The sequence below is a fragment of the Cupriavidus sp. YAF13 genome, assembly GCF_052113425.1.
Classification (GTDB): domain Bacteria; phylum Pseudomonadota; class Gammaproteobacteria; order Burkholderiales; family Burkholderiaceae; genus Cupriavidus.
Window position 1 is genome coordinate 1 of record NZ_JBFRDD010000047.1, and the last position, 56,597, is coordinate 56,597.

At 63.7% G+C, this 56,597-nt stretch carries 53 protein-coding genes and 2 pseudogenes (1 of these 55 running past the window's edge); 23 read left to right on the top strand and 32 right to left on the bottom strand.

What is annotated here, in order from left to right:
* From AB4061_RS30180 to AB4061_RS30195, 4 genes and pseudogenes are all read right to left on the bottom strand, one after another.
* Positions 1-225, bottom strand: a pseudogene (locus AB4061_RS30180) (cupin); the annotation flags it as partial.
* A gap of 213 nt (positions 226-438) precedes the next feature.
* Positions 439-2,244, bottom strand: coding sequence for a tetratricopeptide repeat protein (locus AB4061_RS30185; RefSeq protein ID WP_441639888.1), 1,806 nt, complete (start codon positions 2,242-2,244; stop codon positions 439-441).
* Between the two features lie 465 nt (positions 2,245-2,709).
* Positions 2,710-3,429: a GntR family transcriptional regulator gene (locus AB4061_RS30190; protein ID WP_183034614.1), complete on the bottom strand. Its 720-nt coding sequence runs from the start codon at positions 3,427-3,429 to the stop codon at positions 2,710-2,712.
* Positions 3,430-3,657: 228 nt separating this feature from the next.
* On the bottom strand, positions 3,658-4,632 hold the full coding sequence (locus AB4061_RS30195; RefSeq protein ID WP_441639889.1) for a 2-dehydropantoate 2-reductase: 975 nt from the start codon (positions 4,630-4,632) through the stop codon (positions 3,658-3,660).
* 307 nt (positions 4,633-4,939) lie between these two features.
* Here AB4061_RS30195 and AB4061_RS30200 point away from each other — a divergent pair, with 307 nt between their 5' ends.
* Complete coding sequence (locus tag AB4061_RS30200) at positions 4,940-5,632, top strand: GntR family transcriptional regulator (protein WP_441639890.1); 693 nt, start codon at positions 4,940-4,942, stop codon at positions 5,630-5,632.
* Here AB4061_RS30200 and AB4061_RS30205 read toward each other — a convergent pair.
* Together AB4061_RS30205 and AB4061_RS30210 are read right to left on the bottom strand one after the other, a co-directional pair.
* Positions 5,597-6,484: an EamA family transporter gene (locus AB4061_RS30205; protein WP_441639941.1), complete on the bottom strand. Its 888-nt coding sequence runs from the start codon at positions 6,482-6,484 to the stop codon at positions 5,597-5,599. The genes AB4061_RS30200 and AB4061_RS30205 overlap by 36 nt on opposite strands.
* A gap of 200 nt (positions 6,485-6,684) precedes the next feature.
* The gene (locus tag AB4061_RS30210; protein ID WP_441639891.1) at positions 6,685-7,611 is read right to left on the bottom strand and encodes a LysR family transcriptional regulator; all 927 of its coding nucleotides are present in this window, start codon (positions 7,609-7,611) and stop codon (positions 6,685-6,687) included.
* A gap of 101 nt (positions 7,612-7,712) precedes the next feature.
* On the opposite strand from AB4061_RS30210, the gene AB4061_RS30215 reads away from it, so the two are divergent.
* Positions 7,713-9,137, top strand: coding sequence for an aldehyde dehydrogenase family protein (locus AB4061_RS30215; RefSeq protein WP_441639892.1), 1,425 nt, complete (start codon positions 7,713-7,715; stop codon positions 9,135-9,137).
* A gap of 360 nt (positions 9,138-9,497) precedes the next feature.
* On the opposite strand, the gene AB4061_RS30220 is transcribed toward AB4061_RS30215, so the two are convergent.
* Both AB4061_RS30220 and AB4061_RS30225 read right to left on the bottom strand, forming a co-directional pair.
* Complete coding sequence (locus tag AB4061_RS30220; protein WP_150986638.1) at positions 9,498-9,683, bottom strand: hypothetical protein; 186 nt, start codon at positions 9,681-9,683, stop codon at positions 9,498-9,500.
* A 161-nt stretch (positions 9,684-9,844) separates the two neighbouring features.
* Positions 9,845-10,480, bottom strand: coding sequence for a LysE/ArgO family amino acid transporter (locus tag AB4061_RS30225; RefSeq protein WP_441639893.1), 636 nt, complete (start codon positions 10,478-10,480; stop codon positions 9,845-9,847).
* 73 nt (positions 10,481-10,553) lie between these two features.
* Between AB4061_RS30225 and AB4061_RS30230 the strand changes: the two genes are divergently transcribed.
* Entirely contained in the window at positions 10,554-11,450 is an 897-nt protein-coding gene (locus tag AB4061_RS30230) for a LysR family transcriptional regulator ArgP (protein WP_441639942.1), read from the top strand.
* A gap of 303 nt (positions 11,451-11,753) precedes the next feature.
* Here the strand turns inward: AB4061_RS30230 and AB4061_RS30235 are convergent, their stop codons facing one another.
* The 4 genes from AB4061_RS30235 to AB4061_RS30250 all read right to left on the bottom strand — a co-directional run bounded on the left by AB4061_RS30235 (position 11,754) and on the right by AB4061_RS30250 (position 16,271).
* Positions 11,754-12,959 carry a porin gene (locus AB4061_RS30235; protein ID WP_441639894.1) on the bottom strand — a complete coding sequence of 402 codons (1,206 nt, stop codon included), beginning with the start codon at positions 12,957-12,959 and terminating at the stop codon, positions 11,754-11,756.
* Between the two features lie 783 nt (positions 12,960-13,742).
* Positions 13,743-14,546 (bottom strand): GntR family transcriptional regulator, encoded by an 804-nt coding sequence (locus AB4061_RS30240; protein WP_441639895.1) that lies wholly within the window; start codon positions 14,544-14,546, stop codon positions 13,743-13,745.
* A gap of 192 nt (positions 14,547-14,738) precedes the next feature.
* Entirely contained in the window at positions 14,739-15,011 is a 273-nt protein-coding gene (locus AB4061_RS30245) for a hypothetical protein (protein ID WP_441639896.1), read from the bottom strand.
* A gap of 216 nt (positions 15,012-15,227) precedes the next feature.
* Positions 15,228-16,271, bottom strand: coding sequence for an AraC family transcriptional regulator (locus tag AB4061_RS30250; protein ID WP_441639897.1), 1,044 nt, complete (start codon positions 16,269-16,271; stop codon positions 15,228-15,230).
* 126 nt (positions 16,272-16,397) lie between these two features.
* On the opposite strand from AB4061_RS30250, the gene AB4061_RS30255 reads away from it, so the two are divergent.
* The gene (locus AB4061_RS30255; protein ID WP_441639898.1) at positions 16,398-17,309 is read left to right on the top strand and encodes a TauD/TfdA dioxygenase family protein; all 912 of its coding nucleotides are present in this window, start codon (positions 16,398-16,400) and stop codon (positions 17,307-17,309) included.
* Positions 17,310-17,318: 9 nt separating this feature from the next.
* Positions 17,319-17,879 carry an RBBP9/YdeN family alpha/beta hydrolase gene (locus tag AB4061_RS30260; RefSeq protein WP_441639899.1) on the top strand — a complete coding sequence of 187 codons (561 nt, stop codon included), beginning with the start codon at positions 17,319-17,321 and terminating at the stop codon, positions 17,877-17,879.
* Between the two features lie 286 nt (positions 17,880-18,165).
* On the opposite strand, the gene AB4061_RS30265 is transcribed toward AB4061_RS30260, so the two are convergent.
* A complete protein-coding gene (locus AB4061_RS30265; protein ID WP_441639900.1) occupies positions 18,166-19,161 on the bottom strand; it encodes a Bug family tripartite tricarboxylate transporter substrate binding protein in 996 nt (331 codons plus the stop codon).
* A gap of 314 nt (positions 19,162-19,475) precedes the next feature.
* On the opposite strand from AB4061_RS30265, the gene AB4061_RS30270 reads away from it, so the two are divergent.
* Positions 19,476-20,747: an MFS transporter gene (locus tag AB4061_RS30270; protein ID WP_441639943.1), complete on the top strand. Its 1,272-nt coding sequence runs from the start codon at positions 19,476-19,478 to the stop codon at positions 20,745-20,747.
* 14 nt (positions 20,748-20,761) lie between these two features.
* On the opposite strand, the gene AB4061_RS30275 is transcribed toward AB4061_RS30270, so the two are convergent.
* On the bottom strand, positions 20,762-21,718 hold the full coding sequence (locus AB4061_RS30275; protein ID WP_441639901.1) for a LysR substrate-binding domain-containing protein: 957 nt from the start codon (positions 21,716-21,718) through the stop codon (positions 20,762-20,764).
* Between the two features lie 50 nt (positions 21,719-21,768).
* On the opposite strand from AB4061_RS30275, the gene glaH reads away from it, so the two are divergent.
* Together glaH and AB4061_RS30285 are read left to right on the top strand one after the other, a co-directional pair.
* On the top strand, positions 21,769-22,698 hold the full coding sequence (gene glaH / locus AB4061_RS30280; RefSeq protein ID WP_441639902.1) for a glutarate dioxygenase GlaH: 930 nt from the start codon (positions 21,769-21,771) through the stop codon (positions 22,696-22,698).
* Between the two features lie 117 nt (positions 22,699-22,815).
* Positions 22,816-23,982: pseudogene (locus AB4061_RS30285) on the top strand (alpha-hydroxy acid oxidase); the annotation flags it as partial.
* Positions 23,983-24,198: 216 nt separating this feature from the next.
* Here the strand turns inward: AB4061_RS30285 and AB4061_RS30290 are convergent.
* From AB4061_RS30290 to AB4061_RS30330, 9 genes are all read right to left on the bottom strand, one after another.
* Positions 24,199-25,179 (bottom strand): quinone oxidoreductase family protein, encoded by a 981-nt coding sequence (locus AB4061_RS30290; protein WP_441639903.1) that lies wholly within the window; start codon positions 25,177-25,179, stop codon positions 24,199-24,201.
* Between the two features lie 100 nt (positions 25,180-25,279).
* On the bottom strand, positions 25,280-26,338 hold the full coding sequence (locus AB4061_RS30295; RefSeq protein ID WP_441639904.1) for a 3-keto-5-aminohexanoate cleavage protein: 1,059 nt from the start codon (positions 26,336-26,338) through the stop codon (positions 25,280-25,282).
* A 182-nt stretch (positions 26,339-26,520) separates the two neighbouring features.
* Positions 26,521-26,694, bottom strand: a complete 174-nt coding sequence (locus tag AB4061_RS30300) for a DsbA family protein (RefSeq protein WP_441639905.1) — start codon at positions 26,692-26,694, stop codon at positions 26,521-26,523.
* A 36-nt stretch (positions 26,695-26,730) separates the two neighbouring features.
* Complete coding sequence (locus tag AB4061_RS30305) at positions 26,731-27,723, bottom strand: Bug family tripartite tricarboxylate transporter substrate binding protein (protein WP_441639906.1); 993 nt, start codon at positions 27,721-27,723, stop codon at positions 26,731-26,733.
* 259 nt (positions 27,724-27,982) lie between these two features.
* The gene (locus AB4061_RS30310) at positions 27,983-29,689 is read right to left on the bottom strand and encodes a long-chain fatty acid--CoA ligase (RefSeq protein ID WP_441639907.1); all 1,707 of its coding nucleotides are present in this window, start codon (positions 29,687-29,689) and stop codon (positions 27,983-27,985) included.
* Between the two features lie 96 nt (positions 29,690-29,785).
* Positions 29,786-30,796, bottom strand: coding sequence for a Bug family tripartite tricarboxylate transporter substrate binding protein (locus AB4061_RS30315; protein WP_441639908.1), 1,011 nt, complete (start codon positions 30,794-30,796; stop codon positions 29,786-29,788).
* Positions 30,797-30,910: 114 nt separating this feature from the next.
* Positions 30,911-31,969, bottom strand: a complete 1,059-nt coding sequence (locus AB4061_RS30320) for a 3-keto-5-aminohexanoate cleavage protein (RefSeq protein WP_441639909.1) — start codon at positions 31,967-31,969, stop codon at positions 30,911-30,913.
* Between the two features lie 55 nt (positions 31,970-32,024).
* Positions 32,025-32,867, bottom strand: coding sequence for a TauD/TfdA dioxygenase family protein (locus AB4061_RS30325; RefSeq protein ID WP_441639910.1), 843 nt, complete (start codon positions 32,865-32,867; stop codon positions 32,025-32,027).
* 12 nt (positions 32,868-32,879) lie between these two features.
* Positions 32,880-33,155: a hypothetical protein gene (locus AB4061_RS30330; protein WP_441639945.1), complete on the bottom strand. Its 276-nt coding sequence runs from the start codon at positions 33,153-33,155 to the stop codon at positions 32,880-32,882.
* A 278-nt stretch (positions 33,156-33,433) separates the two neighbouring features.
* Here AB4061_RS30330 and AB4061_RS30335 point away from each other — a divergent pair, with 278 nt between their 5' ends.
* Positions 33,434-34,474, top strand: a complete 1,041-nt coding sequence (locus AB4061_RS30335; protein ID WP_441639911.1) for an AraC family transcriptional regulator — start codon at positions 33,434-33,436, stop codon at positions 34,472-34,474.
* A 147-nt stretch (positions 34,475-34,621) separates the two neighbouring features.
* Here the strand turns inward: AB4061_RS30335 and AB4061_RS30340 are convergent, their stop codons facing one another.
* Together AB4061_RS30340 and AB4061_RS30345 are read right to left on the bottom strand one after the other, a co-directional pair.
* On the bottom strand, positions 34,622-34,807 hold the full coding sequence (locus AB4061_RS30340) for a hypothetical protein (protein ID WP_441639912.1): 186 nt from the start codon (positions 34,805-34,807) through the stop codon (positions 34,622-34,624).
* Between the two features lie 221 nt (positions 34,808-35,028).
* A complete protein-coding gene (locus AB4061_RS30345; protein ID WP_441639913.1) occupies positions 35,029-35,670 on the bottom strand; it encodes a DsbA family oxidoreductase in 642 nt (213 codons plus the stop codon).
* Between the two features lie 277 nt (positions 35,671-35,947).
* On the opposite strand from AB4061_RS30345, the gene ppk1 reads away from it, so the two are divergent.
* A complete protein-coding gene (gene ppk1, locus AB4061_RS30350) occupies positions 35,948-38,110 on the top strand; it encodes a polyphosphate kinase 1 (protein WP_441639914.1) in 2,163 nt (720 codons plus the stop codon).
* 128 nt (positions 38,111-38,238) lie between these two features.
* On the opposite strand, the gene AB4061_RS30355 is transcribed toward ppk1, so the two are convergent.
* Both AB4061_RS30355 and AB4061_RS30360 read right to left on the bottom strand, forming a co-directional pair.
* Positions 38,239-38,616, bottom strand: coding sequence for a DUF4156 domain-containing protein (locus AB4061_RS30355; protein ID WP_441639915.1), 378 nt, complete (start codon positions 38,614-38,616; stop codon positions 38,239-38,241).
* A gap of 121 nt (positions 38,617-38,737) precedes the next feature.
* On the bottom strand, positions 38,738-39,343 hold the full coding sequence (locus AB4061_RS30360; protein ID WP_441639916.1) for a porin family protein: 606 nt from the start codon (positions 39,341-39,343) through the stop codon (positions 38,738-38,740).
* Positions 39,344-39,442: 99 nt separating this feature from the next.
* Between AB4061_RS30360 and AB4061_RS30365 the strand changes: the two genes are divergently transcribed.
* The 8 genes from AB4061_RS30365 (at position 39,443) to AB4061_RS30400 (ending at position 45,440) form a co-directional block, all read left to right on the top strand.
* Complete coding sequence (locus AB4061_RS30365) at positions 39,443-40,021, top strand: hypothetical protein (RefSeq protein WP_441639917.1); 579 nt, start codon at positions 39,443-39,445, stop codon at positions 40,019-40,021.
* 26 nt (positions 40,022-40,047) lie between these two features.
* Complete coding sequence (locus tag AB4061_RS30370; protein ID WP_150991403.1) at positions 40,048-40,275, top strand: helix-turn-helix domain-containing protein; 228 nt, start codon at positions 40,048-40,050, stop codon at positions 40,273-40,275.
* Between the two features lie 238 nt (positions 40,276-40,513).
* Positions 40,514-40,768, top strand: a complete 255-nt coding sequence (locus AB4061_RS30375) for a hypothetical protein (RefSeq protein ID WP_441639918.1) — start codon at positions 40,514-40,516, stop codon at positions 40,766-40,768.
* 112 nt (positions 40,769-40,880) lie between these two features.
* On the top strand, positions 40,881-41,189 hold the full coding sequence (locus AB4061_RS30380; protein WP_441639919.1) for a hypothetical protein: 309 nt from the start codon (positions 40,881-40,883) through the stop codon (positions 41,187-41,189).
* 231 nt (positions 41,190-41,420) lie between these two features.
* Positions 41,421-42,305, top strand: coding sequence for a LysR substrate-binding domain-containing protein (locus AB4061_RS30385; RefSeq protein WP_441639920.1), 885 nt, complete (start codon positions 41,421-41,423; stop codon positions 42,303-42,305).
* Positions 42,298-43,479, top strand: a complete 1,182-nt coding sequence (locus tag AB4061_RS30390; RefSeq protein WP_441639921.1) for a YbfB/YjiJ family MFS transporter — start codon at positions 42,298-42,300, stop codon at positions 43,477-43,479. Before AB4061_RS30385 ends, AB4061_RS30390 begins: the two co-directional genes overlap by 8 nt.
* A gap of 80 nt (positions 43,480-43,559) precedes the next feature.
* A complete protein-coding gene (locus tag AB4061_RS30395; protein WP_441639922.1) occupies positions 43,560-44,678 on the top strand; it encodes an NAD(P)H-dependent flavin oxidoreductase in 1,119 nt (372 codons plus the stop codon).
* Positions 44,679-44,798: 120 nt separating this feature from the next.
* Complete coding sequence (locus AB4061_RS30400; protein WP_441639923.1) at positions 44,799-45,440, top strand: LysE family translocator; 642 nt, start codon at positions 44,799-44,801, stop codon at positions 45,438-45,440.
* Positions 45,441-45,467: 27 nt separating this feature from the next.
* On the opposite strand, the gene AB4061_RS30405 is transcribed toward AB4061_RS30400, so the two are convergent.
* Both AB4061_RS30405 and AB4061_RS30410 read right to left on the bottom strand, forming a co-directional pair.
* Positions 45,468-46,883 carry a heavy metal sensor histidine kinase gene (locus AB4061_RS30405; RefSeq protein WP_441639924.1) on the bottom strand — a complete coding sequence of 472 codons (1,416 nt, stop codon included), beginning with the start codon at positions 46,881-46,883 and terminating at the stop codon, positions 45,468-45,470.
* Positions 46,883-47,557, bottom strand: coding sequence for a heavy metal response regulator transcription factor (locus tag AB4061_RS30410; RefSeq protein WP_150991420.1), 675 nt, complete (start codon positions 47,555-47,557; stop codon positions 46,883-46,885). The genes AB4061_RS30405 and AB4061_RS30410 overlap by 1 nt, the downstream gene beginning before the upstream one ends.
* 217 nt (positions 47,558-47,774) lie before the next feature.
* On the opposite strand from AB4061_RS30410, the gene AB4061_RS30415 reads away from it, so the two are divergent.
* The 5 genes from AB4061_RS30415 to AB4061_RS30435 all read left to right on the top strand — a co-directional run bounded on the left by AB4061_RS30415 (position 47,775) and on the right by AB4061_RS30435 (position 55,041).
* The gene (locus AB4061_RS30415) at positions 47,775-51,020 is read left to right on the top strand and encodes an efflux RND transporter permease subunit (RefSeq protein ID WP_441639925.1); all 3,246 of its coding nucleotides are present in this window, start codon (positions 47,775-47,777) and stop codon (positions 51,018-51,020) included.
* 17 nt (positions 51,021-51,037) lie between these two features.
* Complete coding sequence (locus AB4061_RS30420) at positions 51,038-52,270, top strand: efflux RND transporter periplasmic adaptor subunit (RefSeq protein ID WP_441639926.1); 1,233 nt, start codon at positions 51,038-51,040, stop codon at positions 52,268-52,270.
* A gap of 7 nt (positions 52,271-52,277) precedes the next feature.
* Entirely contained in the window at positions 52,278-53,756 is a 1,479-nt protein-coding gene (locus AB4061_RS30425) for an efflux transporter outer membrane subunit (protein ID WP_441639927.1), read from the top strand.
* Between the two features lie 185 nt (positions 53,757-53,941).
* A complete protein-coding gene (locus tag AB4061_RS30430) occupies positions 53,942-54,265 on the top strand; it encodes a DUF4148 domain-containing protein (RefSeq protein WP_441639928.1) in 324 nt (107 codons plus the stop codon).
* A gap of 206 nt (positions 54,266-54,471) precedes the next feature.
* Positions 54,472-55,041, top strand: coding sequence for a hypothetical protein (locus tag AB4061_RS30435; protein WP_441639944.1), 570 nt, complete (start codon positions 54,472-54,474; stop codon positions 55,039-55,041).
* 34 nt (positions 55,042-55,075) lie between these two features.
* Here the strand turns inward: AB4061_RS30435 and AB4061_RS30440 are convergent, their stop codons facing one another.
* The 3 genes from AB4061_RS30440 to AB4061_RS30450 form a co-directional block, all read right to left on the bottom strand.
* The gene (locus AB4061_RS30440) at positions 55,076-55,636 is read right to left on the bottom strand and encodes a TetR/AcrR family transcriptional regulator (protein ID WP_441639929.1); all 561 of its coding nucleotides are present in this window, start codon (positions 55,634-55,636) and stop codon (positions 55,076-55,078) included.
* 59 nt (positions 55,637-55,695) lie between these two features.
* Positions 55,696-56,175: a nuclear transport factor 2 family protein gene (locus AB4061_RS30445; protein ID WP_441639930.1), complete on the bottom strand. Its 480-nt coding sequence runs from the start codon at positions 56,173-56,175 to the stop codon at positions 55,696-55,698.
* A 188-nt stretch (positions 56,176-56,363) separates the two neighbouring features.
* A protein-coding gene (locus AB4061_RS30450) for a flavin reductase family protein (protein WP_441639931.1) crosses the window boundary here: on the bottom strand, positions 56,364-56,597 show its final stretch. The gene runs 387 nt beyond the window's last position; 234 of the gene's 621 nt are visible here — the last part of the coding sequence; its start codon lies off the right edge, out of view — the gene reads right to left on this strand; it ends in the stop codon at positions 56,364-56,366.

Below are 56,597 nucleotides of genomic sequence, written 5' to 3' on the forward strand. Positions count from 1 at the left end.
AACGGTCCCTTGTGGCGTCGCCACCAGCCCTTTCGTACGTAGCGTGCCCATATTGGGAACCTGCGGTCCGATGTCTTCATTGCTCATGGCGACCAAGTTGATGATCTGCGGCGCCAATGTGGCGGGCGGGATTTGCGCGTGGGCCGGCGACAGTCCCGTATGGGCAGTAAGGTAGCCACAGGCAAAAGCGATTGGGACAGCGGAAGGAGCGACAAAGCGATGCATATTCATCTCCCTTCGGTTGGTCTGCGAGCATTGGATCGCTACGATGCATAATTCGTGCGATACGGCTGGATTGTCTCACCGCGATCCGCGCCCAGAATTGAGGGGAAACCCGCAAGCACTGAATCAATCGCTCGCCGAAAGGGGGCCGCCCGAAGGAGATTCAGCGGCTCTGGCTGGCGGTTCCCGACCCCGCCCATCACAGAGCCTCGTCCTTCAGATCTGGTTGAACCCGACGCGGGATACCAGCGCAGAGAATCTGGGATCGAAGCGAGCGCTGTCGAAGGTAGGTTCTGTTCTGAGCTCAATGAAGTCAGGACTGTGCTCATCGTAGGCTTTTTCCAGCCAGCCGAGGGTCTGCTCTTTGTCCCCGAGCGAACCAAACACTTTCGCCATGTTGTAGGGGTGGACGTAGTGCTTTTCGGATTCCGTCTCCAGCGCATCCACGATTTGCTGCATGGCCGCTCTCATGTCGGCGGCAGCGTAGGTCTGGGCCAGCCCCGTCAGCGCCTCTGTGCTCCTCCCGGAAAGCGTTACAGCCTTCTGCATCTCCTCGATTGCGTCATGGAACAACTTCTGTTGCTGGTAGACCAATCCCAGCCTGAGGTGAAGCAGAAAATGGTTTGGATCGATTTCCAGGGCTTTACGAAGTTCTTCCCGTGCCTGATCGTATCGCCGAGCAAGGTACAAGATGATGGCAACAGATGAATTCAGCACTGAATTCAACGGATCCATCTGTTGGGACTGCCTGACCCTGGCAATGGCTTCTTCGGCTCTGCCTGCCATCATGAGATATTCCGCGTACCAATAATAGGCGATCGCGTGTCCTGGATTCAGTTCAATGGCGCGCAGAAAATCCTGTTCCAGATCGACCCAATCCCAATCGTGCAAACGCACATGGGCCAGTGACGCATAAGCCTCACCCAAATCGGGCTCAATCTGCAGCGCTTTCCTGGCCGCCATCTTTGCTTTATGAAACGTTTCGCGCGCAGGGCTCACGCCGCGACATGCAAGCATCGTGTAGGCATCGGCCACTCCATCATAGGCGGCCGCAAAGTTCGGCTGGTGTCCAATAGCGAGCTGAAAATACTCAATGCTCTTTCGCATTCCTTCTTCGGTGCGCTTGGACCAGAAGTGACGCCCCTTGAGATACGCCTCGTGCGCCTGCGCATCAATGGCAGGAGTACGGTCTAAACGCCCTTGCTCGTGCGGCGTGAGCTTGATCTCAATTTCGCGGGCAATTGCCTTGGCTACCTCGATCTGGAGTGCCAGGATGTCATGTCGGTTCCCCTCGTAGGTCTCGGCCCAAAGGTGCGTTTCGTCGCTTACCCGGATGAGCTGCGCCGCAACCCGTACCCGATCTCCGGCACGCCGGACGCTTCCCTCAAGCACGTGGGAAACCCCGAGGTCTTGGCCAATCTGATGAATGGTCTTGGTCGTGGATTTGTAGCGCATCGCCGAAGTCCGGGCGATGACACCCAGGCGCTCCGGGCTGAGCCGGGCAAGTTGGGTGATCATATCCTCGGTTAAGCCCTCACTGAAGTAATCATATTTGCCGCCGCCACCGAGACTTTCGAACGGAAGCACGACCAGTATCACTCGCCCCTCCGATAGCCATGAGTTATTTGGGAGTGGTAATGCTTCCGGTTCACTCGGTTCGCTTTCCACCAGCGCCCTGCCGTTAGGTTGCAAACGCCCCGCTCCATCCTCAGTGAGCGGCGGCCCTCCTGGGACAGCAGTGACCGGCCGGTGCCGGTTCCGATACAGCGCATCAGCCACAATGATCGCGATTCCAACAAAGACAATCGCCGGCCGGGCATCGAGCGCCAAGCGCGACAAATGCTCCACCCTCTCTGGCGCCGCAATATAGCGGATCAGTTGAGCGATGAATTCCTGCGGCGCGAAGCCGGTGATTGCCAGGAGGACGCCCCCAATGAACCATTCGCTAACCCGCGCTCGCAACATCGCCCACAGGTGCCTCGGTATTCGCTGTGGGGTTCGTCCGTCTTTTTCATCTTCCATGGCGTCCCCGCATAGAGTCGTGTCGACCAGGCGTTACGGTCCCTGACGCGGCACAGGAAGTCGGGAGATGGGCTAAGGCGTACACGCCGTCGCAATCTTCGCGCGGCGTTCTCTATGCCTACACAAACAACGCTCATTGTTTCTGTGGCGAGAGGTAGCGCAGCGCTGCGGTCCGCTAGTAACCTTCAAGTGACTCGAACGATTCGTGCGCGCGGGAGGATCAAGAGAATTGCAATTCGTAGCACACCAACATAGCTACATGAATAACTATCTACTTTCCTTAGACGAAAATCTACGCACCATCGCGCAGCCCCCCAGCCGCTCCAGTGGATTCGCCCCCTCGGAGGGGGCGTTGCGGAGAAAGGAATTTCTTTCGAATGTAAGAATCGGGGCAGATTTTGTTAACGGCCAGGACGATGTCCGCCGTTCTTTATTGCCAGAGGCAGGCACCTCAGGTTTCAGCCTTCAATCCAGGAAGTCGCAGTTCTTCTCGACATAGTCAGCCAGATCCAGCGAATGCTGGCGCACCAGCTTCTCGGCCAGTTCGGTGTCGCGTTTTTCCAGCGCCTCGATGATGCGCAGGTGATCGACGATGGAGCGCGAAGCACGATCGCTTTGCGAGATCGTCATCTTCCGGATGGCGCGCACATGGATAAAGATGTTCTTGATCGAATCCATGATGATCTGCGACTTCGACAACTGCACGATCGCCTGGTGGAAGGCGATGTTCGCGTCGGAGTATTCCTCGATATGCTCGGCCGGCGTGGCATCGCGGAAGCTGTCGAACATATGGCGCAGTTGCGCGATCTCCTGGTCGCTGGCGTTCAGCGTGGCCAGGCGCGCGGCCATGCTCTCGAGCGCGGCCCACACCTGGATCATCTCGACGATCTCACGCTTGGTCTTGCGCATGATGTAGATGCCGCGGCGCGGCACGGTGCGCAGGAAACCTTCCTGCTCCAGCAGCGTCATGGCTTCGCGGATCGGGGTGCGGCTCACGCCCAGCGCCTCGCTCAGGACTCGCTCGTCCAGCCGGATTTCCTCGGTCGACTGATAGATGTCGGCGTCGGCAATGGCCTGGCGCAGCATGGCGTATGCCTGGTCGCGCAGGCTGGCACCGGCGTTGATGGGTTGGAGGGACAGGGTCAGTGCAGCAGGCTGGACCGCGGATTGAGTTTGCGCAGACATGAATGGGCTCTTGTTGAAACCAGCGCCGCGGCGGACGGGACGGTCGCCTGCGGCTTCCCGCTTAGCTTACCAAAAGCAGCCATTGCATGAGCTGAATGCATAGGAAAATGCACAATTGATATAAATCGGCTGCCAGGGTGGCGGTTTTACGTATATGGTATATCAGATGGTGCGCCGCCGAAACCGGCCGGCGCCATCCTTTCTTCCCGACCGGCCCGGCATCCGCGCTCAAGCCGCCTGCGCCATCCGTTCACGCTGCTTGATCAGGCCCAGCACCGCGTCCACCATCGGCGTGGGCTGCTCCACCAACCGGCCCATTTCCTGCACCACCGTCAGCAGGGGGTCGATCTCCATGGCCCGCCCTGCCTCCAGGTCCTGCAGCATGGAAGTCTTGTGGGCCCCAACCGCGCCGGCACCGTCGATGCGGCGCTCCACATCAACCCGGAACCGCACGCCAAAGCGTTCCGCAATCGCTTGCGCTTCCAGCATCATTGCGCGCGATAGCCCACGGGTGGCCGGATCGGCAGTGATGATATCCAGCGTGGCATGCGTGAGCGCGCTGATCGGGTTGAAGCACAGGTTGCCCCACAACTTGAGCCAGATCTCGTCGCGGATATTGTCGCGGATGGGTGCCTCCAGGCCGCCGGCCACCATCATTTCGCTCAGGTGGCTCACACGCGCCGACTTGCTGCCGTCGGGCTCGCCCAGCGGGAATTTCTTGCCATAGACATGGCGGATCACGCCGGGCGCGGCGATCTCGGCGGCGGGATAGAGCACACAGCCGATCGCCCGCTCCGGCCCCAGGCCGCGCCACTGGCGCCCGCCCGGGTCGACGCTTTCCAGCCTGGTGCCCGCGAGCGGGCCGCCGTGCTGATGGAAGTACCAGTAAGGGATGCCGTTGACGCCCGTCACCACCGCCGTCCTGGGACCAAGCAACGGCTGCATCAGGTCCACCACGCCCGGCACGGAATGCGCTTTCAGGGTGATGAACACATAGTCCTGCGGCCCCAGCGTGGCCGGGTCGTCGGTGCAATTGACCTTGGCCACCCTCTCCTCGCCCTCGCTCAGCAGCCGCAGGCCGTTGGCGCGCATGGCGGCCAGGTGGGCGCCACGTGCGACCAGGCTGACCTCGGCGCCCGCCATTGCCAGCTGGACGCCGAGATAGCCGCCGATGGCGCCGGCGCCATAGATACACACTTTCATGATGTCGTCTCCCGGTTGTTTTATGGATGCATGTCTTGATATATCACATACTATATTCCACAAAGACCGAATACAACCTCAATCTGCCGCCGCCCTGGACCTGCCACATGCCCAATCCGGCACACGCCAACATGGAACCGGAGGCCCGGCAGGCAGCCGGCACCATCTCGATTGCGGCCCGCGCTACCGGTAACCGACATAGTGCAGGCGTGATGTTGCCGAGCCTGGAGCGGGTATCATGTGCGACGCAGATCAACGCACGACAATGCACAACAACGAACAATCACAACGGGATCCCACCCGCCCAATGATTTCCGCAGATCCAGCCGGCGCGGCCGGCACCGGCCCCGACGCCTCGCTGCCCCGCGCCGAGCGGGCCTATCAGCACCTGCGCAACGCGATCCAGGCCGGGCAACTGCCCTCCGGTACCCGCCTGCGCGAAGTGGAGCTAGCTGCCTCGCTGGGGCTGTCGCGCACGCCGGTGCGCGAAGCGCTGTCGCGGCTGGAATCCGAAGGCCTGGTCGTCAACGAGCCTAACCGGGGCATGATGGTGACCCAGCTCGACGCCAGCATGGTGAGCGAGCTCTATGTCATGCGCGAGGTGCTGGAAGGCACCGCCGCCGCGCTCGCAGCGCGCCGCGCTACCGATGTGGAAATCTCGCTGCTGCGCGACATCGTCCAGCGCGACCTGGCCATCGCCGACCAGCCCGACAAGCTCGCCGCCAACAACCGGCTCTTCCACGAAACGCTGCACCGCTGCGCGCACAACCGCTACCTGCTCAAGACCTTGCGCTCGCTGCACGAGTCGATGGCACTGCTGGGACGCACCACGCTGGCGCTGCCGGGACGCGCCCGGGTCTCCTACGAAGATCACATCGCGCTAGTGGAAGCCCTGGAGCAACGCGACCCCGCGCTGGCCGAGCAAATCACGCGCCGGCACATCCAGCAGGCGTACAAGGCGCGGCTATCGATGTGGATCGAGGAACAGTCCGAGCCCTGAATCCTGAGCCCTGAGTTCTGGCATGCGAGCGGCCCCCAGGATCAGCGCCACCGCACCAAACGTCTGCGGCGCGATCTGCTCGCTGCCCAGCCACGCGCCCACGGCCAGCGCCACCGGCGGGTTCACGTAGACATAGCTTGAGGAAACCGTCGGCGAGACGTTTGCCACCAGGTACATATAGGCGGAAAACGCCACCAGCGACCCAGCCACCACCAGGTAGACCCACGCCCACCACGCCTGGCTGCTGACCGTCCGCGGCCAGGACTCGCCGAACGCAACAGACAGGATCAGCAAGATTGCCCCGCCCAGCAGCATCTCGGCGGCAAACGCCACCGCGCCCTGCGGCAAATCCAGGCGCCTGGCGATCTGCGAACCGAACGACCAGCTGCCGGTGGCCACCAGCAAAGCCATGACGCCCGTGGCACTCGCGCGAAACTCCGCGCCGCCGGTCAGCACCAGGATGCCCGCGCTGCCCAGCGCAATGGCCAGCACTTCGTACCAGCGCGGCCGCGCGCCAAAGCAAATTCCCCAGAACAAGCCAAAGATCGGCATCGCGCCAATCATCACGGTGGTCGCCCCGGACGAGATGGTCTGCTCCGCGACCGCCGTCAGCCCCATCCCGCCGACCAGCAGGAAACCAGCCAGCACCCCGCAATTGCGCAGCTGGCGCAAGGTCGGCATGGCGGCGCCGCGATAGCGCAGCCACAGCGCCAGCAACAAGCCGGCGCAGAGAAAACGCGAGCCCATCATCAGGAACGGCGGAAAGCTCTCCAGGGTGAAACGGATGGCGAGATAAGTCGTGCCCCAGACCAGGTAGGTAATCAGCAGGCAGAGCAGCAAGCGGGGGGAGATGGTGGGCACGGGAAGACCGGGAGAAAGCACAGGGGGCTCTCACGATAGCGCGATCCGGTGCGCCCGCAAAAGGAAAATGACTCGCAAGGCTTGTGAGCCGATCTCACAAGGATGCGCAGGACGGCTGCGCCGGAGGCAGTGTGAAGTGCGGTGCGGATGCACACGCACTGCACGCGCGACGACACAGCGACACGCTCAAATCAGCCTGCTTGAACTCCTCGCGACGGCACCCCGGCCAAGCCCAGCTCATGAACCAAGCTGATGAGCGCACGCACCCGCGCAGGCACGAAACGGTGGCCTGAGTAGTACATCCTCAGCCCGCCGAACGACGGGCACCACGGCACCAGCACCGGCACCAGCGCGCCGGCCTTCAGCTCTTCTTCGATGAACCACTCGGAGATGAAGCCCGTACCCAGCCCGAGCAGCACCGCCTGCTTGATGGCCGGCAGCTCGTTCAGCGCTAGGCGCACGGGCAGATCCATTTGCAGCTTCTGGCCGCCTTTTGCCAGCTCCCAGTGATAGATGCCGCCGTGCGACATGCGCATGCCGATGCTCTGGTGCTGGAGCAGGTCGCGCGGGTGCCTGGGGGTGCCGTGGCGCGCCAGGTACTCTGGAGTTGCCACCACGAGCATGCGGATGTCGCGCGAGAGCGGCACGGCGATCATGTCCTGCGGCACGGATTCGGCGAGGCGGATGCCCGCATCGAAGCCTTCGGCCACGATGTCGATCATGCGCGACTCGCTCACGATGTCGATGCGTACCTCGGGATAGCGCTGCGCGTATTGCAGGAAGAGCGGCTCCAACAGCAGGGATGCCGCGCCCTGCGGCGCGTTGATGCGCAGCGTACCGCTCGGCGCGTCGGGGCCGGTGCCGGCTTCTTCGCCCGCGCTTTGGATTTCGGCCAGTGCCGGCGCAATCCGCTCCACATAGCGTCGCCCGGCATCGGTAAGCGCCACGCTGCGCGTCGAGCGGTTGAACAGCCGCACCTTCAGGCGTGCCTCCGGCCCGGCCACGGCGCTGCTCACGGCGGTGGTGGACATGCCCAGCTCCTGCGCCGCGCCGCGAAAGCTGTTGCGGCGCGCGACGGCCAGAACCACTTCCAGCTCGGTCATTCCTGTTCTGTGCATGTATTGTCCTGAATTTACGGATACCTCATCAGCCTCAAGACGGCTTATCAGAACAATAAACCATTCCTAAACTTCGTTGCATCGATCCCCAAGGAGCCACCATGCAACGCATTGAGCACATCTACATCAACGGCGAATTCGTCACGCCACACGGCCAGGAATGGTTCGACCTCCACAACCCGAGTACCGAGGAAGTCATCGGCCAGGTGCGGCTGGGCGATGCGCAGGACGCGCAGCGCGCCATCGCGGCAGCACAGGCTGCATTCCCGGCCTGGTCACGCACCACGCGCGCGGAGCGCATTGCGGCCCTGCAGCGCATGTACCGGGCCGTGGCCGCGCGCAAAGACGCGCTGATGGAGGCCATCCTGATGGAATACGGCGCACCCTCAGTACGCGGGCAGTGGATGGCAACGTATCCTGCCGACGTCATTGCCCAGGCGATCGACACACTGGAGTCCTTCGCGTTCGAGGAAAAGGTAGGCGCGGCCACGGTAATCCAGACGCCTGTGGGCGTCGCGGGCCTGATCACGCCATGGAACAGCAATGCGGGGTTCATCTGCAACAAGCTGGCCACCGCGCTGGCAGCCGGTTGCACCGCCGTCATCAAGCCCAGCGAGATGAGCGCGCTGCAGACGCAGATCGTGGCCGAAGCACTGCACGAAGCCGATCTGCCCCCAGGCGTGTTCAACATCGTCAACGGCCGCGGCGAAGTGGTCGGCGAGGAGATCGCGCGCAACCCCGGCATCGCCAAGATCTCGTTCACGGGCTCGTCCGCCGTGGGCCAGCACCTGGTGACCACGGGCGCCGCCACGATGAAGCGCGTGACACTGGAGCTGGGCGGCAAGTCGCCCACCGTGGTACTCGATGACGCAGACTTCACCGCCATCATGCCGCTCGTGCTCCAAGCAGGGTTCATGAACAGCGGCCAAGCCTGCATCGCCGGCACGCGCATCCTCGTGCCGCGCAGCCGCCTGACCGAATTCGAGCAGATCGCGAAAGTAGCTGTCTCTCATGTCCAATCCGGCGACCCGCGCCAGGCCGACACCGACATCGGCCCGATGGTGAGCAAGAAGCAATGGGAGCGGGTGCAGAACTACATCCACCTCGGGCAGGAAGAAGGTGCGACCTTGCTGGCAGGCGGTGAAGGCCGCCCCGATGGCCTGCACGCCGGATGGTTCGTGAAGCCCACGCTCTTTACCCGTGCCAACAACCAGATGCGCATCGCGCGCGAGGAAATCTTCGGCCCCGTGCTGACCATCATCCCCTACGAGGACGAAGCCGATGCGATCGCCATTGCCAACGACACGCGCTATGGCCTGAGCGCCCTGGTGCTGGGCACAAACCCGGAAAGCTGCGAACGTGTGGCGCGCCAGATCGATGCGGGCCGCGTGCTCGTCAACACCCTGGCCAACGAGCCGCGCGCGCCCTTCGGCGGCTTCAAGCATTCGGGGCTGGGGCGCGAAATGGGCCGCTGGGGCATGAGCGCGTACTTGGAACCCAAGACCTTGCTGGTGAGCGCAGGCTGAACCTTCCAGGAATCCTTGTCTGACGCCCGCAGGGCGCCCGCGTATTTCCCGACAATCGTGCGGCACCCGAGCTGTTGGGCTTCTACACCGTGCGCGGTGCTGAAATAAAAAAACCGGCCAAAAGGCGCTGCGCTCCTCGGAGCGACGCGTTGGCCGGTTTTGCCGCGCGAAAGCGTTCCGCGCCGGTTTGACAGGTGCCTGCTGTCCCTCGCCAGGACAGATGCGTTAGCGCATCTCCGCGACGGGCAGCATTTAAGCCGTCAAACCAAAACTACATACATCAACAACAAACTACAACAGTTAACTACGACGTACTACGGCAGCATTCACTCTTGAATCTTGATGTCGGTGCTCGGGCGATCAGCCGTTCGCGAAGACGATCTTTGCCTTGCGTGCCTGGTTCTGAAGGCGGCCCAGCACGGATTGCACGGCGGCGATGGCGCTCTTCACGTCGTCGACGAAGGCCGGGCTGCGGGGACCCAGTTCGCGTTCGATCAGTTCGCGTTCGAGTTGGTCGGTCATCTTGATGTCGGATTGGGTGTTCATGGCTTTCTTCCTTTCAGGGATAACCCTCATCGGGTTTTCCCTAATTGTAGCAAATAAAATGACGCAGAGCAGCATTAGGTGATAGTACGTACCGAGCACCACGGCGAATGCTGAAAAACGCAACCATGAGATGTCGCCTATTCGACGCACCTGGAAGCACCTCACACCCCTTGGAATACGTGACGCACCAGCAGAGCGGACAACACGAACATAGTCGTCCCGATGAGACCATCCAGCACCTGCCAAGCCCTCGGCCGGGCGAACCACGGCGCCAGCCAGCGCGCGCCAAAGCCCAGAAGCCCGAACCAGAATAGGCTGGCAAAACTGGCGCCCGCCACAAACCAGCCTCGCAGCGCCACCGGTTGCTGGGCACCGATGCTGCCCACCAGCAGCACCGTATCCAGATAAACATGGGGATTGAGCAGCGTGAACGCCGCCGCCTGTGCCAACGCGGCACCCTTGCTGAGACCCTTCTCACCGTCAGGTGCTTTCAATTGGTGAGCATGCCGCGCACGGCGCAGTGCCTGCCATCCATATATCGCCAGGAAGACGGCACCGGCCAGCGCCAGGACACGCGCGAGCCCGGGGCGCTCCCCCAGTGCCTGGGCCATGCCCATGACACCCGCTGCAATCAGCAACGCGTCCGCCATGGCGCACAACAGCACCACGCTGCCCACATGCTCACGACGCAGGCCCTGGCGCAGTACGAATGCATTCTGTGCGCCGATGGCCACGATGAGCCCCAGGCTCAGGGCCAGGCCTTGGAGGGAAACGGATAAGGCAAGCGAAGTATTCATGCATCCAGCTTGCCTGCATTGACGGATGAAGACAAACTACCTTTTCTTCATTCGATTTAGCCAAACTTATCTGATGCTTGACTACTCTGCCCTATCTGCCTTGGCTGCCGTGGTTCGGGAGGGTAGCTTCGAGCGTGCAGCCCGCGCTCTCCATGTGACGCCATCGGCAATTTCGCAGCGCGTTCGGGTGCTGGAGGAACGCGTAGGCTGCGCGCTGGTGGTGCGCGATCAGCCCTGCCGGGCCACGGAGACGGGCCGCCGGCTTTGCCAACACATTGACCGTGTGCGGCTGCTCGAGCAGGAATTGCAAGGGGCTCTGCCAGCGCTTGCCCCGGAGGGCATGGCACGGGTAGCGCTGCCCATTGCGGTGAATGCCGACAGCCTGGCCACCTGGGTCGCGCCGGCCATCGCCGCCTTCGCTGCAGAAAGTCCCGTGCTGATGGAGGTGGCCGTGGATGACCAGGACCACACTACGGAGTGGCTGCGCAGCGGCGCAGTGCTCGCCGCCGTAACGGCCACAGCCCGTCCTGCCGCTGGCTGCAACAGCCATCCGCTGGGCTCCATGCGCTACCTGGCGGCCGCCAGCCCGGCTTTCAGCCAACGCCATTTCGGCGATGGAGTGGGCGCTGGCAGCCTGGCGCTGGCACCCAGCCTAGTGTTCAACACCAAAGACGAGTTGCAGGCGCGGTGGGCGCGGCGTTTGTGCCATCGGCACGTGGAGCTTCCCCGGCACACGCTGCCTTCGTCCCACGCCTTTGTGACCGCGGCATTGGCTGGCATGGGCTGGGGCTTGCATCCGGAGGCACTGATCGCCCCTCATCTCGAGGACGGTTCGCTCGTCGAGTTGGTGCCGAACACCCCGCTTGATGTACCGCTTCACTGGCAACACGCACGGGCGGCGTCGGGGTTGCTCGAAGGTTTGAATCGCGAGGTTCTCGCCGCCGCCCGCGCCGCGCTGTTACCGCCCTGAGTGGCGCCGGGGCGGACTCGAACCCCAGGCGCGTAGCAGGAAACCGCAAGCTTTGCTCGCTCGATTGTATGTGGGCCGCATCGCAGGCAACGCGCCGCTCACGGTGCACGCAGCCAAGGGATTGTGCGCCGCCCTCGCTGCCCGGGCTCGGGCAGCAGGCCTTCCATTGCTGCTCGCCCCACGTCTGTCAGATCGCTCGCGCATGGTCTCGTCTTGCCCGCCATGCTTGCCTGCCGCTCTCGGTGTTCTTCTTTCGACATCCCGCTTTCGGAACACCTCTGCAGCGAATCTTCAAGCCGTCTCTCAGAACTTGTGGCGAATACCTGCGGCGACACCGAGCATGTTGCTTTGGCCGCTGGCAAGTGTGTAGCTATTGCCAAGGGAAAGGCTGTTCGCGTAGGCGATCATCGCGGAATCCAGCCCCAGGCCGGCGTTTTTTGCATATGCCGTGGTCAAGTAGACGTCAGTCCGCTTGGAGAGGGCGTAATCGGCGATGAAAGCAACTTGCCATGGGTTCGGGGTCGATGTGTTCGCGAAAAAGCGCTTGACGTGGTCATAGTTGTATTCGAGCGTCAGGCCAAGCGCCGGCGTCACCTGGTAGTTGGCGCCGATCCAGTAGAGGTCGTCGCGTTCAAGCAGGCTGCCATTCTGGTCCTTGTTCTGACCCCAGCGGTAGCCGCCCATGATCTTTGCCTGGCCAAACGCATAGCTTGCCGCGATCGTTGCCTTCTTGAAGCTTCCGCTCCCGAGGACAGCAGCGTTCAAGGGGTTCGAAATGGTGGGGTTGAACTGGTCGTAAGCGACAGCCACGCCGACAGGGCCGGAAATGTAGGTCAAGGCCGCACCATAGGCGGTATCGCGACGGAACTGGCCCGGGACTTCGCCGTTACCACCTAGAAGCGGGCCATTGGCCACCGTCGTCGGCAATGCCAGGCCGGTACCGAAGGACCAGTGCGCCAGTGCGGTGACCGGGCCGAACCGACCGGTGTACTTGACAGTGTTGTCCTCGCGGAAGTTCGCGCCGGTCAGCATCACGATCGGTTCATACTGGGTGGCAAAGGCTGCCGGTACAAAGTTCGCGAGGCCTTCGAACATCGAGGTGTACTGCCGGCCAAAAGTCAGTTGGCCATACTGCGAGCTTTGCATGCCCACGTAAGCTTGGCGACCGAACAGGCGGCCACCCTGCTGCGACGTGCCGGTATCCAGGTTAAAGCCGCTTTCCAAGACAAAAATGGATTTCAGCCCGTTGCCGAGATCTTCCACGCCGCGCAAGCCCCAACGCGATCCAGACAGGCCGCCAGAGTCCATGCGGTACGCATTGTTGGACGGGCCCGCATTGAACTTGTTGGCTGCGCTTGGCACGGTGCCGACGTGGCTGGCAAACTCGACGTTCATATCCACCACGCCATATAGCGTCACGCTGCTCTGCGCATGGGCGCCGCCAGTGCAGATGACGCCCGCAGCGATGAGCGCACTATTAAACTTGCTCCTCTTGCTGAATGATCCCATTGTCTCTTCTCCTCTAGGTTTTTTTACACCCCTGGCGCAATCACAGCGAACGAAGCGTTCGTAGAGCTCCGCATAGCCATCTGCAGACGCCCTCACGACCGAATTGATGCCGATCACGCCACCAGCGCCCGGGTTGTTGTCGACGTTTGTCCTTCTCCATGTCGTGCCCGGCTGTCCATAAGCCGACCATCGCCGCGAGAGATCTCAGTGCCACGAAACGTTCGATCACGGCCGGCGCGCTTCAGCAGCTTCCCCTACCGATCAACGCCCTATTCCAGCCTCGGGTGTGGACCATGATATCAGCCGGAAATAGTTTTTGTCGACATGAATAATACTGACTGAAACGCGTCGCACATCGAGAGCGCGTGCGATGACAGCGGCGGGATAGCCAGCGCAGTCGGGCGCGCGGCGCTGGCCTTGGCGCGGCGCTGGGGCGAACCCGCGGTCACTGCCACGCTTAAGTTTTTGGAAGATTCTGAGGTGACGCGCATCGGCAGGTGCTTTGGCTCGCTCTCTCGCGTGCGCAGCAGGTGATTGAGCCGCCGGTCTAGCCGGTGCCGAAGAGCCGGTGTCGTTCTGGGGAATTCGATTCGGGCAAAGCCCATTTGCGATGCAGCGCAGCTCTTGAGACGCTGCTAACCCGTGCTGATGTCTCCCGGCGGGAGCCATACTCGCGAGCTGATATCGCGGTCTTCGCTGGCTACCTGCGGATAGCGAGGATGACTAGACGAGGATGACTAGAGAGCCATGGCGGGCAGTCTTGCCCGCGCGGGCTTAGAAGGCCTACGCCAGCACAGCGCTGCGGCCGACAACGCTGCCCTTGCCTTTCTGGACGCCGGATGACAGCGCACGGACTGCAGCTTCCCGGGAGTTTCCGATGCGCTTGTGCGCGGTCTGCAAGACCGCTTCGATGTCCCGCTTGGTTACGGCGCGCTGCAGGGCACGCCAGGTCTTGAGGGAATTCTCCAGCGAGCCGGGATGGGATGCGAGCCCCAGCCGCACATAGCGCAGGACCCGCAGCGAGATAGAGTTCAGCACCTCCCCTACCAGCCGGTTGCTGGACAGATCAGCCATGGCCATGTTTGCCAGGAAGGTCACGCTGATATAGGCGTCCACCGATTCCTCGGCGGCCTTGCTGAACTGCGGAATGAATTGCTCGAACAATGCTTCCAGCGCGTCCGCGCGCTCTTCCATCAACTGTCTGAGCAGGATCTCGAACAGCGCGTCCCGCACGACGTAGATATCCCGCAGGTCCTGGGCATTGGGCTCGGTGACGATGGCACCGCGCCGGGGACGGAACTCAATCAAACGCTCCCGCTCCAGAATGCGCAAGGCCTCGCGCACAGGAGCGCGGCTGACCGCCAGGACCTCGCTGATGTCTTTCTCCAGCAAGCGCTGGCCTGCGTGGATCACGTCGATCGTAATCAGGCCCGCCAGCCGTACCGCGATCTGGTCAGCGACTGATGCCGACCAGTCGCGTCCATGCATAAGCGCCTGCTCGACAGCCAGCGTGACCGGATTCTGCGGTATTTGCGGTGCAAGCAGCGACTGCAATTCCGGCGTGTTGGTAGTCTTGAGCCTGCCCATGAATGGTAAGTCCTTCCGATGATTGGGGAACGGGTCGGGTGCCGCCCTTGGTCGGCACGACACCGCTTGCAGCGCCCAGGATCTTACCTCACGTGGAGAATCAGGCAGATTGCGGGTACCGCAAGAGCCAACGGGACCCACCGCGCTCGCGGCAAAGCGGCGCAAGACGCCGGCCGCAGCTTGCGTGTTCTGCTACCGAGCCTGCTCGTCGGATCCGGGAAGCGCATCGATGTTCAGGTATTTGCGCACGATGTACCCGTCCTTTTCCCACACAATCAGATCGGTCAACAGCATTGCTGCCGTGGCATAGGACAGCCGCTCGGCGAGCCAGCAAAATCCCTTGCAGATCACCCAGCCCATCCGGCGGAGGTACGGACCATTGCCTGTTGGCTTATCGTCTGTCGCTGTGATGCCTCTCTCGTCCAAGGCTGTGCGCATGGCCAGCGATTCTTCTGAGCAGAACACGGAAGCTTGCCTCCTTGGTAACCAAGCATGCGCTGCTTTTCCCGATGCCATACCAGGAAAGCTGCGCCGGCTCCATGGTACTTCTTTTTATTTTTGTCGACAATATAAAATTCAAATCCGAGTTGGCTCCGCTGCGAGGACTTCGATCTCTCCGGTGGCGGCTCACTTAGCGGCTGCCGCTGGCGATGGCCTGACGCGGCTTAAGCCCTGCTAGGGTTATGCTCCGGTCGTCTGTGAAGGTGCCGTCTGCCGGCGCAATGTGCCGCGTGCCGCCCTGCTTTCCTTGGGGCTGCAGCCAAATTGCGCGTGATACCAGCGCGAGAATCCGCTCGGCGCGGAAAAACCAAGCAGGGTCGCCACCTCCGTCAACGGACGATCGCTCTCGGTGACATGGCGTATGGCGAGTTCCGTACGGATGTCGTTCACGATCGACGAGAAGCTCTGTTCCTGTTCTGCCAGCCGGCGCTGGACCGTGCGGCACACCACGCCCAGATGCTCCGCAACCTGTTCGATGCTGCAGCGCCCGCTAGGCAACAGCAGCAGGATCATGCGCCGCACGTCCTCAGGCATTGTCGCCTGGTGCGACATGGAAGACGCGTCTATCAACTGCTGTGCGTAGCGCCCCATGGCCGGATCCGCGGACGGGTTGCGTGCATCGAGATCGGCCCTCGTGCAGATAATGCAGTTGAAGTCATAGTCGAATTCGACGCAAGGGCCAAAAAACCGTCGGTGCGTACTCAGGTCGCGCGGCGCCGGGTGCTCAAAGCATACGCGTCGCGGCTCCCAGTCGGGCTTGTGGAGTTGACGTATCAATCGCACCATGACCCCTAGCGCCAGTTCAACCCTTTGACGCGTGGGTTGATGTGCGCTGCCAGCCATTACCACCTCGCGAATAATGACAAGTCCATCGCACTCCTCGACCGTCAGCGACAACGCACTGTTGAGCGACGCTTGATAGCGCATCAGCATGCGAAGCGAGTCGCGTAGCGTCGCCTGGTCGCGGATCAGCAATCCTACCGGCCCAAGATTGGACAAAAGGCGCGACTCGGCCATGCACAGTCCGAAACTCTCGTTGCCTGACATGGTTGCGGACGCCTGAAGCAGCCTTCCGACACGCTCGACCGGAATCATGATGTCCGGTTCGCTCAGTACGCTCGGACTCAACCCCGCGTCAAGGAGCATCCGCACCGGATCCAGTCCGGCGGCTCGAGCGACCTCGCTGTAGTTGGTGAGGGCCGCGGCGCGGACAAGTGACGACATTAGAGAGACGAGTGGGACATTGACATGGAATGATAAATCCCTGTCATGTACTGTCAAGCGGGAGATACCCGCGACATCCAAACTCGCAAGGATCGATCGGCCTAACCGACAATCGGAGACACGCACATGAATCAACGCCTCAAGGCGGCACCCGCAGTGGTCCGCGCAACCTCGCTGGGCAATTCGATCCGGGTTGAGCCCATCACTTGCACGATCGGCGCGGAGCTCAGCAACGTCAACCTTGGCGCGGCTGCCGAGGACGACCAACAGATGGCGGAGATTCGGGCGCTGCTCCTAAAGCATCGCGTGGTGTTCTTCCGCGACCAGGACATCACGCGCGCGCAGCACGTGGCCTTTGCGCGCCGCTTCGGTGAACTGGAGGACCACCCGGTGGTAGGCAGCCATCCCGATTACCCAGGACTGGTTCAGATYTAYAAGACSCCGGACAGYCCKCCCGARCGCAACGAGAAYTCCTGGCAYACCGAYGCCACYTGGCGCGAMARGCCKCCSATGGGCTGTGTGCTGCGCTGCATCGAATGCCCGCCTGTGGGCGGTGACACGATGTGGGTCAACATGGTCGAGGCTTACAACCAGTTGCCCGAGGATATCAAGACGAAGATCGCCACATTGCGCGCGCGCCACAGCATCGAGGCGAGCTTCGGTGCCGCCATGCCGATCGAAAAGCGTCTTGCACTGAAGGCTCAGTACCCGGACGCCGAGCACCCGGTTGTACGCATCCATCCCGAAACCGGAGAGAAAGTGCTGTTCGTCAATGGGAGCTTTACGACGCACTTCACGAATTTCAATGTGCCGGCCAACGTGCGCTTCGGGCTGGACAAGGCGCCGGGTGCCGGCAATTTGCTTAGCTACCTGGTCAGTCAGGCCAATATCCCCGAATACCAAGTGCGTTTTCGCTGGAAGAAGAACAGCGTTGCGTTCTGGGACAACCGTTCAACCCAGCACTACGCAGTGATGGATTATCCACCGTGCCACCGAAAGATGGAGCGTACCGCCATCATCGGTGACGCGCCTTACTGAAAGATCGACATGACCTCTACGGCACCGACCGTTCTCATCGTCCCTGGCCTGCGTGACCATGTGCCGGAACACTGGCAAACCCTCCTTGCGGCGACGCTGCCTCGCGTCGTCAGCGTCGCGCCGCTTGAGCAAGACAAGCTGAGTTGCGCCGCCCGCGTCAACGCAATCGATCGCGCGTTGGCCACCATCGAGGGGCCGGTGATCATCGTGGCGCACAGCGCAGGCGCGATGATGGTCGCCCATTTGGCAGCCCGAGGCGCCACAGGCGAGATCCTTGGCGCACTGCTCGCGGCGCCCGCGGACCTCGAAACGTCCATGCCGGCAGGCTATCCGACGCTCGCCACGCTGAGCGACCACGGCTGGCTGCCGATCCCTCGCAGCACGTTGCCGTTTCCGAGCATCGTTGCGGCTAGCAGCAACGATCCTCTGACGCGTCTCGATCGCGCCCGTAGCCTGGCGAAGGCGTGGGGCAGCCGCTTTGTCGAACTCGGCGAGGTCGGGCATTTGAATCCCGCTTCAGGCTATGGCGAATGGCCGCAAGCCAAAGAGTTCATTCGCGAACTCTCCTGACTGAACCCGCCGCGGACTGCCGCCGGCCGAAAAAAGAGCGAGTCTGTGGGATTTGAAGACGGCAACGCCCGCTAAGGACGATCAACCACATTCGACGCCCACGATCCGCGTGCTTACCTGACGGACGCGCCGCAACGGCAGGTAACCCGGCCGGCCATGCGGCGGGAATCGGCCCCTGCCCCGGCAATTGGGAGCTCGCCGGAACGACGATGCCGCATACACTGGCCAATGACTGCGCAAAGCCCATTCGGACGGCAATGGCGAGTTTGCGCAGAATGATCTCTTATCAATCTGGCTGGTAATTAATGGACTTCAGCAGCGCGGACTGTTGCTGGTATGCCTGCTTCAGGTCCGCCATCAACTCTTCCGGCGTAGCGGCGCCCCCCTGCTCCATTCCCATGTCCTTGATGTGGCTCTGCACCGCGGGTTGCTTGAAATACGCCAGTGTTATCTCGCGAACTCTCTCCTGGACTGCCGGAGCGACATCTGGGCGAGACCACACTGCGAACCACCCGGCTTGCGCCAGTTGCGGGTAACCGAGTTCCTTGAAGGTCGGTACATCCGGCAATTCGGCAATCCGCGTCGGATAGTTCAACGCAATCGCCTTGATCTTTCCCGCTTTGATCAGCGGCAAAGAGGTAGTCACCCCATCGAACATCAGGGGCACATGACCACCCATCAGGTCGTTCAACGCAGGAGGAGAGCCTTTGTAGCCCACATGCCGCATTGGCACATGGGCGAGCTGCCCGAGCAGTATGCCGGAGGTGTGGCCTTTCAATCCTGCAGCGTAAGAAGCGAAAACGAGGCCGTCCTTTTGCGACTTGCCATAGTCCACCAACTGCTTCAGGTTGGAAATGGGCACATCCTTGTTGGCAACCAGCACCAGCCCCGTGCGACTGATCTGGGCCAGGGGCTTCAGGTCCGTAAAAGGCTTGTAATGGACCTTGTAGGCCAACGGCGCTTCGCTCACGACACCGCCCTGGATAACCAGGAAGGTATAGCCATCCTTGCCGTTGGACTGCAAATCGCTGATCGCCAGCGCACCGGCGGCACCAGCCTTGTTTTCCACGATGACGGGCTTGCTCAATGTTTGCTGCAGGCCTTGCGCGAGCAGCCGAGCCAACGCATCGGCACTGCCGCCGGCAGGCCCCGCCACCACCAGACGGATCGGCCTGCTGGGCCAGGCCTCCTGGGCCTGGGCCACGGACATGCCCCCTGCGAGGCCAACACCGATTACCAAGGCGCAACCGCGCCACCCTAAGTGATTGGTCTGCTTCTTCATGTCTACCCCTTTTGATTGCGATGCTTTGCGTGTTTAGAAAAACTTGTGCGTCTATTCTCGAATCGCACCGGGTCAACCGGCTTGACCGTTCACGACAAGTTGTTACCAACTCGCGCAAGCAAAGGGAAAACCCTGCGCAGATATCCGGAGAGTGCTGGCTAGCCCCGACCACGGCTCTCCCGCGTCAGCGGATGACTGTCATAAATAGCCAAGTTCAAGGCGTGCAAGGTAAAGCGCGAAGTGGCGCCACGCTAGATGATCCGACGCTAGAAGTCCTGAGGAGACAGAAATTGAACGTGTCTACGAGTAACGCGATGCCGGCTGAGTCGGCGTCGGCTACCACTGGTGCGCGACCCTACGCGTGGGTGGTATTTGCATTGATGTTTTGCCTGCTGCTGTCCGACTACATGTCGCGGCAGGCGATCAACGCCTTGTTTCCACTCTTGAAACTGCAGTGGCAGATTTCCGATACCCAGCTCGGTTCGATTAGCAGCGTGGTGCCGTTGACCGTCGGCGTGCTGACCCTCCCATTTTCCATCATCGCGGACCGCTGGGGGCGCGTCAAAAGCATTGCACTGATGGTGGCAGTGTGGAGTGTTGCCACGCTCGGGTGCGCCATCGCCAGCACCTATCACGAGATGCTCGTCGCGCGCTTGTTCGTTGGTGTCGGCGAGGCTGCCTACGGAAGTGTCGGATTCGCTATGCTCATGAGCATCTTCCCCAGGCATATGCGGTCTAGCATCGCCGGCGGCTTTACGTCCGCCGCAGCGTTTGGGTCCGTGCTCGGTGTTTCGCTTTCCGGCATCATCGCGACACACTTTGGCTGGCGATGGTCGATGGGTCTGATGGCGATTTTTGGCTTTGTGCTGGTGATCATCTATTACTTCGTGGTCACCGAGAAAAAACTCGCAAGTGCACAACCGGACAATGCAAACGGGACTCCGGTGCACGGGCATGTGAAACTGACACCGCACGCGTTCCTCTCCGGCCTGTTTCCGTCCCGTTCCGTCTTCTGTGCCTACCTCGGTTGCGCCCTGCAGATCTTCGTTCAAGGCACGCTGTTCGTGTGGCTGCCCAGCTACCTGAATCGCTACTGGGGCATGCCCGTCAGCGAAGCAGCCACACTGGCGGCCGGCCTTGTCCTTGTCAGCGGCCTGGGCCAACTCATATGCGGTGTGATGACCGATCGGATCAGCGGGGATTCGTCGCTCAAGAGGTGGAACATGGCCATTGGCTATTGCCTTGTGTTAGGCACTCTGCTGGCGATTGCGTTCCGCTTGCCACCGGGTAACTTGCAACTCGCGCTACTTGCGCCCGGGGTGTTCTTCCTTGCCAGCTCGTTCGGCACATGTAGCGCGCTCATTGCCGGGGCCACGCCGCCCGCCATTCACGGCTCGGCATTTGCCACACTGACGCTGTTTAACAATATATTGGGTCTCGCGGCAGGCCCCTTTATCACCGGCATGGCAGCAGACGCGGTTGGTCTTCAAGTCGCCTTGCGCTGGCTACCGTTCGCGGCAATACTGCCCTTCACCGTGTTCTTCATTGGTAGATGGTGTTATGTCGCGGAAGCGCGACGCGCCTGAGCGCACTGCCGAGTCTACGATGCACGGCCATTGAGAGCCTCAGTTCCGAGTTGCACAAAGGCTCGTACCGCCGGGGATATTTCCCGGCGCCTATGCGCCAGCGCCAGGTGCACTGAGAATTTGAAATCGGCGATCTGTGCGTAGAAGATGCCTGGCTGGGAGAAATTCTGCATTGACTCCGGCACGATGGCCACGCCGTATCCCGCGGACGCGAGGCAGATTGCGGAGATGAAATCCTGGACACGATATTCCAGATGAGGCGCGAACCCTCCGGCTTTGCCCAGGGCGGATAGCGCATCCCCGAAGCCTTCCTCGTCCGTAAACTGCGGGACGATGAACGATTGATCCGCTAATGCGCGCGCTGGGACCGTCCCTCGCCTTGCAAGAGGATGGCTTGCTGTCATTGCTGCCAGCAGACGCTCAGTCTGTACGACTTTCGTGATAACGCCAGCCGGATAGAGCCGCCTGGGCCTGACAATGCCCACATCAATCTGGCCATCGCTGAGCGCTTCTAGCTGCCTCGGCGTATCCATTGGCACGACTTCGATCCGGACCATCTCGTGCGATTTCCGAAACTCGCTCAGCATCGTGGACAAAAGGCCGCTGCTCGCGCCAGATGCCACATAGCCGACACGGATGACGCCAGCCAGCCCTCGTGCAGCCAGGCGTCCCACCTGGTCGGCCCGCTCAATGTGCCGCAACGCAGCGACAGCTTCGGCATGAAACAGGTGCCCCGCGTCGGTAAGTGACACYGGCTTCCTCTTGTTGCGGTTCAAGAGCGTGACGCCCAAATCTTGTTCAAGGCGTTGGATTTGGGTGCTGAGCCCTGATTGTGCGAGACCTAAGCGATCTGCCGCCTTGGCAAAGTGAAGTTCTTCCGCCACGGCGACGAAGCACTGCAACTGGCGAACATCAATCATCGTTTTAATCTCAATTTCGGAACAAAAATTACTGCTTTCCATCTGGATCATATCAAAGAATCCAGATGAAATAGCACCATACAACTCCCGGAGAGCTACCAATGAATGCCCCGCTTCCTGCGTCAGTGCTTGCCACCAATGACGAGTCCCGCTTCCAAGTGTCTGCCCACCCAGATCACCACCGCATCCTGCATGTGACCGTTGAGCGCGACGCCGTTCTTGGCTTCCTGCATGACGCACGCAAGGTCGATGTTCAAAACCTTGAGTATGTCCCCTTCATGCGCTACGGGCTCGCGGACGTACTCGCGAAGCATGTCGGCGAGGACTTCGCGACCGCCATCAACGGCATTGTGAAGGATCGGCAGCACGGTGGCTTTACGGTAGGCCTCCAGGGACTGACGACTGACGCCGACGATTTCGTTCGCTTCGGCACTGCCATTGGGCACCTCTTGGGCCCCGGCAATCACGATGCGATGTCGGGCACTTACTACGCTCGCTTCGTGGTCAAGCACACGGACGATAGCGACTCGTATTTGCGCCAAGCCTATCGACTCTTCACGATGCACACAGATGGCACCTTCGTTACCGAAGCGACGGACTGGCTGTTGATGATGAAGTTCGCAGAAGAGAATGCAAAGGGCGGGGAGTCCCGATTCTTGCATCTGGACGATTGGGAAGACCGTGACCGGTTTGTCAGTCACCGTCTCGGGACGCAGCCGTTCCTCTACAAGGCGCCGGGGTCCAAGAATGTCAGCGATAGGGTCGAGCGCCCGCTCTTCTTCCAGAACGCCTTTGGGTTGTCGATGTCCTTCATCGATCAGTTCGTACAGCCTCGCAATCGCGAGGAGGCTGCATTTCTCAACGACCTGTCGACTTCCATGGAGGCTTCGCCGGGAACAAAGGAAGTGTCGCTGCCGGTCGGCGACCTGGTTGTACTGAACAACTACTTCTACCTCCACGGGCGTGCGCCGTTCGAGAAACATGCGGCGCTGTTCCGTGAGCTGATGCGCCAGCGAGGCACGTTCGCCTGATTGTCAATGTGATCCGGCGTGGCTGATAGTGACAGCGGTTAGGCCTGATAGACGCTTCAAATCAAGATGACATCTCTAACAGAAGTTGCGGAAAGCCAAGCCGTCCCCAGTGCGGGAATGCCTGCCAAGCCTGCCTATGGCGCCAGCCGTCAGATTCATCGACGACTACGACCGATCCTCTCGCTTGCCGATTTTGAAGTCGCGGCAAAGAAGAGCCTGCCGCGCCCGATCTTTGGCTATATTGCCGGCGCCGCGGAGGATGGAAAATCGCTTGGCGCGAACAAGACGGCATTCGACGAGGTCAAGTTCCGACCCAAAGTCCTTGTCGATGTGTCGGGAAGGTCGCAAGCGACCGAGATCTTCGGGCAACGTTATGCGTCTCCATTTGGCGTGGCGCCCGTTGGAATCAGTGCGATTGCCGCTTACCGCGGCGACGTGGTCCTCGCGCAAACGGCGCGCGAGGAGCGGATACCCGCGATCATGAGCGGCACGTCCCTGATTCCAATGGAAGCCGTTCATGCGGCCGCGCCAGGCACGTGGTTTCAAGCGTACCTGCCAGGCGACGCCACTCGCAGAGACGCTCTGATTGAGCGGATTGAAGCAGCCGGGTTCGCTACGCTTGTCCTTACGGTTGATATTCCCGTTTGGGCCAACCGGGAGAATAACGTCCGTACTGGCTTCTCTTTGCCTTTGCGGCCATCCGTGCGCTTGGCACTCGATGGCATGTCCCGGCCGCGTTGGCTGGCTGGAACGTTCGCCAGAACGCTCATCTCGAGTGGGATGCCGCATTTTGAGAATTCTTTTGCGTCTCGCGGCGCCCCGATCTTGTCGGCCTCCGCCATTCGCGACACGACGGGGCGCGATCACCTGAGTTGGACGGATATCGAGCGAATCCGGCAAAGATGGCGCGGCAACCTGGTCATAAAAGGCCTTTTGCATACGTCCGACGCCGAGCGCGCTGTCGCCTTGGGCGCCGACGGCATCATTGTCTCGAATCACGGTGGGCGCCAATTGGACGGTGCCGTGGAACCGCTTGCAGTATTGCCGGAGATTTGTGAGGCCGTCGCGCACAAGACAACCGTCATGATGGACAGCGGTATCCGGCGAGGCGGTGATGTGCTCAAAGCGTTGGCACTAGGAGCCCGCTTTGTCTTCCTGGGGCGACCTTTTATTTACGCTGCGGCCGTTGGGGGAGCCGAAGGCGTACGCCACGCCATCACACTTTTGCGCGATGAGGTCGACCGAAACATGGCCATGCTTGGCGCGAAGACCATCGCAGACGTGAACGACGCCGTCATCGTCCACGGCCACGGAGCCGCCCGGTTTGTGTCGCGTTTCCCTACTTCCGTGTAGCCCGCATCGCCAAACGCATGGTCCTCGTGGCCATGCAGCAATGCACACCATGCATTGCTGCATGGCGTCATGTACTCGGGCATGAGCACGCGTACCCAAACCGGCTGGCTTAAGCCACGCGGCGTCACTCGGATCTGAGGGAAACCTTCAAATCACGAAAATGGACGAGCCCGTGGTCTTTCGAGCCTCCAGGTCCCGATGTGCCTGCACGGCGTCCTCCAAGGCATAGCGCTGATTGATCTCGATGCGGATGCGCCCTGCCGCCACGTGGCCAAATAGCTCGTCGATCAGTTCCGCCTTTTCGGCCGGATCGGCAATGTAGTCGGCCAGGCCCGGGCGGGTCAGGTAGAGCGAGCCCTTGCGGGCCAGGATTTGCGGATCGAACGGCGGGATTGTGCCGGAGGCGGTACCGACGCAGACCATCAGGCCGCGGCGCTTGAGCGAGTCCAGCGAGGACATGAAGGTGGCCTTGCCCACGCTGTCGAAAACCACGGAYACGCCCACGCCGTCCGTCAGTTCCCGCACGCGCTTGGCGACATCCTCATGGCTGTAGTTGATCGTGTGATCACAGCCGTGGGCGCGCGCGACTTCGGCCTTGGCATCCGTCGACACCGTGCCGATCACCGTCAGCCCGAGCAATTTGGCCCATTGCGAAACGATCAGGCCAACACCGCCTGCCGCGGCATGCAGCAGCACAGCCTCACCTGCCACGAAGGGGTAGATCCGGCGCACCAGGTAGGAGGCGGACAAGCCCCGCATGGTCATGGCCGCCGCAGCTTCGCAACTGATGGCCTCCGGCAGCTTGATCAGCAGCGCGGCAGAAATCAACCGCTCAGTGCTGTAGGCGCCTAGCGTGTTGACAAAGCCCGTGTAGGTCACACGGTCGCCGACCGCCAGCTGGGTCACACCGGCACCAACTGCCTCGACCACACCGGCTGCCTCGTTACCGACGCCGCTGGGCAGCGGAACCTGGTAAGTGCCGCCACGGAAGTAGGTGTCGGCAAAGTTCAGGCCCACGGCCACGTGACGAACGCGGACCTCTCCCGGTCCCGGTTCACCAACCTCAGCGTCTTCAAGACGAAGGACCTCGGGGCCGCCCGTTTCGTAGAATTTAACGACTTTCGCCATGTTGTCTCCTGTTCTGTATCAATCATTACGATTGCCACAGTCGGCTTGAGAAAGCTGACTGTGGTCTCTCCCGGTTGGCAGTCATGCTTACCGAGACGCTTTAGGCGGGCTTGCGCAGAAATCCCTGGTTGCCACCGTTACGATTGGGGGCGAAACCATTGGCCTGAAGCGTCTCTTCCGCCGTGCCGTAGAAGACCCCAATCTGCATGATCTCTCGTGCCTGTTTCGCCGTCGCTATGGGGCGGCCAAATTCGCCGGCGATACGCACCAATTGCTTGATCTGCTCGACGGAGGTGCTCTTTCCCGTGCGGGTCTGGTTCCAGAGCACATCCTCGATGCCGCACCGCACATGCAGGCCCAAAGCCATGCCGATCATATTCACGGGCAGCACATTCAGCACCGAACTCTCCACCGTTATCACCGCTCCGTCGGGCGCGGCACGCAGGAAGTTGGCCAGGTTGTAGATGTTCGCTTGATCCATGCCGCCGCTGATAGCCACCCAGTTCATCACCAGTGGCCCTTTGTAGACGCCGCGGCGAATCATCCGCTCAATCGTTTCAAAGCTGTTGATGTTGTAGCACTGAAACTCGCTTTGGATTCCGGCGGCTGTCAGGCGCCGGATATGCTCCTCGACCCAGCTAGGGTTCGAAGGCACGATCATGTCCTTGTAGGTTGCATAGAGGTGCGGGAATCCCCGCGAGACCCCCTTGAAGTCATCCAGACCAGCATGCTCTGTCACATTCATCTGCGTGGTGTTGACGGTCACCGTCACCTGGTCGGGCTTCGGATCGAGTTCGGCCAGCATATGCCGCGTGTCGTCGGAGAGCCATTTGGCTGCGGAGCCATCGTCCTCGGGCGCAAAGCTGATCGAGCCACCCACCTGAATGACCATCTCGGGCACGGCCTTGCGCACCCCGGCGATCAGCTCATTGAACATGGACAGGCGCTTGCTGCCCCTGCCATCGGGTTCGCGCACATGCAGATGCAGCACGGTGGCACCGGCTTCGTAGCAATCCACCGCCTTCTGGATCTGCTCCTCCATTGTGACAGGGATATCTTCCGGAAAGTCTGAGGGAATCCAGCCCGGCGCATAGGGAGCGGCCGTGATGATCAGAGGCTGCTGGTTCTCGGGATACAGGTGGCCGTCAAGGAAGTTCATGATGATGGATCTCCAAGATGAAATGTGAATATTGAGAATGTCGAACTAGATGAGCGAGCTGTAGAACCCCATGTGCAGCGCCATCTTCGGCACGGCGGTACGCGAGCGAATCTCCCTTAACCGGTTGATGTCAGCGTGTCCTTCGCGCCAGTGAATCATCTGGCCTGCCACCGCCTCCCGCTTTACCTTGCACGTCTTGAGCTTGCCTTTTTATGACACATGCGGGCAACTGCTGAACGCAGATTACGCAACCCAATCCAGCACCAAGGGCATATCAGGTCAAGATAAAAATCAACGCGCAGAGTTCGCGACGATCCAGGGGCAGGGCCCGCACCCGAAAGTCCAGAGCAATTCACGCAATAACTCCTTAGCCCCCGGCCGGGAGCCGTCTCTTATTCTTCGAGCCTGATCCCCGCGTCGTTGGCGATCTTCGTCCAGACTTGCAGATCGCTCTGGACGATCTCGGCCAGCTGCGCGGAGGACTTTACCGGTGGCGGCTCGAAGTTCTGCCTCTTCATCAGGGCCGCGATCTCCGGCAACGCCTGCACCTTGTTGACCTCATCTGCCAACCGCTTCACGATCGCCGGACTGGTTCCGGCCGGCGCGAACATGCCGAACCATCCCACGGTGCCAAACTTGTAGCCCTGTTCGCCCATCGTCCTGACGTTGGCAAGCTGGGGAGACCGCACGTTGCCCACATTGGCAATGCCGCGCACCTTCCCGGAACGCAGGAACGGAACCGCCACGCTGGGATCGGTCCAGCCGATCTTGAGCACACCCGAGGAAAGTTCAGTGAGCAGTTGACTGGAGGTCCGATATGCAACGTGTTCGGTCTTCATGCCGGTCTGCTTCTTCAACCATTCCATCGTCAGGTGCGCGGACGACCCGGTGCCCCAGCTTCCATAGCTGTACTTATCCGGATTTGCCTTCACGAACTCGATGAGTCCAGGCAAGTCATAGACCGGCAGATCCGGGCTCACCAGCAGCAACACCCCACCCACCGCCGTCTGTGCGATCGGCATGAGGCTCTTTCTTGCCTCCTGGGAAATGGACTTGATGACTGCTGGCGCAACCACCATGTTGGACGCCGTTGTGTAGAGAATCGTGTAGCCATCCGGCGCCGCCTTGAGGACGGCGTTGGTCCCAATCACCCCGCTGCCACCCGGCCGGTTCTCTACCACCACAGCCTGCTTCAGCGATTCGGAAAGGCGTTGAGCCATGACCCGCGCCAGCGAGTCGGTTCCCGATCCGGCGGACGAGGGCACGATCATTTGAATCGGGCGCGCGGGCCAGGCTTCCTGTGCCTGGACCGGGCCTGGTGCGCACAAGGCAATGATTGTCTCGGCACACAGCGCAACTGCGAGCAGCTTTTTCAGTAGTGACATCGTCTCCCCCACCTTTTTGGACTACGACCCAGCCTGCCAAGTGCTGCGTGCCTCACCGAAGCAACCGCGCGAAGCAATCGCGCGACGAGCCATTTCCACCTGCCCAGGCTATCGTTGGCGCGATCATAGCAGTCATGATTTTTATTGTCGACATAAATAAACATAAGGGGCAGACTTGCTCACAATCGCTATCCTTTCAGGCCAGCAGCCTGGCGCACGGCGCGCCTGACGCTCCACAGCCTTCGGCGCGCAGGCACCTTCACGCGCCGGCCACGGCCTGTGCATTCTCGGCCTCCTGAAGCTGGCGCCACATCACCTTGCCGGTGCCCGACTTCGGCAGTGCCTCAACGAATTCCACCGTACGCGGGCACTTGTAGGCCGCCATGTTCTCCTTGGCCCATTCGATGATGTCCTCCGACGTGGTCTTGCCCTTGGCATGGGCGCGCAGCACCACCACCGCCTTGACGGTCTCGCCGCGGTACGGGTCGCGCGTGCCGATGATGCAGGCTTCCTGGACGTCGGGATGCTTGTACAGCAGGTTCTCCACCTCGGCGGGCCATACTTTGAAGCCCGACGCATTGATCATGCGCTTGAGCCGGTCGGTGATGAAGTAGTAGCCCTCTTCGTCCATGCGGCCCAGGTCGCCGGTGCGGAAGAAGGTCTTGCCTTCGATCTCAACGAAGGCGTCGCGGGTGGCATCGTCCTTGCCCCAGTAACCCTTGAACACCTGCGGACCGCTGACGATGATCTCGCCGATCTCGTTGGGCGGCAGTTCCTTGAGCGTGACGGGGTCCACCACGCGTGCGTCCAGGTTGGATGTCGGCAGCCCGAGGCACTGCAGCTTGGGCCTGGCTGCCGGATTGACGTGCGTCGCGGCCATGGTTTCGGATAGACCGTAACCCTCCAGGAAACTCAGGCCGAGCGCTCCGCGCAGGCGGTTGGCCACCGCCTCTGGCATCGCCGCACCGCCGCCGCCAATATGGTGCAGGCTGGACAGGTCGAACTCCGCCACGTTCGGGCTGGCCAGAAAATCGACCACCATGGTGGGATTGCAGGTCCAATGGGTGATCCGATGCCGCGAAATCAGCCGGCCCGCCACTTCGCGGTCCCAGCGCGGCAGCATCACCACGGTGGCGCCGCTGTAGATGGGAACGTCCATGCCGTGTTGCATGCCGCTCACATGGAACAACGGCAGCACCGACAGGGACACGGACTCGGGCCTGCTGTCATACCAGGCCCGGCCGCCCACCACGCTCTGCATGACCGAGCGATGGGTGTGGACGCAGCCCTTGGGGAACCCGGTGGTCCCCGAGGTGTACGGCATCACCGCCATGTCGTCGGGCGCCGCTGTATGCGGTCCGGGTAACAGGCTGGCGCCGAGCGCCTCGGTCCATCGCATGGCGCCGGCTGGCCACGGATGCGACATGGTCAGCCAGGCTGGCGGCGTGTCTTCCGCAAACTCGTGGCTGGGCGGCAGCGCGTCGGCATACGAGGTCACCAGCAAATGCTGCAGCCTGTTGGCCAACGCGAGCTCACCCGTCGCCCGCTCCGCAACGCAGGCCAGGTCCGCGGAGCAGATTGCCACGCGTGCCCCTGCGTCGGCGACGTAGTGCCTGAATTCCTCGGCACGGTTCATCGGATTAACCGGCACCACCACGGCATCGGCGCGCAGGATGGCGTAGTAGCTGACGATGAACTGCGGGCAATTCTGCATATACAACAGCACCCGATCGCCCTTCTTCACGCCACACTTCTGCTGCAGCCAGCCTGCCAGCGCGGTGGCCTGGGTATGTAATTCCCGAAAACTGGTGGCGTTGCCGAAATAGCGGATTCCGGCCTTGTCCGGATAGCGGTGCGCGGACACATCGAGGTTGGCCCAGAGCGAGGTCTGCGGCAGCACCAGGCCGGGTAGGCCCGGCCTGGACTGGATTAGCTGGTCCGCGCGCGCAGGGGGCGCATTTTGCATGGTGTTTTTCTCTGTGAATGACAGTGTCTTCGGCCCCGCCATCGCGCGCTCGACGGCGGCTACGCCCACCGGGCGGCTCAGACTCAGGCTGGCAGATCACTCCGCAACGAAGTGAATCGAACGCAGGAGTTCCCCCTGCCGCTCGTAGGCGGCGCGGGCTTCCTTCGAAAGCGCATCGCTGCTCAGCGGCAGCCCCGCTTCCATCCCCATGGCTGTGATCCGGTCCCGAGTGCCCTGCTGCTGCAAAACCTGGAGCGTGACGGCGCGGATCTTTTCCTGCACCGCATCCGGTACGTCGGGCGGCGCCCAGAGGCCCATCCAGCCGGATTCGGTCATGGCGGGATAGCCAAGCTCGGCGAAGGTCGGCACGTCGGGCAGGGCCGGAATCCGCTTCGGATAGGCCACGGCATAGGCCTTGAGCTTGCCAGCACTGATGAGGGGAAGCGATGTTGCCAGCCCGTCAAACATCAAAGGAACATGGCCACCCATGACATCCTGCAGCGCGGGCGGCGAGCCCTTGTAGCCAACGTGGTCCATATCGAGACCAGCCAGTCGGTTGAACTGCACGCCCATGGTCTGCCCCCGCATGCCCGTGGCATAGGATGCGTAGTCGACCTTTCCAGGATTGCTTTTGACGTAGGAAACAAGCTCGCTCAGGTTCTTCGCGGGCAGCTTCGGGTTGCCGACGAGGACTAGCCCCGTCCTGGCGACCTGAGCAATCGGCTTCAGGTCCTTGAAGGGGTTGAACGACACCTTGACGGCAAGGGGTGTCTCGGAGACGATGCCGCCCTGAATCAGCAGGAGCGTGTAGCCATCGTGCGGCGAAGACAACAGTGCGCCCACGGCGATCGCCCCGGCGGCGCCAGGTCTTGACTCGACAATCACGGGCTTGCCGAAGGCATGGGTCATGCCCTCGGCAAGCAAACGCCCGAGCGTGTCGGCAGTGCCGCCGGCCGGGCCGCCGACCACGATCCTGATGGGCTTCGCCGGCCACGCCTGGGCATAGGCGGTTGACGGGAGCACGGCTGGCAACGCGAGCGACAGCGCAAGGCCGAACATAGATGACAGCGACGCCCTGCGGTGCGCCGACAGTTCTACTTGATTCACTTTTGTCTCCGAAATTGCGAGGGTTGGTCAGGGCAGAGACCGGCTTCATCGAGAGCCGGCTACTTTCCGCCCTTGCCCTTCTGTTGACTGAGCGTCTGTTCCAACCGGCCCGAATCAGGCGGCCTTGCGCAGGAAGCCCTGGTTGCCGCCATTGCGGTTCGGCGCGAAGCCGTTGGCAGCCAGCGTCTCCTCGACGGTGTCATAGAACACGCCAATCTTCTGGATGTCGCGCGCTTCCTGAGCCGTTGCCACTTTGCGGCCGAATTCATTCGCGATGCGCACAAGCTGCTCGATCTGCTTCACCGTGCTCATCTTGCCCGTGCGCGACTGGTTCCAGAGGCAGTCCTCGGTGCCGCAACGCACATGCAAGCCTGAGGCAATACCCATCATGTTGACAGGAAGCACGTTGCGCACAGAGCTTTCAACTGTAAGCACCGCGCCATCCGGGACGGCGCGAACCATGTTGGCGAGATTAAAGATGCTGGGTGCATCCATGCCGCCGCTGATAGCCACCCAATTCATGACCAGCGGGCCCTTGTAGACGCCACGCCGAATCAGCCGCTCCACGGATTCGAAGCTATTGATGTTGTAACACTGGAAGGCACTCTGGATACCGGCTGCGGTAAGGCGGCGGATGTGTTCTTCGACCCAGCCAGGCTGGGCGGGGACCGTCATTTCCTTGTACGCGTTGAAGATCGCGGGATTCTCACGCGAGGTGCCCTTGAAATCCGCGAGTTCCGCATGCTCCGTCACGTTCATCTGAGACGTGTTCACCGTGACGGTCACCTGGTCCGGAACGGGGTCAAGTTCGGCCAGCATGTGACGCGTGTCGTCGGACAGCCACTTGGCGGCAGCTCCCTCATTTTCGGGCGCGAAACTGATCGACCCGCCCACCTGGATGATCATCTCCGGCACAGCCTTGCGTACCCCGGCAATCAGCTCGTTGAACTTGGACAGACGCTTCGAGCCTTTGCCATCGAGTTCGCGCACATGCAGGTGCAGCACAGTCGCGCCGGCGTTGTAGCAGTCCACCGCCTTCTGGATCTGGTCTTCCATCGTCACCGGGATGTCTTCCGGGAAATCGGACGGCAGCCAACCCGGTGCGTAGGGCGCCGCAGTGATGATCAGCGGCTGCTGATTTTCAGGGAACAGGGATCCATCGAGGTAGTTCATGGCATGTCTCCATTTACAAATGGTGGGGGCAAGGCTTGGCTGCGGCTGGCGCGCCTCAGAACGGCTTGTCGCCGATGATCGCTGCGCGCTCCATCTTGCGCGGGGCCGGCCAGTAATCCTGTACCGCGTAGTGCTGGGTGCAGCGGTTGTCCCAAATGGCCACGCTGTTAGGCCGCCAGCGGAACCGCACCTGGTATTCAGGAATCGCCGCCTGGCTGATCAAGTAGTTCAGCAGATGGCTCGCGCCCGGAGTCTTGTCCTGTCCGTAGCGCACGTTCTCTGGGGTATGGAAGTTCGCGAAATGCGTGGAAAAGCCGCAGACGTAGAGCACCTTCTCGCCAGTCTCCGGATGCGTGCGCACCACGGGATGTTCGACCATGGGGTATTGCGCGGCAAGCTTGGCGCGATTTTCCGGGCTCATCGCCGCGCCGAATGAATGTTCGATGCCATGCTTGGCGCGCAGGCCGGCAATGCGCTCCTTGATTTCCTCGGGCAGGTTCTCGTAGGCCGCGGCCATGTTCACCCAGATGGTGTCGCCGCCGACCGGCGGGCATTCGATGCAACGCAGGACGCAGCCCATCGTTGGGGTTTCGCGCCAGCTGCCGTCGGTGTGGTAGCTGTTCTCGTAGTTCTCGCGCTTGTCGCTGCGATAGATCTGTACCAGGCCGGGATGATCCGGGTCGCTGCCGGCGACCGGGTGGTCCTCCAGTTCGCCAAAACGGCGGGCGAAGGCCACGTGATCGGCCCGRCTGATATCCTGGTCCCGCAGGAACAGCACCTTGTGCTTGAGCAGCAGCGCCTTGATCTCGGCAAACAACGCGTTATCGCGCGCTGCATCGGCCAGGTTGACGCCGCCGATTTCGGCTCCGATGGTGCAGGTAAGAGGTTCTACGTGCATGGAGAGCTTCCTTTACACAACAAAAATTGACGAGCCGGCGGTCTTGCGCGATTCCAGGTCCCGATGGGCCTGGACCGCGTCCTGCAGCGCATAGCGCTGATCGATCCCGGTGCCGTTGGGCAGCGGCACGGGGTAAGTGCCACTAGGGAAATACGTGTCGGCGTAGCTCGGACGCACCGCGCCGTGCTGGTTTCGCGCCTCGCCGGGACCCGGCTCGCCAACCTCGGCATCCTTGTAACGGAGGGCCTCTGGCCCTCCCACCTCAACCATGCGAACGGCTTTTGCCAATTCCGTCTCCTGTTGTCGTCTATTGCTGCCGCCACTATCATTCGGTAGCCTGAGTTGATTGTCGGCTCTCGCATGCGCAGGACCTTTGACAAGCCACGCCAGAAATTGACCATCCATGACAGTGGATTCCCGGCCTGAGTCACTGCGCGGAAAAGCGGCGCCGGCGGCGTATGCAATGCATGACCGATACTGGCAGCCAAGCGAAGGCCAGCGGCTTCATCGGTAGATTGCGCAGGCCTTCGATCAACCTGACTATCCCTCTTCGGAAAGTGCCCCCTATGACCGTCCTGGTTCGCAGCGCCTCCCTCACGAAGTACTCCGGGATCGCTCGCGCCGCGGGTATCGACCCGGTGCAGATGGTTTCCCATGTCGGCCTGGACCGGGAATGCCTGCACACGCCCGACCTGCGCATCCCCGAATTCCGGCTCGCGGAGGTGCTCGAGACATCCGCGCGAATCACTGGCTGCCATTCGCTCGGGCTGCTCATGGGCGAATCGTGGCGGTTATCCGACTTCGGCCCGGTCGGCCTGACGCTGCAGCATCAGCCCACACTGCGGGATGCGCTGGCCGAGGTCGAGCGTTATCGCCACCTGCTCAGCGACTCTGTCGCGACGCAGTTCACCGAGCATGCGAATATTGCGGTCCTGCGAGTGACGTTGCTGACTGGCAGGCAGCAACCCGGCCGGCAGGCGATGGAGTTGACGGTAGGCGCGGTGCTTTGCCTGATCCGCGCCATACTTGGCGCCCAATGGAAACCCCGCTGCGTGCACTTTTCGCATGCAGCCCCTGCGGACCTGCGGGTGCACCATCGCCTGTTCGGCCGGCAGGTCGAATTTGGCTGCGAATTCGATGGCCTGGTCCTGTCGAGCCAGGATCTGGATCGAGTGAACCCCCTGGCCGATGCCAGCCTGGCCAAGTACGCCAGGGGATTCCTTGACCTTCAATCGCCATCGAATGAGCACTCCGTAGCGGCTGACGTACGGCGGGCAATTCACCTGCTGCTGCCGCGCGGCCGCAGCGCAGTGGAACAGGTTGCGCAGAACCTGGGGGTCAGCCCGAGGACGCTGCAGCGCCAACTGGAGCAACGCGGGGAAACATTCTCGGGCCTGGTCAATCAGGTACGGTGCGAACTGGCCGAGCGCTATCTGCAGAGCCGGCAGCAGTCCATATCGCGTACGGCGGATCTGCTTGGCTTTTCAGAGGTGAGCGCGTTCACGCGATGGTTTGGAGCGCAGTTTGGGAAACCGCCGACACGGTGGATGAAGGAGGGAAGGCAAATCGTCTCGCAGGAAGACGCCAATCCTCCAATGCAGGATTGAGCGCCGGAGCTATCGGATGCGCCGCTGCGCCAGCCCGCGAGACACCCATAAAAAAACCGGCCCCGCTGCGCTCCGACGGAGCGGCGTATAGGCCGGTCTTGCTGCGCGGGAGACGCCTCCCGCCATGCGATGCCGCTACGTGAACGATCAGCCGTTCGCGTAGACGATCTTTGCCTTGCGTGCCTGGTTCTGCAGGCGGCTCAGCATATGCTGGACGGCGGAGATGGCGCTCTTCACGTCTGCCACCAGGCTGGGGCTGCGGGGACCAAGTTCGCGCTCGATCAGATCGCGTTCCATTTGGTCGGTCATCTTGATGTCGCTTTGCGTGTTCATGGCTTCTTTCCTTCAGGGATTACCCTCATCGGGTTTTCCCTAATCATAGCAAAGGAAATGACGCAATGCAGCATTAGGTGATAGTACGTATGCAGAAAGGCAACGCTTTGCAGGGAGCAAGCCTCGAGCGCCTCAGCCTGCGCGACGCGCCGAGACCCCGTGCGCAGGACGTCCATGGCTGCGGGGCTTGGCGCAGCCGTCATGGATAGTCATGTGCCCCTTCAGCCTTTTGCCAGCACCTCCCGAATGGCATTCTCGAACACCTCCACCGGCTGCCCGCCGCTCACCAGGTATTGGTCATTGAAGATGATCGAGGGCACGGAACGGATGCCCATGTCCTGATAGTGCTTCTCCATCTCACGGACTTCCGCCGCATAGGCGTCGCCGGACAGCACCGTACGTGCCTTCTCGGCGTCCAGGCCGGCCGCAGCCGCCGCCTCGACGAGAACCTCGTGATTGCTGGAATCCTTGGACTCCGTGAAATACGCACGGAACAGCGCCATCTTCAGCGCCAGCTGACGCCCTTCCAGGTTTGCCCAGTGCAACAGCCGATGCGCGTCGAACGTGTTGTACACGCGGGTACGAGAGCCAAACTCAAAGCCGACGTCGGCGCCACGCTGGCGGATCATGGCCTGGCTTTGCACAATTTCCTCCTCGGCGCGGCCATACTTGCGCGCCATGTAATCCTGGATCGATTCACCTCCCGGCCCCATGTCCGGATTGAGCTCAAATGGGCGAAGCGTAATGTCTGCCGAAACGTCATCGCCAAGCCGCGCCAGCGCCTGTTGCAGCGAACTCAGGCCGACGGCGCACCACGGGCACGCGACGTCGGAGACAAAATCGATTTTCAGCGTCTTTTGCATTGTGTTTTCTCGGTGTCAGTCCATCACTGCGCGACAGGGTAGCTGCAATTGCCATTGGGTGCAGGGCCTCACTCCCAGCAGGGTTTTCCCGCAAAGCAACCACAACCAGACGCCCCCTCCCCGGCATCTGTCCGTGGCCCGCCAGCCACACGGCCCTCGCGCAGATCGGGAAACGTGCTCCGTGCCCACTCCTCAAGCGGCGCGGCGCGCGGTAATATCTTTCCAACAGGTCATCGGTGCACGATGATCCATTCCCAGAGAAGGATTGAAGCGAATCATGGAAGAAGGCTCGGCAGCTCCACTTGAGATCGCCCCTTCCCTGCCCCTGGTACCGAGTGACGTTCACGGCGCTCCATCGGACTTCCTCGCCAGTGCCAGCACCAACCTCGGCGCCAACGCACCGCAGCTCTTCCTGAACCGTGAGGCCAGCCAGCTGGAGTTCCACCGGCGCGTGCTCGCCCAGGCCGAGAACCGCGACATCCCGCTGTTGGAGCGATTGCGCTTTCTCTGCATCTTCAGCAGCAACCTGGACGAGTTCTTCGAGATCCGCGTTGCCGGCCTGAAGGAGAAGATCAAGCTGCAAGCGCCGGCGACCACAGGCCCGGATGGACTGGACGTGCGGCAGATCTACGCGCTTGTCAGCGCCCGCACGCACAAGCTGGTCGCGGAACAGTACCGCCTGTTCAACGAAGTGCTGGTTCCGGACCTGGACCGCGAGGGAATCCGCTTCCTGCGCCGTCCGCACTGGACGCAGGAACAGGGCGAGTGGATCCGCAGTTATTTCTTCCGCGAGCTGATGCCGGTGCTCACCCCCATCGGCCTGGACCCGGCGCATCCGTTTCCGCGCGTGCTCAACAAGAGCCTGAACTTCGCCGTGGAGCTCGAAGGCAAGGATGCCTTTGGCCGGGAGGCGAACGCGGCCATCGTGCAGGCGCCCCGGGCCCTGCCCCGCGTGATCCTGCTGCCCAAGGAGATTTCCGGCTGCGAACACGGCTTCGTGTTCCTGTCGTCCATCCTGCATGCCCACGTCTGCGAGCTGTTTCCCGGCATGCGCGTGCGCGGCTGCTATCAGTTCCGCGTCACCCGCAACAGCGAACTGTTCGTCGACGAGGAAGAAATCAAGAACCTGCGCGATGCGCTGCAGGGCGAGCTGCCGCAGCGGCATTTTGGCGATGCGGTGCGGCTCGAAGTCGCGGACAACTGCTCAGAGGAGATGACGCGCTTCCTGCAAAACCAGTTCGGCCTGGAAGATGCCGAGGTGTTCTCGGTGAATGGCCCGGTCAACCTGGTGCGCTTGCTGCCGGTTCCTGACAGCGTGGACCGCGATGACCTGAAGTACCCGCCGTGCCGCCCCGGCCTGCCCAAGGCGCTGCAGGACCAGCCCGACATGTTCCGCGCCATCCGCGACGGCGATATCCTGCTGCACCATCCGTACCAGTCGTTTTCGCCCGTGGTGGATTTCATCCGCCAGGCTGCCGAAGATCCGGAGGTGATGGCCATCAAGCAGACGGTGTACCGCGCCGGCAACGACTCAGCCCTGCTGGAGACGCTGATCGGCGCCGCTCGCAGAGGCAAGGAAGTCAGCGTGGTGGTGGAGTTGCTCGCCCGCTTCGATGAGCAAGCCAATATCAACTGGGCAGCCCAGCTTGAAGAAGCCGGCGCGCACGTGGTGTACGGCGTGGTTGGCTACAAGGCCCACGCCAAGATGGCCATGGTGGTGCGCCGCGAAGGAAAAAAGCTCAGGCGCTACGCGCATATCAGCACCGGCAACTATCACTCGCAGACGGCCAGGAGCTTCACGGACTTCGGCCTGTTTACCTGCAAGGAAGCGCTCGTCGACGATGTGGCCAACGTGTTCTCCCAACTGACCGGGCTGGGCCATCCCGGCACGCTGGCGCACTTCTGGCAATCGCCGTTCACCATGCATACGGCGCTGCTCGAAGCCATCCGCCGCGAAGGCAAGCACGCCAAGGCTGGCCGCAAGGGATTGATCATCGCCAAGATGAACGCCTTGCTGGAGCCCAAGCTCATCCAGGCCCTGTACCAGGCATCCGGCGATGGCGCGCGGATCGAGCTGATCGTGCGCGGGGCCTGCGCATTGCGTCCTGGCATTCCGGGCCTGTCGGAGAATATCCGTGTTCGCTCCGTGCTTGGCCAGTTCCTGGAACATGCGCGGATCTTCTACTTCTACAACGACAAGGCCGAAGACGTGCGGCTATCGAGCGCCGACTGGATGGACCGCGACTTCTTCCGGCGCATCGAGGTCTGCTTCCCCGTGCTGGACAAAGCCCTCAAGGATCGCGTGATCGAGGAAGGGCTGAAGGTCTACCTGAAGGACAACCGCGACACCTGGGAAATGGACGCGGACGGCAACTACCGGCGCAAGCGGGGCCGCCAGCCGGTATCCGCGCAGGACATCCTCAGAGAGAAGCTGGCCTGATCCCTGTTCGCGCCGCCCCCCGTCGGGGCGGCCCGGAAGCGCCCCTGGCGGTCGCACCGGGCATCGTTGAAGCGCATGTCAGCCCCCGAATGCGCCAGCGTGGCCACCCTGGCCACCGCCCCGACGCGCTAGTGCGCACCTGGGGACGCGCAGCGATACACGTTGCCCGACAGCGTCACATTGGTTTGTTCCAGGCGATCCCTGCTGCCGGTCTGGCCTGCGCGCTGGGTGAGCAGGTACACCAGATTGCCGCCCATTGCCGCTGCCTTGTTCTTGATGTCATTGCGTGCACCGGTTTCCAGATCCGCATTGGCCGTGATGGCGCCCCGCACAAAATCGCCCTGGCTGCCGGTCACGTCGCCAAGATAGGTGCATCCGGCGGCAGGCTCGTTGTGGGTGATCCTGACCGCCGATGCGGCCGGGCTGGCAAGCTGGGTTGGCGCACAGCCGGCGAGCGCGCAGCTAGCCGCGATCCATGCAACGCCTGCGATTGTCCTGATGGTCATAGCTATTGAAGTATTGAATGATTGGTAGCGCCACGGCGCTTGCGCGGCAAGGCGGCGCGTGTGATTTGCGTCGCCGGCGCCAAGGCCCCGGGGTCATTGGCACCAGTGCGATGCGCCTGCCTCAGCGAAACAGGTAGTCCACGCCAAGCGACACCGCCTGGCTCTTGACCGAAGCATCGTTGCCCTTCCAGCTGAGCTTGCCGTAGTTCATGTACTGCATCCGCAAGCGCCAGTTCTGCGTGACCGCATAGGACGCGCCCACCCCCAGGCTGATAAGCCCCTGCGACTTGTTGCCCGATGCGAGATCGCCCGAGCGCCGGCCATGCATGTAATTGACACCGGCGATGCCCAGCAGCGAAAAACGCTCGGTCAGGGGCAGGTGGCCCACTACGTTGACGGACAAGGCGTTCACGTCGAATTTGTCGTTAGCGTTGCCATTCTTGGCCACGACCCGGCCAAGGCTGGCTAGCGAGCCTTCGACCGACACATAGGGCGAGAACTGATAGCCGCCCCGCAAGCCAAATCCAACGTTGTTGGACGATCCGCCCGCCCATCCGGGCGTGCTCGTACTGACTTTGTCGCGGGCAATATCGAGGTCGCCGCCGACGTACCAATAGTTGGCGGCGAGTTCCGCGGCTGCGGCATGCGCGGGCACAGCCGACAAAAGCATCAACATGGCAGCAGGCGCGATGGGAAAGCGGCGGCCAGGGAAGGCGAGAGAACGCATATAATTTAATCTCCAACGAATATAAATTACCGTAAAACGATAAAGTATTTCTGTTTTACAGTAATTTTTTGCCATGCGCAATCCCTTCAGGAGACCGGCATGCCGAACCCCCTTTCCCTTTCCTTGCCCGCTGACGGCGCGTTAACGCGCGTTAGTGTCATCGCGCACCGCATGCAGTGGCTGACACTTTGCTGCGCCGTCGTGACGACGGCCGGCCTGATCGCCTTCTGGTTCTTGCTTCCCGATGCGGAGCTGGACCGGAACCTGCGCGCGTTCCTGGCCGGGCCTGCGCCAGGCGGGCAGTTGCTGGTGTCGATGCCGTACCGGTTGCTCGGGCTGGCCATCACGAGCGCGGCCACGGCTTTGCTGGTCAGTGGACTGATGCAAGCGCACAGGCTGTTCGCGGCCCTGGCGAGCGGCGCGGTCCTGACCCTGGAGACGGCCGTGCGCCTGCGCCGCGTGGCGCTGGTGGTGACGGCGTTCAGCGGGGTGGTTCCGCTGACCAAGACGGTGCTGGCCATGGCCCTGGCCAGCACGGCGGCCAACGGCCCCTACATGGTGGTGATCATCACCTTCGGCGACGTGATGCTGGGCTTGCTGGGCGGCTTGCTGCTGGCCATCGGCTGGGCGATGGTCGAGGCCGCGCGCGTCGCGCTGGAGAATGAGAGCTTTGTTTGAGTTTGCGTTTGAGGCCCCCTGACCCTATGACTATCCTCGTCCGGCTTGATGTCCTGCTTGCTGAGCGCAAGATGAAATCGCGCGAGCTCGCCCAGTACATCGGCATCACCGAGCCCAATCTCTCCTTGCTGAAATCCGGCAAGGTCAAGGGCATCCGTTTCGATACGCTGGAGAAGATCTGCGAGGCGCTGAAATGCCAGCCGGGCGACCTGCTTGAGTACCGCGCCGATACACCTGGCGAAGATCAGGCCTGATCGCCTCGCCTATCCCGCCAGCGCGGCCCGCGCTGGCCGGGTGAACTGCAAACAATTGTCTCGCCCCCGCTGCCGCATTTCCGCCAGATCGGCGCCAGATCGGCCACCCGCCTGGCCTTACGGCCTGCGCAACCACCGGGCTCCCCCCAATCGAGTGATACCGCGCCGAGAGTGATCTTGCGCATACTCGCACTTTCTTGAACTACTCGCCCCCAAGCGGGCGCGAAGCAAGGTGCTTATGCTGATCCTCATCTACTGCAGTTATGCGGTTGCCTGCATCTTCGCGCTCTGGAGAGCGGCGCGCTGGGTGGAAAAGCACCACCCGGCCCTGCGCGACAACCACCCGCCTCGGCATGACACGCGCCCAGCCTGCAAGCCCCCGGAAGAGAACCTGCCTGCGAGCCAGCGCTGCCACCTGGAGATGCCGCCCGCCGCGCCCGCCTGCCTGGCGCAACACCCCGACGCCAGCGCTGGCGCCTGCATGGTCCTGTAGCCCCCTGGACGGTGGCCCGTATCTGGTCCTCGGCATTCATCCTTGAAAAAACCAGATTACTGTATATATTTACAGTACCTGTATGGATGAACAGTAGTAACGGGAGCCGATCATGGAACACCTGGTCCGGGTACAGAACGAATACGACAGGCAGGTCCTGGCCTGGTTGCGCGAACGCGTAGGCGATGCGGCGGTGCAAGCCGCGGCGCAACGGCTGGCGGGAGACCGCAAGCCCTACCTGTCAACGATCTGCCGCAGCCTGAACATCACGCCACCGGCCCGCCGCACCCTGCGCGCCCAGTCGAACCGGGCCAGCCGGGAGGTTGGGGACCGCTACCTTGCGTCGATCCGTGCGCTCCTGGCGCGGCCGGCACCGGCACAGCGGCATTCTCAGCATCAACCCGCGCAACCCCAACCCTAGCAATATCGGGATCCGCATTAGTCCCGCGGCTTAGGTACATGGCGGGCCTGCGCCCGTTCAGACAGCACAAGCGTCCGCTTCGCGATGCGCGTGGCATCGCGCAGCAGAGTGCTTTTCCCGCTCCACCCACCCTGCTGGCATCAGGGCTTTCTTGACTTATCGTTTCCCATAGATGATAGTAAATTGAAATTTGTTCTCTTTTTAAGAATAAATTTCAACCAAAGGATTGCCGTGGATCTGGCCGAACTTGAGATTTTCCGGGCCGTCGCGCTTGAAGAAAGCGTCACGCGGGCTGCCAAGACCTTGGACCGCGTGCAGTCGAATGTCACCACGCGCGTCAAGCAGCTCGAAGAGGAGCTCGGCGTCGCCCTGTTCCTGCGCGACAGCAAGCGCATGACCCTGACGCCGCAAGGCCAGCGCTTCCTGGGCTACACCGAGCGGTTGCTGGCGCTGGCCGAGGAGGCCCGCCAATCCATGCGCGGCGATGCGCCCTCGGGCACGCTGCGCGTGGGCAGCATGGAAAGCTCGGCCGCCAGCCGGCTGCCCCGCCCGCTGGCGCGCTATCACGGCAAATGGCCGGACGTGCGGATCGAGATCCAGACCGGCACCACGCAAGCCCTGATCGACGCACTGCTGGCGCATCGCATCGACTGCGCCGTGGTGGCCCATCCTTCCGAGGGCGCGCCGGACACGCTGGATATGGACGTGCTCGGCCCCGGCCTGGAAGGCACGTTCCTGTTCTCCGAAGAACTGCTGCTGGTGCTGCCGCACAGCCATCCGCCGGTGCGCACGCCGCAGGACATCAAGCTGCGCAGCCTGGCCACGTTCTCCCGCGGCTGCACGTACCGCCTGTGTGCCGAGGCCTGGCTGGCCAGCGGCGAAGGCCCCCGGCTGGCGCTGAACGTGCTGGAACTGGCGTCTTACCACGCGATCCTGGCCTGCGTGACGGCGGGCTCGGCCGTGGCCATCCTGCCGAGGTCACTGCTGGCGCTGCACCCCGATGCCGCGAGCCTGCAAACCGTGCCCGTGCGGGTCGCGCACACATTGCTGGTGCGCCGTTCGGGTTTTGCCACGTCGGCATACGCGGCGTTTCTTCAGGAGCTGCAGCATGGCTAGGATCAGAACCCTCACGCCAGCGCCGCAATCCTTGGGCAATGCCATGGCGCCCTGGATGCCCTCGATGGCCACCGCGCTGGTGCTGGCGGTGGGCATGGGCTTCGGGCGCTTTGCGTTTACCGGCATGTATCCGCTGATGGTGCGCGAAGGCCTGCTGAGCGTCAGCGCCGGCTCGCTGGCCGCGTCCGCAAACTATGCAGGCTATCTCGTGGGCGCCCTAGCGGTCAGCCGCATGCCGCAGCGCGTTGCGCCGCGCTTTTGCCGCATCGCCCTCTTCGGCACCGCCCTGTGCCTGCTGGCGCTGGCAGTGCCGGCCGCGCCCTGGTTCTTTATCGGCGTGCGCTTCCTGGCGGGCGTGCTCAGCGCCATCGCGCTGATCTGCGCGTCCGTGTGGCTGTTCCAGGTGGTAGGACATCCGCATGGCGCGCCGCTATTGTTCTCGGGTGTCGGTGCCGGCATCCTGCTGTCCGCCGAGCTCATTGCCGCCGGCAACCTGGCCGGTTGGCACAGTCCCTTGCTGTGGCTGGCAATCGGCGGTGGCGCCGCTGTGCTGAGCTTGCTGGCATGGCCGTATCTTGCGGGCCGCGTGTTGGCACCCCAACCGCATGCCAGTGCCAACGCCGGTGCCGCGGACGAGGCCAATGGCAACGGCCCTGGTCCGTGGCCGCTGGTGGCCAGCTACGGGCTGGCGGGGTTCGGCTATATCGTCACGGCAACCTACCTGCCGCTCTTTGTGCGCGACGCGCTCGGCCACGTCGACCCGATCCATATCTGGGCCGCGTTCGGGCTTGGCGCGGCTCCTTCGTGTTTTCTCTGGCATGCGCTGCACGGCCGCCTTGGCACCCGGCGCGCGCTCGCGCTCAACCTGCTGGTGCAGGCGGTGGGCGTGATCCTGCCCGCGCTCAGCCACTCGGCCGCGGCCTACCTGGCTAGCGCGCTGCTGGTGGGTGGCACCTTCGTTGGCACCGTGACCATCGCCATGCCCGCCGCGAAACGCGTGGCCCACCGCGTGACATTCAACCTGCTTGCCATCATGACCGCCGCCTATGGCGTAGGCCAGATTGCCGGCCCGCTGGTATCCGATGCGCTGATGGCGCACAGCCATAGCTTCAGCGGCCCGCTTGCCGCCGCCGCTGCCGCGCTGCTGGCCTCTGCCGTCTTCTGCTTCCTGTGAAGGCCATCGCACGCCCGGCGCACGGCACAGAACCCGCCCCACAGAATCCACTCATTAATGAAAAAACGAGGAGCCCGTCAATGACCAACCCCATCCACGCCGCGCAACCACGCACGCTGCTCTCCCGGCTCGGCCTTGCCACCCCGATCATCCAGGCACCCATGGCGGGCGTCAGCACGCCGGCGCTTGCCGCGGCAGTGTCGAATGCCGGTGGCCTGGGCTCGCTCGGCGTCGGCGCCATGGACGCCGAGGGCGCCCGCAAGACCATCCGCGAAACCCGTGCGCTGACGGACAAGCCCTTCAACATCAACCTGTTCTGCCACGCGCCCGCCGTCGCCAACCCGGCGCGCGAGGCGCAATGGCTGGCCTACCTGGCGCCGAGCTTCGCCGAATTCGGCGCCACGCCGCCCGCCAGCCTGCGCGAGATCTACACCAGCTTTGTGGCCGACGACGCCATGTTCGCGATGCTGCTGGAGGAGCGGCCCGCGGTAGTGAGCTTCCATTTCGGCTTGCCGGCGCAGGCCTGGATCGACGCGCTGCACGCCGCCGGCATCTTCCTGATGGCCACGGCCACCAGCCTGGACGAAGCGCGGCAGATCGCCGCTGCCGGCGTCGATGCCATCGTTGCCCAGGGCGTGGAAGCCGGCGGCCACCGCGGCACGTTCAAGCCCGAAGGGCATGACGAAGGCCTTGGCACCCTGGCGCTGGTACGGCTGCTGGCCCGCCATACCGCCCTGCCCGTGATCGCCGCCGGCGGCATCATGGACGGCGCCGGCATTGCGGCGGCCCTGGCGCTGGGCGCGCAGGCCGCGCAGCTCGGCACCGCCTTCGTGGCCTGCCCGGAGACCGTGGCCGACGCGCCCTACCGCGCCGCCCTGCTGGCGGACCAGCCCGCCAGCACCACGCTGACCCGCGCCATTTCCGGCCGGGCCGCGCGCGGCTTCGTCAACCGGCTGACGGAGCTGGGCGAGGCGGCGGACCGCCCGGCGATCCCCGATTACCCGATCACCTACGACGCCGGCAAGGCCCTGCATGCGGCGGCCAAGGCGCGCGGCAATGCGGACTACGCCGCGCAATGGGCCGGGCAAGCCGCGCCGCTGGCGCGCGCCCTGCCGGCGGCGCAACTCGTGGCGACACTGCGCGAGGAGCTGGCGCAGACGATTGCGGCGCTGAGCATGGCGGGATTCGGCGCTCACTGAGCGGGGGAACGGGGCCTGCCGAAGCCGGCGGCGCGTGCGTCTTGCTGCTACCATCTCGCCACGCGCTTCGGCCTCATGCTGGCCCGCAGCGGATCCCCGCCTTCCTGACGAGACAAACCCATGGACGCACTCACATCGACATTGGCCATCGGCGGCGCGCTGGCGCTCGGCGCTGTCAGCCCCGGCCCGAGCTTCGTCATGGTGGCACGCGCCGCCATTGCCAGCTCCCGCGCCGACGCGCTCTACATGGCGCTGGGCATGGGGCTGGGCGGCGTGGTGTTTGCCGCGGCCGCGCTGCTCGGGCTCAAGCTGTTGCTGGCGGCGGTGCCCTGGCTGTACATGGCGATGAAGGTGGGCGGCGGCATCTACCTGGTGTATCTGGGCGCGCGCATCTGGCGCGGCGCCAGCGCGCCCCTGGCAATGGCGGCCGGCGCAGCTGCAGGCGGTGGAGCGCCCGCCACGGGGCGCAGCCATGCCTTGCTGAGCGGCTTCGCCACGCAGCTGAGCAACCCCAAGACGGCGGTGGTCTACGCCAGCGTGTTTGCCGCGCTGTTGCCCGCCCAGGTGCCGGCTTCGCTGCTGCTGGCGCTGCCGCTGATGGTCTTTGCCATCGAGACGGGCTGGTACGCCATCGTGGCGATCGCGCTCTCTAGCGCCAGGCCGCGTGCGTTCTACCTGCGCTTCAAGCTGTGGCTGGATCGCGCGGCCGGCGGGGTGATGGCGCTGCTCGGCATCCGGCTGCTCACGTCGCTGCGCCAGTAACAGCGACAGCTACAGCGGCAGCGGCACCTAAGACACCGAATCCGCCATGCTCGGCGGAAACAGCAGCCTGAAGACCGTGGTTCCCCCGACTTCGGACTCCACCTCAACGTGCCCATGGTGCAAGTCCATGATGGACTTCACGATGGCCAGCCCGATGCCCGCTGACTCTCCCGAGTTGGCGCGGGCAGGATCGCCGCGAAAGAAGCGGTCGAACAGCTTGGGCAGGTGTTCCGGCGCGATGCCGGCCCCGGGGTTGCGCACTTCGATACGGCTGCCTGCGGGGCCCGTGCGCGCCGCCATCACCACCGTCTGCCCGGCGGGTGTGTAGCGGATGGCATTGGCCACCAGGTTGCTGACCGCGCGCCGCAGCAGCAGCGGATCGGCCAGCAAGGCGCCCCCGCCATCCACCGCGATCGCCACGCCGCTCGCCTCCGCCAGCCCCTCGAAATAGTCGGACAGCGCGCCCAGTTCGCGTGCCAGGTCCAGGCGCACCGGGTTGACCGCCACGCGCGCGTTCTCGGCCCGCGCGAGGAACAGCATGTTCTCGATCATGCGGGCGAGGCGTTCGTATTCCTCGATATTGGACGCCAGCAGCGCCTGGTATTCGTCGGCGCTGCGCTCGCTCGACAGCGCGACCTGGCTCTGCCCGAGCAGGTTGCCGATGGGCGTGCGGAAGTCGTGCGCCAGGTCCGCGGAAAACTGTGACAGGCGTTCGAACCCATCCCGCAACCGGTCCATCATCTGTTGCAGGGCCGCAGCCAGTTCCGCCAGTTCGGGCGGCAGCCGCGCCGGGTCGAGCGGCAACGCGAGCCGCCGCACCGTGACCGACGATGCCCCGGCGGCGATGCGCCGCAGCGGCGCCATGCCGGCGCGCAGCACCAGGTAGCCAAGCCCGGCCACGGCCAGCGTGCCCAGCAGCCCCGTCAACAGCAGTTTCGCGCGGTATGCGCGCAGCAACGTGGTGCGGGAGATGGCGGTCTGGTAGAGCGTGAAGGCCAGCGTCTGCGTGGCGGCGCCAGTGCCAGGCCCGACGGGGACCAGCGCCTGCACGCCGTGCACCGGGTAACCCTGCCGCGTGGTCCAGGCACGGATTGCTTCGGGCCCGAGCGGCGCAGCGGGCGCCACCGGCTGCAAGGCGGGCGGCCCTTCGCCGGCATTGGCCGCGAGCAGCACGGCGCCGCTGGCGGCGCGCACCACCAGCGCAAACTCGTCGTTGCCGGACACCACGCCCGCCACTTCGCGCCAGTCGCTGTCGGGCCGGGCACCCTGCTCCATCAGCTCGGCCCGCGCGCGCGCCACCTTGCGCAGCAGTTCCGCGTCGTCGCGCTCTATCACCTGCATGGCCAGCGCGCGGTAGAGGTAAGCGCCCGCGCCGCCGAACACGATCGCGGCCACCAGGCCAAAGGCTAGCGCCAGGCGGGCAGTGAGCGAGAGCCTGCGCATCAGGGTTCCCGGCGCTCCAGCACATAGCCCATGCCACGCACGGTGTGGATCAGCTTGGGCTGGAAATCGTCGTCCATCTTGGCGCGCAGGCGGCGCACCGCCACGTCCACCACATTGGTATCGCTATCGAAGTTCATGTCCCAGACGTGGGAGGCGATCTGGGTGCGGCTCAGTACCTCGGTGTGACGCCGCGCCAGGAAATGCAGCAGGGAGAACTCGCGCGGCGTCAGCTCGATGCGCCGGCCGGCGCGCGTCACGCGGTGTCGGATCAGGTCGATCTCCAGGTCTTCGATCTCGATGCGGTCGGCCTCGCGCACCGGGCCGCGCCGCAGCAAGGTGCGCACCCGCGCCAGCAGCTCGACAAAGGCGAAGGGCTTGGCCAGATAGTCGTCGCCGCCCAGCTCCAGCCCGCGCACGCGGTCCTCCACTTCATCGCGCGCGGTCAGGAACAGCACCGGCGTGTCCTTGTGCTCGCGCAGTTGCTTGAGCACGTCCCAGCCGTTCATGCCGGGCAGCATCACGTCAAGGATAACCAGGTCGTACACCACTTCCAGCGCCTGGTGCAGGCCATCGGCGCCAGTCACCGCCAGGTCGACCACGAAGGACGATTCGGTCAGCCCCTTGCGCAGGTACTCGCCAGTCTTGGGCTCGTCCTCCACCACCAGAATTCTCATGTCCATCCTCGCCTGGCCAGTACCGGCAGGGCGCGCTTCGGTCGCCTTGCATGCTCGGATGATAGCCGCTGGCGCGGTGCTCCTGAATGACAAATCTGTAATCGATTCGACAGCGTTACCGGCCCCCCCGGCTTCCTAGAATGCGGCCATCACTCACCGCGGACACCGCAAGAAAGCGGCCGTCGCTGCCCCCAACCCTCATCCCGGAGTGCACACCATGTGGATTGTCAGGCTCGCGCTGAGCCGCCCCTACACCTTTGTGGTGCTGGCGTTGTGCTTGCTGCTTGCCGCCCCGCTGGTGCTGCTGCGCACGCCTACCGACATCTTTCCGGCCATCGACATCCCGGTGGTCAGCGTGGTGTGGACCTACAACGGCCTGTCCGCCGAGGATATGGCGCGCCGCATCGTCACTGGCTACGAGCGCTCGCTGACCAACAGCGTGGACGATATCGAGCATATCGAGTCGCAGTCGCTCGCCGGCGTGGCGGTGATCAAGATCTTCTTCCACCCCGGCGCCGACATCAACCGCGCGATTGCCGAGACCTCGTCGGGCGCGCAATCGATGCTGCGCAACATGCCGCCGGGCACCACGCCGCCGCTGATCCTGAGCTACAGCGCCTCCACCGTGCCGATCCTGCGGCTGGCGCTGGCCAGCGACCAACTGCCCGAGCAGCAGCTCTACGACCTGGGCAACAACTTCATCCGCACGCAGCTGGCTACCGTGCAGGGCGCGTCGGTGCCGCTGCCTTACGGCGGCAAGGTACGCCAGGTAATGGTGGATCTCGATACGCGCGCGCTGCAGGCGCGCGGCCTGGCGCCACTGGACGTGGTCAACGCCATCAATGCGCAAAACCTGGTGCTGCCCGGAGGCACGGCCAAGATCGGCGCGCTGGAATACCGTGTCGACCTGAACGGCAGCACGGCCACCGTGGCCGGACTCAACAACCTGCCGGTCAAGAGCGGCCCCGGCGGCACGGTCTATGTGCGCGACGTGGCCCAGGTGCGCGACGGCTACGCGCCGCAGACCAACGTGGTGCGCCGCGACGGCAAGCGCGCCGCGCTGCTGGAGATCGAGAAAAGCGGCAACACCTCCACGCTGTCCATCATCGCCCAGGTCAAGGCCATGCTGCCGCGCATCATGGCCGGGCTGCCGTCTTCGCTGCGGGTGCAGCCAGTATCGGACCAGTCGGTCTTTGTTACCTCCGCCATCCACGGCGTGCTGCATGAAGCGCTGATCGCCGCCTGCCTGACCGCCGCGATGATCTTGCTGTTCCTGGGCAGCTGGCGCGCCACGCTGATCATCGCGATCTCGATCCCGCTCTCGGTGCTGGCCGCGCTGATGGCGCTCAGCGCGCTCGGCGAGACGCTCAATGTCATGACGCTGGGCGGGCTGGCGCTGGCGGTGGGCGTGCTGGTGGACGACGCTACCGTGGCCATCGAGAACATCACCCACCACCGCGAGCTGGGCAAGCCGCTGGAGCATGCGATCCTGGAAGGCTCGGCACAGATCGCCGTGCCCACGCTGGTATCCACGCTGTCGATCTGCATCGTGTTCCTGCCGATGTTCCTGCTCAGCGGCGTGGCGCGTTACCTGTTCGTGCCGATGGCCGAGGCCGTGGTGTTCGCCATGGCGGCGTCCTACTTCTTCTCGCGCACGCTGATTCCCACGCTCGCGCATTACCTGCTGCGTGGCGAACGCAATGACGAACACGACAACGCGGCGCAGGCGCGCGACCCAGGCCGCTTGCGTCGCGCCTGCGCGCGGCTGCAGGCGCGCTTTGAACGCGGGTTCGAAGGCGTCCGCACGCGCTACGCCGCTACCCTCGCCGCGGCACTGCGCCACCCCAGGCGGCTGGCCGCGGCCTTCCTGGCCTGCTGCGCCGCCTCGATGGCGCTGGTGCCCTTCCTGGGGCAGGACTTCTTTCCGAGCGTGGACAGCGGCGAGATCCGCCTGCACATGCGCGCACGCACGGGTACCCGCATCGAGGAAACGGCGCGCATCGCCGATGCGGTGGAGAACCGCATCCGCGCGGCCATCGGCCCGGACCAGGTGGCCGGCATCATCGACAACATCGGCCTGCCAGTCAGCGGCATCAACCTGACCTATGACTCCGCGCTGCCGATCGGCACCGCCGACGCCGAGATCCTGGTGTCGCTGAAGCCGGGCCATGGCGCCACGGCGGGCTATGTCGACGAGCTGGGCGCCCTGCTGCCCAAGGCATTCCCGGGCGTGAGCTTCTCCTTCCTGCCGGCCGACATCGTCAGCCAGATCCTGAATTTCGGGCTGCCGGCGCCGCTCGATATCCAGGTGGTGGGCAATCAGCTGGCAGCCAATCGCGCGGTGGCACAAAAACTGGTTGGCCAGTTGCGCGCGGTGCCGGGGCTGGCCGATGTGCATATCCAGCAACCGGACGACCAGCCCGCGCTGACGGTGAATGTGGACCGCACCCGCGCGCTGCAGGCCGGGCTGTCACAACGCGAGGTGGCGCAGAACCTGCTGATCTCACTCTCCGGCAGCGGCCAGACCTCACCCAACTTCTGGCTCAATCCGCGCAACGGCGTGAGCTATCCGCTGATGGTGTCGGTGCCGCAGTCCGCCATGGGCTCGCTGCAGTCGCTGTCCAACATTCCGATGGGACTTGGCGCCGCCACGCCAGACTCCGGCAGCGGCGGCGACCTGCTCGGCTCGCTCGGCAACGTGGTGCGGTCCAGTCAGCAAGGCGTGGTGTCGCACTACAACGTGCAGCCGGTGATCGACATCTTCGGCTCGGTGCGCGGGCGCGATCTTGGCGCGGTGGCGGGTGACATCGGCCGCATCGTCGATGCCGCGCGCAAGACGCTGCCACCCGGCTCCGAGCTGGTGGTGCGTGGACAGGTACAGACCATGCACGCCTCTTTCGCCGGGCTGCTTGGCGGCCTGGCGATTGCGGTGGTGCTGGTGTACCTGCTGATGGTGGTGAATTTCCAGTCCTGGCTTGACCCGCTGGCCATCATCGGCGGCCTGCCGGGCGCACTGGCGGGCATGGCGTGGATGCTGTTTGTCACGCGTACCACCATCAGCGTGCCGGCACTGACCGGCGCCATCATGTGCATCGGCATCGCCACCGCCAACAGCATCCTCGTGGTCAGCCTGGCGCGCGAACTGCGCGCGGCGGGCGTGGCGCCCCTCGAGGCGGCGCTGCAAGCCGGCATCGGGCGCTTCCGTCCGGTGGTCATGACCGCGCTGGCCATGCTGATCGGCATGATCCCGATGGCGCTCGGCGCGGGCGATGCCGGCGCGCAGAACGCCCCGCTCGGCCGCGCCGTGATCGGCGGGCTAGCCTGCGGCACCGTCGCCACGCTGGTGCTGGTGCCCACCCTGTTCGCGCTGCTGCACCGGTGGCTTGCCGCTCGTGCGCCAGCCCCCATCCCTGTCCCTGATTTGCATCCCGCTCTCGGTCTCGACCAGAAAGGCCCGGCATGACTCTCCCTGCTCCTCCCATGTCCCCATCCGGCGACGTCACCGCCGCCCCAGGCATGGCACCCGCGCGCACGCGCCGCCTGCGAACCAGCTTGCTGGTACTGGCCGTGCTTGGCGGCGCGCTGGCCGCCGGCATCCTCCCCAGGCTGCATGCCCATGCCACGCTGGCCACGCGCACCGCCGAAGCCCTGGCCACCACCGTCTCGACGGTGCGGCCTGCCAGCGCGCCGGCGCTGCAGGAACTGACCTTGCCGGGCGACGTGCGCGCCTTCCAGGACGCACCGGTCTATGCACGCGTCAACGGCTACCTGCGCCGCTGGTACGCCGACATCGGCACCCCGGTCAAGCAAGGCCAGTTGCTGGCAGAGATCGACGCGCCCGAGGTCAGCGACCAGCTGCGGCAAGCACACGCCGACGAAGCCATCGCCGCGGCCAACTACGCGCTGGCCAAAAGCACCGCCGAGCGCTGGCAAGACCTGCTCAAATCCCGCTCGGTGGCGCAGCAGGACACCGACCAGAAGGTGGCCGACATGCAGGCCAAGGCCGCCACGCTGGCCTCCGCCCGCTCCAACACGGCACGGCTGGCGCAACTCGCCTCGTACACGCAGATCCGCGCGCCCTTCGACGGCGTGGTGACCGCGCGCAACGTGGACACCGGCGCGCTGATCGATGCCGGCAGCGCCGGCGGACCCGGCCGGGAGTTGTTCCATCTCTCCGCCGGCACGCGGCTGCGTGTGTATGTGCAGGTGCCGCAGGATGCAAGCGGCATGGTTGGCCCGCAGATGCAGGCATGGCTGACGCTGCCGCAGTTCCCCGGCCAGCGCTTTGCCGCTGCCGTGGCGCGCAATGCCGGCGCCATCGACAACGTCACGCGCAGCCTGCGCGTGGAGCTGGACGTGGACAATGCGGGGGGACGGATCCTGCCGGGCGCCTATGCCGAGGTCCACCTGAGCGCGCCGCAAGCAAGGGCCGGCCTGACCCTGCCGGCCAACACGTTGATGTTCCGCCCGCAAGGCACCTGCGTGGCCGTGGTGGGCACGAACGGCAAGCTGGCGATCCGGCAGGTGACGCTGGGCCGAGACTTTGGCTCGCATGTGGAGATCACGGAGGGCTTGCAGGGCGGCGAACAGGTGGTGGTCAACCCCGGCGACGGCCTGCTGGCGGGCGATCGGGTCCGGGTGGCGGCGGATGCGGTGGATGCACCGGCCACGCCGGCCACCCAGCCGGCAACCACGGCCAGCCAGGCTAAGTAGGCCCGCCATGCAGACTCCCAAGCGTTCTCGTCAAACCCGCGTGCCTGCCGCCCGGCCACGCCGCCTGGCGGCGTCGCTCGCCGCGTTGGCGCTGGCAGCGCTGCTGGCAGGCTGCGCCACCGCGCCGGCCTATCAGCCACCCACGGTCGACACGCCCGCCGCATACAAGGAAGCCGGCGCCAGCGCCGCGCATCCGGGCGGCCCGGCGGGCATCGCGCCGGACTGGTGGCGCGTGTATGGCGACGCGCCGCTCAACGCGCTAGAAGCCCGCATCGACGTTTCCAGCCAGACGCTGCGCAAGGCCGTGGCCCTGCTGGAAGACGCCCGTGCCCAGGCCCGGGCCGCGCATGCGGCTTACTTTCCCACCGTCAGCGCCGGGCTGGGCACCAGCAGCAGCCATACCTCGGCCAATGTGGTTGGCCGCTCGCTGGCCGGCAAGACCGAGCCCGACCACCTGCTAGGGCTCACCGCCTCCTGGGAACCCGACCTGTGGGGACGCATCGGCAATGGCGTGGATGCAGCCGAGGCGCGCGCCCAGGCCAGTGCGGACGACGTGGCGGCGGTGCGCCTCGGCCTGCAGGCCGAGCTGGCCGCCGACTACTTCGGCCTGCGTTCGGCCGACCGGGAGATCGACCTGCTCAGGCGCACCGTCGACGCCTACGGCACGGTCCTGCAACTGGCCGACAACCGCTACCGTGGCGGCATCGCCACCGAAGGCGACGTGGCGCAAGCCAAGGCGCAGCTCGAGGGCACCAAGGCGCAGCTAGCCGACCTGCGCCTGAACCGCGCGCAGCTGGAGCATGCCATCGCCACGCTCCTGGGCGAGCCCGTAGCGCCCTTCTCGCTGCCGCCACTGGCCGATACTGCCGTGCTGCCCACCCTGCCGGCCATGCCCGCCGCCCTGCCTTCGCAACTCCTGGAGCGCCGCCCCGACATTGCCGCCGCCGAACGCCGCGTGGCAGCCGCCAATGCACAGATCGGCGTGGCCCGCGCCGCGTTTTTCCCGAGCCTGCTGCTCGCCGTCGGCGGCGGCCTGGAGAGCACCAGCCTGGCCAGCTGGCTGACCGCGCCGAGCCGCTTCTGGGCAATCGGCCCGGCACTGGCCGCCACGCTGTTCGACGGCGGCCGCCGCCAGGCGATGGCCGACAGCGCGCGCGCGCAGTTCGATGCCAGTGCCGCCGACTATCGCGCAAGCGTGCTGCGCGGCTTCCAGGAGGTAGAAGACAACTTTGCCGCGCTGCATGCGCTGCAGGAAGAGGCCAGCAGCCAGCAAGCCGCCACCGAGGCGTCCGAGCGCGCTCTGGCGCTGGGGCTGGACCGCTACCGCAAGGGCGCGGTGGCCTACCTGGATGTCAGCGTGCTGGAGAGCACCGCGCTTGCCAGCGAACGGGCCGCCGAACAGGTGCACCGACGCCAGTTGATCGCGAGCGTGATGCTGGTCAAGGCGCTGGGCGGCGGCTGGCAACGGACTGCCGTGACGCCATAGCGGCGTAGCGGCGTAGCGGCGTAGCGACATCGGCAGCATCAGCGGTGCATGACGGGATTGTAATGAGATGGTAAGGCCGAGGTCACCGCGCAAAACCAATACTGGTGACAGCCTTTCATCATCTCGATGAAAGCGCGGTGGCCCCAGCGACACCGGGCCCTTCCAACTGAAAGAGGTAACGCACCATGAAAGCAATCGTTCGCACAGTCTTGCTGTCCTGCGCCCTGGCAGTGCCGGCTCTGTCCTTCGCGCAAAGCGAGCCGGCGCCACTCACCCGTGCCGAAGTCCGCGCCGACCTGATCCGGCTGGAGCAAGCCGGCTACCAGCCGGGCCGCGGCGACGACGCGACGTATCCCCAGGACATTCAAGCGGCCGAAGCCAAGGTGGCAGCGCAAGCTGCCGCGGCAGCCAAGGGGGACGCGGCAAGCATGCCACCACAGGCGCAGGCTCAGGCCAGCATGCAACCTCGGATCGATGCCGTGCGCAGCGCCTTCTACTACGGCGCATGACGCGTCAACGCCGCTGCACGCTACGCGTTCCGGCCGCGAATCGCGCGCCCGGAACGCGGTATGGACCGTGCGAAACACAAACGGCGGTGGCGTCAAAGCTTGCTCAACACACTGGGGCAAAACGCGGAAGTGCATAGCCTCGCGGCGGCAGGCCTTAGAATCTCTCTCATGTTCGTTTCGAGATCTCGAATCTCGCCAAAACCATGATGAAGAAGCGCCCCCTCCTCGCCGCCCTCCTATTGGCGTCGATCGCCGCCCACGCACAACCGCCCGGCAAGGACGCGGCCCCCCTCGGCCTTGAGCTTGGCAAGACCAAGTGCGCGCGGATGACCCCCGGCCCGAATCGCGTCAAGACTGGCACCGCGCCGTGGGCCGGCGGGGACACGGTGGAGCTCAAGCACCTTGACCGTTTCAATCTGCCGGGCCTGACCCGCGCGATCGTGAACTGCGACGCGGGCGACACGGTGGCGCTCGTCACACTGACGTTCGACCGGTCCGCGCTGGATGACGTGAGCAAGAAGCTCGATGCCCGCTACGAGTCCAAGCGCAAGACCGAGCCCAGTGCCGAGAACGGCTACGCCGAGTGGGAGGCAGCCAACGGCAGCCTCGAGATGCTCTACGCGCGCGACAGCAAGCAGTTCACCCTGGCGTATTGGGCCAAGGGCGCCAAGGCCAAGTACTTCGCCTACAGTGGCACGAGCGACAAGAAGCCGGCCGCGCCTGCGCAGCCAACGCATCCTGTGCAGCCACCCCAGACACAACCCGCGCCGCTGTAACTGCCGCCCGAAAATGGGCTTTGCGCCCCCGCCTTCAACGCACTTGCTGCAAGCGGCGCAGCAACCGCCGTCCGGCATCGATCACGCCCGGATCGGCTGTCATCTGGTACCGCACGATCATGCCTTCCACGCAAAGCATCGCCTCTTCAGCAATGGCATCGGGCTCCGGCAGGCCAAGGCGCCTGACCAGCGAACCGATATAGGCCGCCAGTTCCGCCTTGTGCGCCACGGATTGCGCCACCTGAGTGCCCTCGCCAGAGGCGCCCGCCTCGGCCACCGCATTGATAAACGCGCAACCGCGAAAATCCTTGTCGGAGAACCAGCCGGCCAGCGCCTGCGCGATGACCTCCAGGCCGGGGCTGGCGGCAAAGCGCGCTTCCACGTCCTGCTCGAACCAGCGCATCCAGCTCTCGTGGCGCTGGTCGAGGAAGGCCGCGATCAACTCGTTCTTTGAGGCGAAATGCCGGTACAGGGACATCTTGGCCACGCCTGACTCGGCGATGATCTTGTCGATGCCGGTCGCGCGCAGCCCGTCCTGGTAGAACAGGCGGGCGGCGGTATCCAGGATGCGCTCGCGGGCAGAAGGCGTGGCCATGGCTGAAGTGTTCCTTGCTGCGAAAAATGGGGCGATTATCCCTGATCGGGCCATGCGGCTTATAAGCTGAGATCGCTCAGGCTGGCGTGGTCGTCCGGCCGGCGCCCCAAAGGCCAGAAGAATTTGCGCTCGGACTCCTTGATCGGCGCATCGTTGATGCAGGCAAAGCGCCGCTGCATCAAGCCGGCTTCGTTGAACTCCCAGTTCTCGTTGCCGTAGGAGCGATACCAGTTGCCCGAATCGTCATGCCACTCGTACGCGAACCGTACCGCGATGCGGTTGCCGTCGAACGCCCACAGTTCCTTGATCAGGCGGTAGTCCAGCTCCTTCTGCCACTTTCGCGCCAGGAAGCCGACGATGGCCTCGCGCCCGTTCACGAACTCCGCACGGTTGCGCCACGCGCTGTCGACGGTGTAGGCGAGCGCCACACGCTCGGGGTCGCGGCTGTTCCAGCCGTCTTCGGCGCCGCGTACTTTCTGGATGGCGGTTTCACGGGTGAACGGGGGCACGGGCGGACGGATTTCGGGGTTGGACGACATCGACTTCTCCTGGCTGCGACAGCAATGAATTAAAAAAAGCGGCCTGTAGCGCATTCTGCGAACTCAAAATGATACAGACTTGTCTACATTATTTTAGTAGACAGGTCTGTCTGTCAAGCCGAATCTGCAGGCGTGAAAAAGCCGGCAATCAGCCGGCCTGGAATCCACCATCAGCGCCGAGGAAGCGCTCAGCGCGGGCGCCGCATGTGGAACAGCGCCTCGGGCCCGATCTCGAAGTAGTCGGCCGGCCCGCCGCCGCGCAGGATCGGCCGGGCCGCGGCAGTGTCATAGATGCCGTCCTTCAACAGCGCCTTGTCCACGTGCACGCCGACCACCTCGCCCAGCACCAGCCAGGTCGGCACCTGATGGCCATCGACGCCCTCGAGCTGGATCAGCTGGGTGAGCTTGCATTCGAACGAGAC

Excerpts from the sequence above, each read along its gene's own strand:
- AB4061_RS30185 (WP_441639888.1), bottom strand. The coding sequence starts at position 2,244 with ATGGAAGATGAAAAAGACGGACGAACCCCACAGCGAATACCGAGGCAC.
- AB4061_RS30190 (WP_183034614.1), bottom strand. The coding sequence starts at position 3,429 with ATGTCTGCGCAAACTCAATCCGCGGTCCAGCCTGCTGCACTGACCCTG.
- AB4061_RS30195 (WP_441639889.1), bottom strand. The coding sequence starts at position 4,632 with ATGAAAGTGTGTATCTATGGCGCCGGCGCCATCGGCGGCTATCTCGGC.
- AB4061_RS30200 (WP_441639890.1), top strand. The coding sequence starts at position 4,940 with ATGATTTCCGCAGATCCAGCCGGCGCGGCCGGCACCGGCCCCGACGCC.
- AB4061_RS30210 (WP_441639891.1), bottom strand. The coding sequence starts at position 7,611 with ATGCACAGAACAGGAATGACCGAGCTGGAAGTGGTTCTGGCCGTCGCG.
- AB4061_RS30215 (WP_441639892.1), top strand. The coding sequence starts at position 7,713 with ATGCAACGCATTGAGCACATCTACATCAACGGCGAATTCGTCACGCCA.
- AB4061_RS30220 (WP_150986638.1), bottom strand. The coding sequence starts at position 9,683 with ATGAACACCCAATCCGACATCAAGATGACCGACCAACTCGAACGCGAA.
- AB4061_RS30225 (WP_441639893.1), bottom strand. The coding sequence starts at position 10,480 with ATGAATACTTCGCTTGCCTTATCCGTTTCCCTCCAAGGCCTGGCCCTG.
- AB4061_RS30230 (WP_441639942.1), top strand. The coding sequence starts at position 10,554 with ATGCTTGACTACTCTGCCCTATCTGCCTTGGCTGCCGTGGTTCGGGAG.
- AB4061_RS30235 (WP_441639894.1), bottom strand. The coding sequence starts at position 12,959 with ATGGGATCATTCAGCAAGAGGAGCAAGTTTAATAGTGCGCTCATCGCT.
- AB4061_RS30240 (WP_441639895.1), bottom strand. The coding sequence starts at position 14,546 with ATGGGCAGGCTCAAGACTACCAACACGCCGGAATTGCAGTCGCTGCTT.
- AB4061_RS30250 (WP_441639897.1), bottom strand. The coding sequence starts at position 16,271 with ATGTCGTCACTTGTCCGCGCCGCGGCCCTCACCAACTACAGCGAGGTC.
- AB4061_RS30260 (WP_441639899.1), top strand. The coding sequence starts at position 17,319 with ATGACCTCTACGGCACCGACCGTTCTCATCGTCCCTGGCCTGCGTGAC.
- AB4061_RS30265 (WP_441639900.1), bottom strand. The coding sequence starts at position 19,161 with ATGAAGAAGCAGACCAATCACTTAGGGTGGCGCGGTTGCGCCTTGGTA.
- AB4061_RS30270 (WP_441639943.1), top strand. The coding sequence starts at position 19,476 with ATGCCGGCTGAGTCGGCGTCGGCTACCACTGGTGCGCGACCCTACGCG.
- glaH (WP_441639902.1), top strand. The coding sequence starts at position 21,769 with ATGAATGCCCCGCTTCCTGCGTCAGTGCTTGCCACCAATGACGAGTCC.
- AB4061_RS30295 (WP_441639904.1), bottom strand. The coding sequence starts at position 26,338 with ATGAACTTCCTTGACGGCCACCTGTATCCCGAGAACCAGCAGCCTCTG.
- AB4061_RS30305 (WP_441639906.1), bottom strand. The coding sequence starts at position 27,723 with ATGTCACTACTGAAAAAGCTGCTCGCAGTTGCGCTGTGTGCCGAGACA.
- AB4061_RS30310 (WP_441639907.1), bottom strand. The coding sequence starts at position 29,689 with ATGCAAAATGCGCCCCCTGCGCGCGCGGACCAGCTAATCCAGTCCAGG.
- AB4061_RS30320 (WP_441639909.1), bottom strand. The coding sequence starts at position 31,969 with ATGAACTACCTCGATGGATCCCTGTTCCCTGAAAATCAGCAGCCGCTG.
- AB4061_RS30335 (WP_441639911.1), top strand. The coding sequence starts at position 33,434 with ATGACCGTCCTGGTTCGCAGCGCCTCCCTCACGAAGTACTCCGGGATC.
- AB4061_RS30340 (WP_441639912.1), bottom strand. The coding sequence starts at position 34,807 with ATGAACACGCAAAGCGACATCAAGATGACCGACCAAATGGAACGCGAT.
- AB4061_RS30345 (WP_441639913.1), bottom strand. The coding sequence starts at position 35,670 with ATGCAAAAGACGCTGAAAATCGATTTTGTCTCCGACGTCGCGTGCCCG.
- ppk1 (WP_441639914.1), top strand. The coding sequence starts at position 35,948 with ATGGAAGAAGGCTCGGCAGCTCCACTTGAGATCGCCCCTTCCCTGCCC.
- AB4061_RS30355 (WP_441639915.1), bottom strand. The coding sequence starts at position 38,616 with ATGACCATCAGGACAATCGCAGGCGTTGCATGGATCGCGGCTAGCTGC.
- AB4061_RS30360 (WP_441639916.1), bottom strand. The coding sequence starts at position 39,343 with ATGCGTTCTCTCGCCTTCCCTGGCCGCCGCTTTCCCATCGCGCCTGCT.
- AB4061_RS30365 (WP_441639917.1), top strand. The coding sequence starts at position 39,443 with ATGCCGAACCCCCTTTCCCTTTCCTTGCCCGCTGACGGCGCGTTAACG.
- AB4061_RS30370 (WP_150991403.1), top strand. The coding sequence starts at position 40,048 with ATGACTATCCTCGTCCGGCTTGATGTCCTGCTTGCTGAGCGCAAGATG.
- AB4061_RS30375 (WP_441639918.1), top strand. The coding sequence starts at position 40,514 with ATGCTGATCCTCATCTACTGCAGTTATGCGGTTGCCTGCATCTTCGCG.
- AB4061_RS30380 (WP_441639919.1), top strand. The coding sequence starts at position 40,881 with ATGGAACACCTGGTCCGGGTACAGAACGAATACGACAGGCAGGTCCTG.
- AB4061_RS30390 (WP_441639921.1), top strand. The coding sequence starts at position 42,298 with ATGGCTAGGATCAGAACCCTCACGCCAGCGCCGCAATCCTTGGGCAAT.
- AB4061_RS30395 (WP_441639922.1), top strand. The coding sequence starts at position 43,560 with ATGACCAACCCCATCCACGCCGCGCAACCACGCACGCTGCTCTCCCGG.
- AB4061_RS30400 (WP_441639923.1), top strand. The coding sequence starts at position 44,799 with ATGGACGCACTCACATCGACATTGGCCATCGGCGGCGCGCTGGCGCTC.
- AB4061_RS30405 (WP_441639924.1), bottom strand. The coding sequence starts at position 46,883 with ATGCGCAGGCTCTCGCTCACTGCCCGCCTGGCGCTAGCCTTTGGCCTG.
- AB4061_RS30410 (WP_150991420.1), bottom strand. The coding sequence starts at position 47,557 with ATGAGAATTCTGGTGGTGGAGGACGAGCCCAAGACTGGCGAGTACCTG.
- AB4061_RS30415 (WP_441639925.1), top strand. The coding sequence starts at position 47,775 with ATGTGGATTGTCAGGCTCGCGCTGAGCCGCCCCTACACCTTTGTGGTG.
- AB4061_RS30420 (WP_441639926.1), top strand. The coding sequence starts at position 51,038 with ATGTCCCCATCCGGCGACGTCACCGCCGCCCCAGGCATGGCACCCGCG.
- AB4061_RS30425 (WP_441639927.1), top strand. The coding sequence starts at position 52,278 with ATGCAGACTCCCAAGCGTTCTCGTCAAACCCGCGTGCCTGCCGCCCGG.
- AB4061_RS30430 (WP_441639928.1), top strand. The coding sequence starts at position 53,942 with ATGAAAGCAATCGTTCGCACAGTCTTGCTGTCCTGCGCCCTGGCAGTG.
- AB4061_RS30435 (WP_441639944.1), top strand. The coding sequence starts at position 54,472 with ATGAAGAAGCGCCCCCTCCTCGCCGCCCTCCTATTGGCGTCGATCGCC.
- AB4061_RS30440 (WP_441639929.1), bottom strand. The coding sequence starts at position 55,636 with ATGGCCACGCCTTCTGCCCGCGAGCGCATCCTGGATACCGCCGCCCGC.
- AB4061_RS30445 (WP_441639930.1), bottom strand. The coding sequence starts at position 56,175 with ATGTCGTCCAACCCCGAAATCCGTCCGCCCGTGCCCCCGTTCACCCGT.